This window comes from Embleya hyalina, assembly GCF_003967355.1.
Lineage (GTDB): Bacteria > Actinomycetota > Actinomycetes > Streptomycetales > Streptomycetaceae > Embleya > Embleya hyalina.
Window position 1 is genome coordinate 190386 of the sequence record NZ_BIFH01000013.1, and the last position, 56264, is coordinate 246649.

The 56264-nt window shown below is 72.8% G+C and carries 55 protein-coding genes (2 of these 55 cut by a window edge); 28 read left to right on the forward strand and 27 right to left on the reverse strand.

Annotated elements, in window-relative coordinates:
- A protein-coding gene (locus tag EMA17_RS00895) for a hypothetical protein (protein ID WP_126634897.1) crosses the window boundary here: on the reverse strand, nt 1-112 show its start. Its footprint begins 311 nt before the window's first position; only the first 112 of its 423 coding nucleotides appear in the window; the start codon lies at nt 110-112; its stop codon lies off the left edge, out of view.
- 289 nt (nt 113-401) lie between these two features.
- Here EMA17_RS00895 and EMA17_RS00900 point away from each other — a divergent pair, with 289 nt between their 5' ends.
- Complete coding sequence (locus tag EMA17_RS00900; RefSeq protein WP_246126374.1) at nt 402-1697, forward strand: PP2C family protein-serine/threonine phosphatase; 1296 nt, start codon at nt 402-404, stop codon at nt 1695-1697.
- Here the strand turns inward: EMA17_RS00900 and EMA17_RS00905 are convergent.
- Nucleotides 1646-2650, reverse strand: coding sequence for a GlxA family transcriptional regulator (locus EMA17_RS00905; protein ID WP_126634899.1), 1005 nt, complete (start codon nt 2648-2650; stop codon nt 1646-1648). The genes EMA17_RS00900 and EMA17_RS00905 overlap by 52 nt on opposite strands.
- A gap of 70 nt (nt 2651-2720) precedes the next feature.
- Between EMA17_RS00905 and EMA17_RS00910 the strand changes: the two genes are divergently transcribed.
- Nucleotides 2721-3362 (forward strand): HD domain-containing protein, encoded by a 642-nt coding sequence (locus EMA17_RS00910; protein ID WP_126634900.1) that lies wholly within the window; start codon nt 2721-2723, stop codon nt 3360-3362.
- 96 nt (nt 3363-3458) lie between these two features.
- Complete coding sequence (locus EMA17_RS00915) at nt 3459-4370, forward strand: aminoglycoside phosphotransferase family protein (RefSeq protein ID WP_218042573.1); 912 nt, start codon at nt 3459-3461, stop codon at nt 4368-4370.
- 1 nt (nt 4371) lies between these two features.
- Here EMA17_RS00915 and EMA17_RS00920 read toward each other — a convergent pair whose 3' ends face one another.
- The 4 genes from EMA17_RS00920 to EMA17_RS00935 form a co-directional block, all read right to left on the reverse strand.
- A complete protein-coding gene (locus EMA17_RS00920) occupies nt 4372-4722 on the reverse strand; it encodes a GIY-YIG nuclease family protein (RefSeq protein ID WP_126634901.1) in 351 nt (116 codons plus the stop codon).
- 252 nt (nt 4723-4974) lie between these two features.
- Nucleotides 4975-6222: a vWA domain-containing protein gene (locus EMA17_RS00925; RefSeq protein WP_126634902.1), complete on the reverse strand. Its 1248-nt coding sequence runs from the start codon at nt 6220-6222 to the stop codon at nt 4975-4977.
- A complete protein-coding gene (locus EMA17_RS00930; protein ID WP_174861280.1) occupies nt 6219-7469 on the reverse strand; it encodes an AAA family ATPase in 1251 nt (416 codons plus the stop codon). Before EMA17_RS00930 ends, EMA17_RS00925 begins: the two co-directional genes overlap by 4 nt.
- 138 nt (nt 7470-7607) lie before the next feature.
- On the reverse strand, nt 7608-9029 hold the full coding sequence (locus EMA17_RS00935; RefSeq protein ID WP_126634904.1) for a hypothetical protein: 1422 nt from the start codon (nt 9027-9029) through the stop codon (nt 7608-7610).
- 200 nt (nt 9030-9229) lie between these two features.
- On the opposite strand from EMA17_RS00935, the gene EMA17_RS00940 reads away from it, so the two are divergent.
- Nucleotides 9230-10048 (forward strand): inositol monophosphatase family protein, encoded by an 819-nt coding sequence (locus EMA17_RS00940; RefSeq protein WP_126634905.1) that lies wholly within the window; start codon nt 9230-9232, stop codon nt 10046-10048.
- A gap of 40 nt (nt 10049-10088) precedes the next feature.
- On the opposite strand, the gene EMA17_RS00945 is transcribed toward EMA17_RS00940, so the two are convergent.
- Nucleotides 10089-10787, reverse strand: coding sequence for a hypothetical protein (locus EMA17_RS00945; RefSeq protein WP_126634906.1), 699 nt, complete (start codon nt 10785-10787; stop codon nt 10089-10091).
- 277 nt (nt 10788-11064) lie between these two features.
- On the opposite strand from EMA17_RS00945, the gene EMA17_RS00950 reads away from it, so the two are divergent.
- Complete coding sequence (locus EMA17_RS00950; RefSeq protein WP_281290399.1) at nt 11065-11649, forward strand: DUF6193 family natural product biosynthesis protein; 585 nt, start codon at nt 11065-11067, stop codon at nt 11647-11649.
- On the opposite strand, the gene EMA17_RS00955 is transcribed toward EMA17_RS00950, so the two are convergent.
- Nucleotides 11597-11863, reverse strand: coding sequence for a hypothetical protein (locus tag EMA17_RS00955; RefSeq protein WP_126634908.1), 267 nt, complete (start codon nt 11861-11863; stop codon nt 11597-11599). The two genes, EMA17_RS00950 and EMA17_RS00955, sit on opposite strands and share 53 nt — an antisense overlap.
- Before the next feature lie 370 nt (nt 11864-12233).
- Between EMA17_RS00955 and EMA17_RS00960 the strand changes: the two genes are divergently transcribed.
- Nucleotides 12234-14165, forward strand: coding sequence for a hypothetical protein (locus EMA17_RS00960; protein WP_126634909.1), 1932 nt, complete (start codon nt 12234-12236; stop codon nt 14163-14165).
- 15 nt (nt 14166-14180) lie between these two features.
- On the opposite strand, the gene EMA17_RS00965 is transcribed toward EMA17_RS00960, so the two are convergent.
- The 3 genes from EMA17_RS00965 to EMA17_RS00975 form a co-directional block, all read right to left on the reverse strand.
- Nucleotides 14181-14687, reverse strand: a complete 507-nt coding sequence (locus tag EMA17_RS00965; RefSeq protein WP_126634910.1) for a hypothetical protein — start codon at nt 14685-14687, stop codon at nt 14181-14183.
- Between the two features lie 64 nt (nt 14688-14751).
- Nucleotides 14752-15366: a dihydrofolate reductase family protein gene (locus tag EMA17_RS00970; protein WP_174861281.1), complete on the reverse strand. Its 615-nt coding sequence runs from the start codon at nt 15364-15366 to the stop codon at nt 14752-14754.
- 201 nt (nt 15367-15567) lie between these two features.
- Complete coding sequence (locus tag EMA17_RS00975) at nt 15568-15933, reverse strand: YybH family protein (RefSeq protein ID WP_126634912.1); 366 nt, start codon at nt 15931-15933, stop codon at nt 15568-15570.
- 337 nt (nt 15934-16270) lie between these two features.
- On the opposite strand from EMA17_RS00975, the gene EMA17_RS00980 reads away from it, so the two are divergent.
- The 5 genes from EMA17_RS00980 to EMA17_RS01000 all read left to right on the forward strand — a co-directional run bounded on the left by EMA17_RS00980 (nt 16271) and on the right by EMA17_RS01000 (nt 20477).
- Nucleotides 16271-16990, forward strand: a complete 720-nt coding sequence (locus tag EMA17_RS00980; RefSeq protein ID WP_218042575.1) for a sensor histidine kinase — start codon at nt 16271-16273, stop codon at nt 16988-16990.
- The gene (locus EMA17_RS00985; RefSeq protein WP_126634914.1) at nt 16978-17625 is read left to right on the forward strand and encodes a response regulator transcription factor; all 648 of its coding nucleotides are present in this window, start codon (nt 16978-16980) and stop codon (nt 17623-17625) included. Before EMA17_RS00980 ends, EMA17_RS00985 begins: the two co-directional genes overlap by 13 nt.
- 86 nt (nt 17626-17711) lie before the next feature.
- Nucleotides 17712-18758: a nucleotidyl transferase AbiEii/AbiGii toxin family protein gene (locus EMA17_RS00990; protein ID WP_126634915.1), complete on the forward strand. Its 1047-nt coding sequence runs from the start codon at nt 17712-17714 to the stop codon at nt 18756-18758.
- 54 nt (nt 18759-18812) lie between these two features.
- Nucleotides 18813-19790, forward strand: coding sequence for a phosphotransferase family protein (locus EMA17_RS00995; RefSeq protein WP_126634916.1), 978 nt, complete (start codon nt 18813-18815; stop codon nt 19788-19790).
- 135 nt (nt 19791-19925) lie between these two features.
- On the forward strand, nt 19926-20477 hold the full coding sequence (locus EMA17_RS01000; protein WP_126634917.1) for a cob(I)yrinic acid a,c-diamide adenosyltransferase: 552 nt from the start codon (nt 19926-19928) through the stop codon (nt 20475-20477).
- Nucleotides 20478-20532: 55 nt separating this feature from the next.
- Here EMA17_RS01000 and EMA17_RS01005 read toward each other — a convergent pair whose 3' ends face one another.
- Nucleotides 20533-22686, reverse strand: a complete 2154-nt coding sequence (locus tag EMA17_RS01005) for an MMPL family transporter (protein ID WP_218042577.1) — start codon at nt 22684-22686, stop codon at nt 20533-20535.
- Between the two features lie 136 nt (nt 22687-22822).
- Between EMA17_RS01005 and EMA17_RS01010 the strand changes: the two genes are divergently transcribed.
- From EMA17_RS01010 to EMA17_RS01020, 3 genes are all read left to right on the forward strand, one after another.
- Nucleotides 22823-23149, forward strand: a complete 327-nt coding sequence (locus EMA17_RS01010) for a PadR family transcriptional regulator (RefSeq protein WP_126634919.1) — start codon at nt 22823-22825, stop codon at nt 23147-23149.
- Nucleotides 23146-23967, forward strand: coding sequence for a hypothetical protein (locus tag EMA17_RS01015; protein WP_126634920.1), 822 nt, complete (start codon nt 23146-23148; stop codon nt 23965-23967). The genes EMA17_RS01010 and EMA17_RS01015 overlap by 4 nt, the downstream gene beginning before the upstream one ends.
- A gap of 192 nt (nt 23968-24159) precedes the next feature.
- Nucleotides 24160-25578, forward strand: a complete 1419-nt coding sequence (locus EMA17_RS01020) for a DUF2252 domain-containing protein (protein ID WP_126634921.1) — start codon at nt 24160-24162, stop codon at nt 25576-25578.
- A 60-nt stretch (nt 25579-25638) separates the two neighbouring features.
- Here EMA17_RS01020 and EMA17_RS01025 read toward each other — a convergent pair whose 3' ends face one another.
- Nucleotides 25639-26589: a hypothetical protein gene (locus EMA17_RS01025; RefSeq protein ID WP_126634922.1), complete on the reverse strand. Its 951-nt coding sequence runs from the start codon at nt 26587-26589 to the stop codon at nt 25639-25641.
- A 258-nt stretch (nt 26590-26847) separates the two neighbouring features.
- Between EMA17_RS01025 and EMA17_RS01030 the strand changes: the two genes are divergently transcribed.
- Nucleotides 26848-27699: a class I SAM-dependent methyltransferase gene (locus EMA17_RS01030; protein WP_126634923.1), complete on the forward strand. Its 852-nt coding sequence runs from the start codon at nt 26848-26850 to the stop codon at nt 27697-27699.
- Here EMA17_RS01030 and EMA17_RS01035 read toward each other — a convergent pair.
- Nucleotides 27696-29165 (reverse strand): S41 family peptidase, encoded by a 1470-nt coding sequence (locus EMA17_RS01035; RefSeq protein ID WP_126634924.1) that lies wholly within the window; start codon nt 29163-29165, stop codon nt 27696-27698. The two genes, EMA17_RS01030 and EMA17_RS01035, sit on opposite strands and share 4 nt — an antisense overlap.
- Before the next feature lie 172 nt (nt 29166-29337).
- Between EMA17_RS01035 and EMA17_RS01040 the strand changes: the two genes are divergently transcribed.
- Entirely contained in the window at nt 29338-29931 is a 594-nt protein-coding gene (locus EMA17_RS01040; RefSeq protein WP_126634925.1) for a GNAT family N-acetyltransferase, read from the forward strand.
- Nucleotides 29932-30019: 88 nt separating this feature from the next.
- Here EMA17_RS01040 and EMA17_RS01045 read toward each other — a convergent pair whose 3' ends face one another.
- Nucleotides 30020-30403 (reverse strand): hypothetical protein, encoded by a 384-nt coding sequence (locus tag EMA17_RS01045; protein ID WP_246126375.1) that lies wholly within the window; start codon nt 30401-30403, stop codon nt 30020-30022.
- Nucleotides 30404-30482: 79 nt separating this feature from the next.
- A complete protein-coding gene (locus EMA17_RS01050) occupies nt 30483-30893 on the reverse strand; it encodes a Fur family transcriptional regulator (protein ID WP_126634926.1) in 411 nt (136 codons plus the stop codon).
- Between the two features lie 434 nt (nt 30894-31327).
- Between EMA17_RS01050 and katG the strand changes: the two genes are divergently transcribed.
- Entirely contained in the window at nt 31328-33559 is a 2232-nt protein-coding gene (gene katG, locus EMA17_RS01055; RefSeq protein WP_126634927.1) for a catalase/peroxidase HPI, read from the forward strand.
- 66 nt (nt 33560-33625) lie between these two features.
- Here katG and nadE read toward each other — a convergent pair whose 3' ends face one another.
- Nucleotides 33626-34465: an NAD(+) synthase gene (nadE, locus tag EMA17_RS01060; protein ID WP_126634928.1), complete on the reverse strand. Its 840-nt coding sequence runs from the start codon at nt 34463-34465 to the stop codon at nt 33626-33628.
- Nucleotides 34466-34560: 95 nt separating this feature from the next.
- Between nadE and EMA17_RS01065 the strand changes: the two genes are divergently transcribed.
- A complete protein-coding gene (locus EMA17_RS01065; RefSeq protein ID WP_126634929.1) occupies nt 34561-35136 on the forward strand; it encodes a cysteine hydrolase family protein in 576 nt (191 codons plus the stop codon).
- A 22-nt stretch (nt 35137-35158) separates the two neighbouring features.
- Here EMA17_RS01065 and EMA17_RS01070 read toward each other — a convergent pair whose 3' ends face one another.
- Nucleotides 35159-36430 (reverse strand): citrate synthase, encoded by a 1272-nt coding sequence (locus tag EMA17_RS01070; RefSeq protein WP_126634930.1) that lies wholly within the window; start codon nt 36428-36430, stop codon nt 35159-35161.
- A gap of 112 nt (nt 36431-36542) precedes the next feature.
- On the opposite strand from EMA17_RS01070, the gene EMA17_RS01075 reads away from it, so the two are divergent.
- Complete coding sequence (locus EMA17_RS01075) at nt 36543-37721, forward strand: citrate/2-methylcitrate synthase (protein WP_126634931.1); 1179 nt, start codon at nt 36543-36545, stop codon at nt 37719-37721.
- 33 nt (nt 37722-37754) lie between these two features.
- Here EMA17_RS01075 and EMA17_RS01080 read toward each other — a convergent pair whose 3' ends face one another.
- Nucleotides 37755-38147 carry a nuclear transport factor 2 family protein gene (locus EMA17_RS01080; RefSeq protein WP_126634932.1) on the reverse strand — a complete coding sequence of 131 codons (393 nt, stop codon included), beginning with the start codon at nt 38145-38147 and terminating at the stop codon, nt 37755-37757.
- A 119-nt stretch (nt 38148-38266) separates the two neighbouring features.
- Here EMA17_RS01080 and EMA17_RS01085 point away from each other — a divergent pair, with 119 nt between their 5' ends.
- On the forward strand, nt 38267-38710 hold the full coding sequence (locus EMA17_RS01085) for a MarR family winged helix-turn-helix transcriptional regulator (RefSeq protein WP_126634933.1): 444 nt from the start codon (nt 38267-38269) through the stop codon (nt 38708-38710).
- A gap of 26 nt (nt 38711-38736) precedes the next feature.
- Here EMA17_RS01085 and EMA17_RS01090 read toward each other — a convergent pair whose 3' ends face one another.
- Entirely contained in the window at nt 38737-39255 is a 519-nt protein-coding gene (locus EMA17_RS01090) for a pyridoxamine 5'-phosphate oxidase family protein (RefSeq protein WP_126634934.1), read from the reverse strand.
- 488 nt (nt 39256-39743) lie between these two features.
- Between EMA17_RS01090 and EMA17_RS01095 the strand changes: the two genes are divergently transcribed.
- A complete protein-coding gene (locus EMA17_RS01095; protein WP_246126376.1) occupies nt 39744-42419 on the forward strand; it encodes an immune inhibitor A domain-containing protein in 2676 nt (891 codons plus the stop codon).
- Between the two features lie 146 nt (nt 42420-42565).
- Nucleotides 42566-43411 carry an SAM-dependent methyltransferase gene (locus EMA17_RS01100; RefSeq protein ID WP_371862942.1) on the forward strand — a complete coding sequence of 282 codons (846 nt, stop codon included), beginning with the start codon at nt 42566-42568 and terminating at the stop codon, nt 43409-43411.
- 21 nt (nt 43412-43432) lie between these two features.
- Here the strand turns inward: EMA17_RS01100 and EMA17_RS01105 are convergent, their stop codons facing one another.
- Nucleotides 43433-45385: a hypothetical protein gene (locus EMA17_RS01105; protein WP_126634936.1), complete on the reverse strand. Its 1953-nt coding sequence runs from the start codon at nt 45383-45385 to the stop codon at nt 43433-43435.
- Between the two features lie 544 nt (nt 45386-45929).
- Complete coding sequence (locus tag EMA17_RS01110; protein WP_170222078.1) at nt 45930-47513, reverse strand: phytoene desaturase family protein; 1584 nt, start codon at nt 47511-47513, stop codon at nt 45930-45932.
- A 204-nt stretch (nt 47514-47717) separates the two neighbouring features.
- Here EMA17_RS01110 and EMA17_RS01115 point away from each other — a divergent pair, with 204 nt between their 5' ends.
- Nucleotides 47718-48965 carry a serine hydrolase domain-containing protein gene (locus EMA17_RS01115; RefSeq protein ID WP_246126378.1) on the forward strand — a complete coding sequence of 416 codons (1248 nt, stop codon included), beginning with the start codon at nt 47718-47720 and terminating at the stop codon, nt 48963-48965.
- 85 nt (nt 48966-49050) lie between these two features.
- Here EMA17_RS01115 and EMA17_RS01120 read toward each other — a convergent pair whose 3' ends face one another.
- A complete protein-coding gene (locus EMA17_RS01120; protein WP_126634937.1) occupies nt 49051-49653 on the reverse strand; it encodes a TetR/AcrR family transcriptional regulator in 603 nt (200 codons plus the stop codon).
- Nucleotides 49654-49760: 107 nt separating this feature from the next.
- Between EMA17_RS01120 and EMA17_RS01125 the strand changes: the two genes are divergently transcribed.
- The gene (locus EMA17_RS01125) at nt 49761-50171 is read left to right on the forward strand and encodes an organic hydroperoxide resistance protein (protein WP_126634938.1); all 411 of its coding nucleotides are present in this window, start codon (nt 49761-49763) and stop codon (nt 50169-50171) included.
- A 47-nt stretch (nt 50172-50218) separates the two neighbouring features.
- Here the strand turns inward: EMA17_RS01125 and EMA17_RS01130 are convergent, their stop codons facing one another.
- Nucleotides 50219-50707: an Lrp/AsnC family transcriptional regulator gene (locus tag EMA17_RS01130; RefSeq protein WP_126634939.1), complete on the reverse strand. Its 489-nt coding sequence runs from the start codon at nt 50705-50707 to the stop codon at nt 50219-50221.
- A gap of 93 nt (nt 50708-50800) precedes the next feature.
- Here EMA17_RS01130 and EMA17_RS01135 point away from each other — a divergent pair, with 93 nt between their 5' ends.
- Complete coding sequence (locus tag EMA17_RS01135) at nt 50801-51706, forward strand: LLM class flavin-dependent oxidoreductase (RefSeq protein WP_126634940.1); 906 nt, start codon at nt 50801-50803, stop codon at nt 51704-51706.
- A 10-nt stretch (nt 51707-51716) separates the two neighbouring features.
- The gene (locus tag EMA17_RS01140; protein ID WP_126634941.1) at nt 51717-52202 is read left to right on the forward strand and encodes a nucleoside deaminase; all 486 of its coding nucleotides are present in this window, start codon (nt 51717-51719) and stop codon (nt 52200-52202) included.
- 65 nt (nt 52203-52267) lie between these two features.
- Here the strand turns inward: EMA17_RS01140 and EMA17_RS01145 are convergent, their stop codons facing one another.
- Nucleotides 52268-52921, reverse strand: coding sequence for an NAD(P)-dependent oxidoreductase (locus EMA17_RS01145; RefSeq protein ID WP_126634942.1), 654 nt, complete (start codon nt 52919-52921; stop codon nt 52268-52270).
- Entirely contained in the window at nt 52918-53742 is an 825-nt protein-coding gene (locus EMA17_RS01150; protein ID WP_126634943.1) for an SDR family NAD(P)-dependent oxidoreductase, read from the reverse strand. The genes EMA17_RS01145 and EMA17_RS01150 overlap by 4 nt, the downstream gene beginning before the upstream one ends.
- Nucleotides 53743-53887: 145 nt before the next feature.
- Between EMA17_RS01150 and EMA17_RS53190 the strand changes: the two genes are divergently transcribed.
- On the forward strand, nt 53888-54478 hold the full coding sequence (locus EMA17_RS53190; RefSeq protein WP_218042579.1) for a TetR/AcrR family transcriptional regulator: 591 nt from the start codon (nt 53888-53890) through the stop codon (nt 54476-54478).
- A 39-nt stretch (nt 54479-54517) separates the two neighbouring features.
- On the opposite strand, the gene EMA17_RS01160 is transcribed toward EMA17_RS53190, so the two are convergent.
- Entirely contained in the window at nt 54518-55360 is an 843-nt protein-coding gene (locus EMA17_RS01160) for a TIGR02452 family protein (protein WP_126634945.1), read from the reverse strand.
- A gap of 197 nt (nt 55361-55557) precedes the next feature.
- Between EMA17_RS01160 and EMA17_RS01165 the strand changes: the two genes are divergently transcribed.
- On the forward strand, nt 55558-56264 hold the 5' end (the start) of the coding sequence (locus tag EMA17_RS01165) for an ATP-binding cassette domain-containing protein (RefSeq protein ID WP_126634946.1). Its footprint extends 1696 nt past the window's final position; 707 of the gene's 2403 nt are visible here — the first part of the coding sequence; the start codon lies at nt 55558-55560; the stop codon falls past the right edge of the window.

A 56264-nucleotide genomic window follows, 5' to 3' on the forward strand; every position in this document is an offset into this window, starting at 1 on the left:
GCATCGGCACGCCGCGCTCGTCGGTCGGGCCGCCGCACGCGTGTGCCGACGCCGCGCCCAGCGGACAGCGCCGGCCGTGCTCCTGATCCTCGATGTGCGTGCCGCGTGCCATCACCGCTCCTGTCCACGACTGCCGCCGATGCCGATCGCGACCGGGGCCGCGCGCGCGTGTACGTCCGCGCGCCCGCGGCCTCGCCACGCCGCCGAGTCCAACACGGCGGACGACCGACTCGGAGGCAAGCGCGCCGTACCGGACCACGGCATGCCACGAATGCCGTAATCCGACCGTCCCGCGCCCATGTCGGCCCGACGGTGATCGATCGTCACGCAACGTGTCGCCGATACCGGCGCGGCGGGGTTCGGTCGCGCGAGGGCGTCGCGGAAGGGGCACACTCGGACACGTGGTCCTCCGACGGCGTCTCGCGGAGCTGCGGCACTCATGGCGAACGACCCATGCACTGCCGGTACTCACCGTCGCACTGATCGTGGTGATCACGGTCGTGGACCTGGCCTCCTCACCCGACGTGCACCTCGGCCCGCTCCTGGTCGTGGCGCCCGCGCTGGCCGCCTCGTTCGCCGGACCGCGGCTGACCGCCGGGATCGGGGCGGTCGCGGTCGGTGCCGAAGTGCTCATCGCCGTGCTGCGTGGGGGCCTGACCACCCGCAACCACCTGATGCAGGTCATCGCCCTCGCCGCGATCTCCGTACTGGTGTGGTACCTGTGTCTGCGCCGCGAACAGCGCCGGCACGAGGTGGTCCGACTGCGTTCGGTCGCCGAGGCCGCACAGCGGGTCCTGCTCCGGCCACTGCCGCGCCGGGTCGGTTCGCTGCGGATCGCGTCCTTCTATCTGGCCGCCGACGACGAGGCGCAGATCGGCGGCGACCTGTACGCGCTCGCCCGCACCGACGCCGGCATCCGCCTGATCATCGGCGATGTCCGCGGCAAGGGGCTGGCCGCCATCGGTGACGCCGCGCAACTGCTCGGCGCCTTCCGTGAGGGCGCCCACCGGTTCGCCACGCTGCCCGAGTTGGCCGCCGCGCTGGAGGAGAGCATCTGCCGCTACCTGGCCGAGTTGTCCCCGTCCGACGCGGACGCCGACGAACGTTTCATCACCGGCATCGTGGCGGACCTGTGCGAGGACGACGGCGTGGGCGCGCTGACCACCTTCGGACACCCGCCGCCGCTGCTCCTGCGCGACGGCCGGGTGCACACCCTCGACGCGCGGCGGCCCGCACCCCCGCTGGGCGTGTGCCAGGGCACCGGCGCCGCCGACTACGTGGTCGACACCTTCACGCTCCGCACCCGGGACATCCTGGTGTTGTACACCGACGGCGTGACCGAGGCCCGGGCGCCCGACGGTACGTTCTACCCCCTGGTCGAACGCGTCGCGCGGTGGAGCGGCCTCGGCCCGGAGGGCCTGCTCGACCACCTCCGGCACGACCTCCCGGCGTACGTCGGCGGCCGGCTCGCGGACGACGCCGCCGTGGTGGCGATCGAACGCACCCCCGCCCTGCTGCCCGGCCGGCACCGCGCCGACCCGGCCGACGCGGTGTCGCTCACCGCCGCCGAGCCCGCCGCCGAGCCGCCGGGAACCGACCCCGGCCATCGCCCGAGCACACGCGCGACGTTCCTCGGGCGCCGGCTCTACGCGGCGCCCGGGGTCGGCCGGCCGGCCGTGTCGAAGGTGGCGCGGTAGGTGCTGGGGGGTACGCCGAGGCGGCGTTTGAAGAGGGTGCGCAGGTTGGCGGGGGTACCGAGGCCGGATCCGCGGGCCACGGCGGCCATGGACAGGTCGGAGCCCTCGAGGAGTTCACGGGCCCGGTCGACGCGGGCGTCGGACAACCACTGCATGGGCGGCAGTCCGGTCTCCTCGTGGAAGCGGCGGATGAGGGTGCGCCGGGACAACCGGGCCCGTCGGGCCAGCAGGTCGACGGTCAGCGGTTCGTCCAGGTGTCGCAGCGCCCAGGCCCGCAACTCGTCCAGCCCGCCGCCGCGTTCGGGCGGGGTGGGGTGGGCGATGTACTGCGCCTGGCCGCCCGCGCGATGCGGGGCGGCGACGAGGGCGCGGGCCCGCTGGTTGGCGATCGTGGCGCCGAGGTCGGCGCGGATGATGTGCAGGCACAGGTCGATGCCGGCGGCCACGCCCGCCGAGGTCAGCACGTTGCCCTCGTCGACGTAGAGCACCTGCGGCTCGATGCGCACCGACGGGTATCGGTGGGCCAGTTCGGCGGTGCGTTGCCAGTGGGTGGTGGCGCGACGGCCGTCCAGCAGTCCCGCGCCGGCCAGGACGAAGGCGCCGGTGCAGATCGACACCATGCGGGCGCCTCGGGCGGCGGCCTCGGCGAGCGCGGTGCGCAGCGGCGGCGACGGGGGGTCGGGTGGGACCAGGCCGGGCACGACGATCGTGTCGGCGTCGGCGAGGGCGTCCAGACCGCGGTCGACGAGCAGCGACGGGCCGCCGTGGACCGGGACGGGGCCGGGGTGCTCGGTGCAGACGGTGACCCGGTACGGGCTTCCCGGCCAGTCGCCGAAGGCCTGGATCGGGATGCCGAAGTCGAGGGCCAGGACACCGGGTTGGGCCAGGACGACGACGTGGTGGGGCGGGTGTGGCACCGGGGTGTCGGCCCCGGCACGGGCTGCGGTGGGCATGGCACGATGCTATCGATCAATGGCAATCGTGCCACTGCCTGTGTGCCGACCCGCCGACTACGGTCGGGGCATGGACACAGTCGCCGCCGTTCCCACCACACCCCTGGCCCGCCGGACGATCGAGTACGTGCGGGTCCGCACCTCGCGGCCGATCGCGGAGCACAGCTTTCGCAGCTATCGGTTCGCGGTGTTGCAGGCCGCGTACGACGGGCTTCGGCCCGGCCCGGACTTCGACCCCGACCTGCTGTTCTCGGCCTGCGCGCTGCACGACCTCGGGACGTCGCCGGCCGCCGAGGGCCGGCAACGATTCGAGGTCGAAGGAGCCGACATGGCTGCGGCGTTCCTGACCGAGGGCGGGGTGGCCGCCGCCGACGTCGACCGGGTCTGGGAGGCCATCGCGCTGCACACCTCGGCCGGGATCGCCGAGCGTCGCGGCACGCTGACGTACCTGACCCGCAGGGGCATCGCCATCGACTTCGGCGTCGACACCGAATGTGTCGACGACGCCCAGGCCCGGGCGATCCACACCGAACACCCCCGACTGCGGATGGCCGAGACCCTGGCCGAGGAAATCGCCCGGCACGCCCGCCGCGATCCGCGGAACGCCCCCCGCTACAGCCTCCCCGGCGAACTGCTCCGCGAACGGGGCGGGGACGGGACGGGCCGTACCGAGATGGAGGTGGCGGCGGCGGGATCGCGCTGGGGAGAGTGAGCGGGTCGTCTCGGACGTGCGGTGCGCCGCGGGTGCGGGGCGGCGGGCGGGAAAGCGGTTGACGGATGTCGTGGGTGGGCGGTCGGATGGTCGGTGATGAACACAGGCCAGATGCACTCCGGTATGCACCCCGTCGACGCCGACCTCGTGCGGCGGTTGGTCGCCGGGCGGTTTCCCCGATGGGCGGGATTGCCGGTGGAGCGGTTTCCGTCGGGTGGCACGGTGAACGGGATGTACCGACTGGGCCCGGACATGGTCGTGCGGTTGCCGCTGGTGCGCGGCGCGGTCGCGGACGTCACGCTGGAGCGGGAGTGGTTGCCGCGTCTGGCCGGGCTGCTGCCGACGGCCGTGCCCGAGGTGTTGGGTGCCGGGGAGCCCGCCGACGGATACCCCTGGCCGTGGTCGGTGTACCGATGGCTGCCGGGGGAGAACCCGGACCCGGGGGCGCTGCGGGCGCCCGCGCGGCTGGCCGAGGACCTGGCCGGGTTCGTGACGGCGATGCGCGGGGTCGAGTTGCCGGGTGCGCCGACGGCCCATCGGGGCGGACCGCTCGCCGCGCTCGACGCCTCGACGCGGTCGGCGATCGAGGAACTGCGCGCGATCCCGGCGGAGGGCGTCGACTGCGACGCCGCGATCGCGGTGTGGGAGGACGGACTGCGGGCCGACGCGGGCCGGGACGAGCCGCCGGTGTGGCTGCACGCCGACCTGATGCCCGGCAACCTGCTGGTGGACGGCGCCGGGCGGTTGGCCGCGGTGATCGACTTCGGGTGCGTGGGGCTGGGCGACCCGGCCTGCGACCTGTTCCCGGCCTGGAACCTGCTGCCCGCCGGCGCGAGGCGGACCTTCCGCGACGCGCTCGACGTCGACGACGCGACCTGGACCCGGGGCCGGGCCCGCACCCTGTCCCAGGCCCTGATCGCCCTCCCGTACTACCGCGAGACCAACCGGGCGATGACCACCAACGCCCGCCACGTCCTGGCGGCCGTACTCGGCGAAGGGGACGCCTGATCTAGGCGTTCGCCTTCGCCTTGAGGGTGGCGATGTGGTCGAGGAGGCGGGGGTCGGCGCGGAACCATTCGCCGCGCAGGCGGAGGTCCTGGAACGCCGCGTGCAGGCGGCGTTCGTCGGCGATCGAGCCGGGTTCGGTGTGCAGGACCTCGCCCGGGGCGGACTGGGCCAGCCGGCGGCGCAGGTCGGTGGTGAAGCCGATCTTGATCCGTCGATCGGTGCGGATGAAGTAGACGAGCCCCTCGCCGAGCATGGTGACCTCGGTGGGTTGTCGGCGCGGGCGCCGGCCGGAGGGGGTCTCCTCCTCGTCGTCGGGTAGGCCGTCGTGGGCGAACTCGCAGGTGGCGGCCACGTGTTCGGCGCACAGCGGAACGGGGGCGTCGGGGAGGGCCGGTGCGCGGCACCCACCGTCGGGGCGGGGCGCGATGCACAGGCCGGTGGCGTCGCTGATGATGACCTCCTCGGCAGGCCGACCATTCCCGGGCTCGTCGACACGACCCCGGGAACTCCCATGTTTCCATCCCGGTCCGACACCGCGACGCCGGGACGGCGATACCGACGCCGCGACGCCGACCACCGAGTGCCGGTGGACTCCCGGAGCAGGTCAGGGAGTTGGGCCGATGGTCACCACATGGGCCCAGTCGGGTGGGAGATCCGGAGTGTAGTCGGGGTCGTCCTCGTTCGCGGAATAGCGGTGGACGCGGGGGAACAGGCCCACCACCGTGCGGCAGGACGGGCGGGTACCGGGCCAGGGGGTCTGACCGTCCGTCAGCACCACGACGACGTCGGGGCGAGGGCTGCCGCGCAGGGCCTTGGCGAAGCCCGAGCGCAGGTCCGTACCGCCACCGCCGAGCAGCGTGATGCCCTCGCCGTCGCACAGCGGTTGTACGATCCGGGCCGCCGCGTCGCACGACACCACGGTGACCAGGTCGCGCCGGCCGCCCACGGCGCGGGAGATGGCGGCCACTTCGAGGAGGGCGCTGCCCAGTTCGGCGTCGCTCACCGAGGCGGACGTATCGACCACCACGGCCACCCGAGGCGGCTTGCGGCGCAGGCTCGGCAATACGACGCCGGGCACACCGGCCGAACGGCGGGCGGGTCGGCCGTACGTGTAGTCGTCCGCACCGCCGGCGCCGGCCACCGCCGAGCGCACCGCCGCGCCCAGCAACTGCCGCCACGGCTGCGGTGGATGGAACACCTCCTCGGCCCACCGCCGCCACGACTTCGAGGCATGGCCGGGCCGACCCCGGATGCCCTGCGCCACCCGGAACCGGACCGCGTCCCGTTCCTGCTCGCTCAGGCCGTGCGCGCCGTCCGGTCCCAGATCCCACTCCCGATCCAACCCGTCGGCGCCGCTGCCGCAGTCCAGCCACGCCAGATCCAGCGTGACCAGTCCCATCACGATCTCGCGCAGGTAGGTCTCCATCAACTCGCCCTCGGACAGCTTGAACAAGCCCGGCAGCACGGCGCCTTCGGGCCGGGGCAGATCGTCGTCGAACGCGTCGTCGTTGATCTCGCAGTCGGCGGCGAGGTTCATCCGCAGCCGGTCCCCGCGACCGGTCAACCCGCGTTCGCGCGCCACCCGGTCGCTGCGCCCGTGGTGGTCGCGGAGCAGGTGCGACACCTCGTGCACCCACACGGAGGCCAGTTCCTCCTCGGGTGTCCGGGCCACGAACACCGGCGAGACGTAGCATCGCCAGTGCCGGTCGACGGCCATCGTCGACACCGTCCGCGACTCGACCACGTGCAGCGCGTACAGGGCGGTGGCCAGGTAGGGGCGGGCGCGGGCGGCGTACAGGCGGGCGGCGTAGAGCTTGTCGAGGTCCAGCACCCCCGGCGCGTCGGCGATCATCGGCCGGCCCGTGCGGTGACCGCGGTTCGGGCCGCCGCCCGGTCCGCGCGCCGGGACAGCGACACCGCCCCGGCCAGCCGCTCGATCGACGCCGGCACCTCCCAGTCCTGGTCGCGCAGCGAGGCGAGGGTGGTGGCGGGGACGACCACCAGGTCCGGGGCGCCGGTGTCGAGCGCGCGGACCAGGATCGTCCACGCCGCGTCCCAGCGGGACTTGTCCGGGCGCTTGCGGACCGCCTCGACCACGCCGTCGAGGACGGCCTGACGCAGGTCCCCGCGTTCGGGCAGGATCGCGCGGGTCGGGTCGGCGAGCAGGTCCTCGGGGTCCGGGAGGTCCATCCGGTCCAGGGCGGCCAGCAGTTCGAGCCCCGGACCGTCCCCGACGGTGCCCCTGATCAGCAGGGACAACACCTCGCGGGAGGATCCGGCCGCGGTGGCGAAGGCGATCAGCGACACCGTCATGTCCCAGCTGCGCGGCGACGGCCAGGCGCCACCGCGACGGGCGTCGGTGGTGGGCAGCAGGTGGACGAGCTTGGGGCGGGTGGTGAGCAGTCCGCAGACCGCGCGGCGGGCGAAGGCCACGGCCTCGGCGAGCCGTGTCGGGTCCAGGACGGGCAGGGTGGCGTGCGGCCAGGTGCCGCCGAGGCCGCGCACCACGACGTCGTGGTCGTGCACCCACTGGAGGTGTACGAAGCGGTTCGCCATCGGCGGGCTCAGTTCCCAGCCGTCGGCGGCCGAAGCGCGCGGGTTGGCGGCGGCCACGATCCGGATGCCGGGCGGCAGTCGCAGGGCGCCGACCCGGCGTTCGAGGACGAGTCGGAGCAGCGCGGCCTGTACGGCCGGCGGCGCGGTGGACAACTCGTCCAGGAACAGCAGTCCGCGTCCGGCGCGCACGAGGCGAACGGCCCACTCGGGCGGGGCCATCGGGACACCGTTGGCCGCCGGATCGTCGCCGACGACGGGCAGACCGGAGAAGTCCGAGGGTTCGTGCACGCTGGCGATCACCGTGGTGAGCGGCAGGTCCAGGGTCTCGGCGAGTTGGGTCAGCGCGGCGGTCTTGCCGATCCCCGGCTCACCCCACAGCAGTACGGGCAGGTCGGCGGCCACGGCCAGGGTCAGGGCCTCCAGTTGGGGATCGGGGCGGGGCTCGGTGGCGGTGTCCCGCAGGAGGGCCAACAGCTCCGCGGCCACGTCGAGTCGGGAGGCGCTGCGGGGTGCGGTGGCGGTGAGTGGGGTGTGTGTGGGCATGATTGATCACCTTTTGGGTCGGGTGGGGGGCTTCGGGCGCGCGAAGGTACGCGCCCGCAAGCGCACACGGCGGCGCGCTCGGCGGCGCACACGTGTGTGCGTCGGCTCGAAGTCCCCGGGTCGGTCGGCGGATTCGCGTCAGTGCGGGTTCATGTTCCGGGGATGGGCGCGGCGGGTGCGTGGGCGGGGACGATCCGGGAGTGGGACGCGCTCGGGCGCCGGTCCGCCCAGGCCCGCTCGGAACAACCCGTGGGTGATCAACCGTTCGGCGGCGTCTTCCAGTTCGTCGCGGAGGAGGCCACCGCGCGGTAGTGCGTCGGGGCCGAGCAGGCTCTCGACGACGGCGAGTGCGCCGGCGATGTCGCCGTGGTCCAGACGTTCGCGGACGCCCGCGATGCAGTCCGGGCGACGGTGTGCCGCGTCGATGGCCTGGAGGCAGGGCAGCGGGGTGCCGGTCAGCGCGTGCAGCAACTCCTCGCGACGGATCTCGGCCGGATCGTGGTCGAGCGGCGCCAGGACGCCGTCGACCAGACCGATCCGGTGGCGAGCGCCCCGGCATTCCACGATGTCGGGTCGTCCCGCCGCGTGGTCCACGAGGGTGGGTGTCGCGCCCGGGACATGGCCCGGTACCAACGCCGCGGCGACCAGCGGGTGCAGCCGATCGGGCTCGATCAGACCGGCGCGCAGCAGTTCCAGGTCGGGCGGTATCCAGGTGGCCGCGTCGGGCAGCACCGGCAGCCCGGTGGTGTCGCCGCCGGCGGGTCGCGCCTCGACGGCCGCGATCCGTACCGTCGGCGGCCCGGGGCCGTCGTCGTCCGCGACCACGCGCAGGACCAGCCGGCGACGGCCCCCGCAGCGCACCGCGACCGAGCCGGTGCCGGCGGGTCGCCCCTCGGCCCGGAGCAGGATCGCGGCCTCGGCGGCCCACCGGTCGACGGCGCACTCGGCCGGGACCGGCCCCCACGCGGCCGGAGCCCGGCCCGAACTCCCGTCGGAGGGCGGCCGATCCGCCCCGGAACGGAGCCACAGCTCGTCGCTGCGGCGGGCGTCCCAGAGATGTCGGTGCAGGTCCAGGCGGAACCGTCGATGGGGGTGGCGGTGCGGATGGTGACGGAAGCCGGCGGCGTCGCGGTGCGATCCGTCCCACAGGGCGAGGGCGATGCGCTGACCCGCGTCCGCCCACGCGGGTGGGGTACGGGCCACCAGGTGCACCGGCCGTGCGCCGCCGTGCTCCCCGACGTCGTACCGCGCCAGGGGCACGGTCAGACCCGGGCGCAGCAGCCCGTCGGGAGCGATCCTCGGCATGTGCCAGCGCAGCAGATCCGGTGCCAGACCGCGCAGGTCGTCCCGGATTCGGGCGGCGAACTCCCCGCCACGCGTGCGGGCTTCGAAGCGGAGATCGATGTCGACGTCGACACCCGCGGCGGTGCAGGCGGCCTGCCAGTCACCGGCCAGCCGGCGAGTGGTCGCGGTCTCGATCATGGAGGGCGGCACGGCGAACTCGCGCACGCGCAGCCAGAGGGTGAGGCGGGAATCCCGATTCGCGATCGCAGTGAGCATCAGCACTCACCTTGCGCGGTGGGGACCCCCAATCCGTGTACGGAGTGAGTAGTCATCGGCAGGAGCCTAGCGCCCTCGACCTCGGAGGGCCAGGGACCCCCCGGCGTGGGCGGGGACGGGGACGGCGAACGGGTCGGCGCCGAGTGCTCGACGTGCTCGCCGCGCGGGGGCTCGTCGAGAGCGACGCGTAGGCTCCCCGTATGGCGATCTTGGAGATGGAGACCGACGCGCGGCTGGCCGTACGGGCGGCGCGGGCGGGTTCGGCCGTGGTACGCGGGATGTACGGGACGTCGCCGGAGCGGTTCGACAAGGGCGCCGGGGACTTCGCCACGGCCGCCGATCTGGACGCGGAGCAGGCCATCCTGGAGGCCCTCCGCGGCGCGCGCCCCGACGACGCGGTCACCGGCGAGGAGAGCGGTCACACCGGCACGGCGGGCGCGGAACGCCGGTGGCTGGTCGATCCGTTGTGCGGCACGCTGAACTACGCCGTGGGCAACATGTTGGTCGCGGTGAACGTGGCCCTGCGAGTGGGTGCCGAGACCGTCGCGGCGGCCGTGGCGGATCCGTTCGCCGACGAGGTGTTCTGGACCGACGGCGCCGGGGCGTACCGTCGATTCGACGGCGAGGAGCGGGAGTTGGCGCCGTCGTCCGGGTCGCGGCTGGTGGACGTGAACCTCGATCCGCCGTTCCCCAACGCGCCGTCGTTCCGTGCGGTCCGGCTCCTCGCCGACCCGGACTTCGTCGCGGGCTTCCGGCCGCGCGTGGTGTCCACCACCCTGGCCGTCGCGTGGGTGGCCGCCGGGCGCCGGGCCGCGTACGTCACCGACGGCGACCTGCGCGACAGCGTGCACTTCACCGCCGGCATCGCCCTGTGCGAGGCCGCCGGTTGTGTGGTGACGGACCTGTACGGCCGACCGCCGTACACCGGGGCGGCCGGGCTGATCGCCGCGGCCGACCGGGAAACCCACACCGCACTCCTGGAGATGATCCGCCGGCAGGCCCCGGCGGCCGACCGGTAGGCGGTGTGGGCCGACCGACCGCGATCGGCGCGGGCACGCGTCACTCGCCTCGCGACGCCGGTGGGTCGGGGGCCGGGTCCGGGTCGGGGTTGGAAGCGGCGGCGGGAACGGGTTCGGGGCCGGGTGGGCGGCTCGGCAGGAGGAGGTGTCGTCGCGTCGTCGTCGTCACCACGACCGCCATCAGGAGCGCGCCCGCCGCGTGGGCGAGGGCGAGCGTCATCCGGGAGTGCGTGAAACCCATCTCCGACCGGATCTGCCCGTCGAGTGGTCCGCTCCACTCCTTGCCGATCAGGCCCAACAGCCGGGTGAGCGTGGTGAACACGAGTATTCCCACGGCCGACACCAGCACCGGGGCAGGGCCGATCCCGGCGCGTCCGGCGTGCCCCGTCCGCCGGTGCCCCGAGCGGCACAGGACGCCGAAGCCGCGCGAAGGGCCGTACCAGGCCGCGCGGTTCCGGGAGACCAGCACGGTCCACCACACGACCAGGGCGATCATCGTCACGCTCGCGACGAAGACCGCGGCGGCCGCCGTGTCGGTGGTGTCGTTCCCGTGTGGCACCATCCGGGCGCCGACCGATAACGCCCCCGGATCGATCGACGTGTGCACACGCGACGCCAGGTCGGCCCGCCAGTCCCGATAGACGAAATACGCGTACACATCCGCTACGACCACCGCCAACGACGCCGTGGTCGCCGCGATCCCCGTACACCACAGATGCCCCGACGCAACGGGGGGCACGTCCGAATCCCGCGCCCGGACCGCCAAGTTAGCCAAACCCACGGATCGACCGGCCACGGCCCGCCCCTCGTTCTGGAATTCCTGCGTCTCCCAAGAATGCTGACCCCAATGCCCCCCGACCAGCCCGAACCCACATCCGACCGACCGGCGTCGCGGGCGACATGGGCGTATTCCCAGGCCGGGCGCAGCGCCCGATCCCCGGTGTTCGAGGTGGATCGGGGGTTGTGCGGGGTGTGTGGGGCTTCACAGGGGGGTGGGGTGGCGTCAGACTGTCGCGATGAACTCGAATCCCACCGGGGCGGCGGGACGTGGGCCGCTGGAGCGGAAATCGGTTCCGTGCGATCCGGCCGCGGTGCGTGCGCGTGGGCCCGCGGAGGCGGTCGAGGCGCAGTGGCGGAGGTTGTCGGTGTCGTGGGGATGGATGCGGCGGCGGCACGAGGTCGACTGGCCGGGTATGCCGTATCCGCGTACCGTCGAACTGCTCGAAGCGGCGGCCGCGGAACCGGCGTTGCGGCAGTTGTTTCCGTTCACCAGCCATTGGAACCTGCATTTCAGCAGTTGCACACAGTTCCCCTACGTGGTGCGCGTGCCGTTCGTCGAGCCATTGCGTGATGGGCGGTTCCGAATTCGTGAGCGTGGCACCGGGACCGAGTTCGACGAGGTGGACTCCGCCGCGGAGGCCGTCGCCGTCGTGCTGGCCCACGCGCCGGCGGATCTGGGGCCGGCGGTGGCGGGAAACGCCTCCGATCTCGGCGAGTTCGAGGTGTGGGAGCCCGGGCCGCTCGGGGCGAGCGACCCGGGCGGTGGGCCTACCTACGTCGACGATGGAGGCGGCGCAGGCGGCGGATCAGGGCGTCGGTGAGTCGGGTGCCCAGGAGGCATCCGAGATACAGGACCAGGACCGGGACGACGGTGTCGAGGTCGACCGCGGTCGCCTGAGCGGTCTGGGCCAGGCCGAGGTAGCCGAGGCCGAACACGGTGTCGAGCCGATCCGGGCGGCGGGCGGCGGATGCCTCGGTGGTGCCTGGTGTGCAATCGCACCTTCGGTTACCGTCGGCCGAGGAGATGTCGGGCATGTGTGGCTCCCTGGGCTGCGTGCCGGGGGATCGGGGCGACCGCAGATCGCCCGGATCCCGTTCTTCGTGAGGTGGGTCGGTCCTCGGGATCCGCACGGATCCCGGGGACCGTTCTCATGCGGGGGCGTTTCGAGGTCCGGCCGTCCCGCCGTCTCGCGTCTCGCCGTCTCGCCTCGACGTCGGCCCCGGCGTCGTGCTTCAGCATCACCGGCGACGTCGGGCCCCGACAAGCGTGTTCGGGCCTTCGCGAGGCCCGCGCGCGAAGTCGTTTGCGCAGGTCGGGACGGCCCCGATGGGATCGGGTAACGGCATCGGCGCGCTACCCGACGGATACGATGCGAGACGAGAACGTCGCTGTTAGTTTTTCGGAATGAACCCCGGAGAACCGGCCCGCCCCGGCGACGACCGCATCCACCACCGGGTCGACGACGTCGACGACGCGGGCCAGTTGATGCGCTACGCCCTGGCCGCCCAGCTCGCCCGGCTCGAACGCCACGACATCCCGCAGAACGCGGTCGCCCGAGGCGCGGGCAGCGCCCCCGCCAAGGTCACGGGCAGCCTCCGGACCCCCGTGCCCAAAGCCGAGTCGCCGGACGGTCGGCCGAACGGCAAGGGCGCGGTGCCGCTGGCGGGCGAGTGGCTGCGCAACCTCGATCGGGCGATCACCGCGCCGGCCCCCGACACGGAGTCCCTGGGCGGCCTGAACTCGCTCGGCCTGCGCCTGCGCGGACTCACCCGCCAGGACACCCTGCCCGCGCACCTGCCGGCCGGCTGGACCCGGGAGATCCTGCGGGAGGACGCGGACACCGAATTCGCGGTACTGGTCCAGGCGTCGGCCCTGTTGGCCCTGTTCATGCCCGTCGACCACGCCAGACGCTCGTCGGCGGAGCTGCGGCAGCGCCACAAGCGGAAGATCCATACCATCGCCGAACGGCTGGCCCTGATCGGCGGCGCACCCCCGTCGCCGCGCAACATCGACGCCCTGGTGCTGCTCGGCAGCCTCACGAAGTACGCCTTCGACGCCGACCTGGGCGATCTGATCGGCGGCGAACTGCGCACGTCGCCCCTGGGTTTCCGGCACTGGCGCGTGGTCACCAAACTGGTGCACCTGGGCTCGGAGAACCTGTCGTCCAACTCGCACCTCAAGGGCTGGGTGACCCGACTCCTGGACGACGCCGAGGAGTTGCGGCACCGCAGCATCTGCCCGGGACGCTCGCTGGACCTGGAGTCGGCCGTCGCGATCCCCCTGGAGTGGTCGCCGCCCGGCACCGACCGGGTACGCGCCATGCTGATCGCGCGCGCGACCGATCCGGACGCGACCATCAGGGAATGCGGCACCGCCGCCCTGGGCCTGTGGTATCGCACGCTCACCCAGAACCCGCTGCGCGACGAGGACCCCGTCCAGCGGCGGCGCGTCGCCGACGTCGAGGCCGAACTGCGCGAGGTGGTCGCGCTGTTCCGCGCGCCGACCCCGCGCCCGGACGCGGCCGGGCTGCGCTGGACCGCGGCCACCCTCGAGTCCGTGCTCGACGCCGGCACACCCGTCTGCAACACGTGGCCGGCGCCCGACCCCCGGGACGAGTCCTGGTTCGGCGTCGTCCTGGCCGCGGCCGACACGCTGGACACCCAGGACATCCCCGCCCGCATCCTGCAGCCGACCAAGGCTCTGTTCCTGCACCTGCTGCTGCAGAACGCGGTGACCCAGCGCCGCAAGGCCATCGACGCGCTGATGACGGGCGGTTGGACCGGCGCCATCGTGCACGCGCTGGATCACGTGCTCACCCGGGAGAAGGAGCAGACCTGGCTGCGGGTACGGGCGTTGTTCGTCATCGGCTTTCTCCAGCGGCGCGATCACACGGTGGCGCGGATCCTGGTCGATGCCTGCAAGGAGGCGCGCGCCCATCTCGCGACCGCGCCGACCGACGCCCGGATCCGGGAGATGCACGCGGTGCTGTTCGCCATCGGTGACTGCTTCGGGGCCGGCTTCGGCGCGCGGGACCGGGGCAACCTCAAGACCGTGCGCGCCGGAACCGCCCCGATCCTGCGGGAACTGGCCACCGGCGAGCTGACCCGGTCCGACCCGCGCTTCCACGTGGTGGCCAGGGCACTCGTGTACCTGCTGACGTTCACCGCCCAGGATCGCCGGGCCGGACGGGTCGACCTCTCCGAGGAACTGCTCGAGGCCCTGCGCGATCACCCCGACGAGACCACCCGCGAGTTCTGCGAGTGGACGCTCGCGTTCCGATTCGGAGCCGACGGGAGGGTGCGATCCCTGCTCTACGCGGCCGACCCGGACGAGTGACCCGGCGCGCGACGGCTACGTCGTCGGGTCGGGACCCGATCCGGCGTCGGGCTCGACGTGTGTGGCGTGTCGGAGCGCGTCGTCGATCGCGTCGGCCAGGGCGTGGAGTTGGCCGACCCAGTCCGGGCGGGACATGGTCAGGGGGGCGATGCGGGCGCAACCGGCCGCGGTGAGCACCGCGACCGTCTGGGCGGCGGTCAGGGGCAGCGCGCCGATGACCGGTCCGGCCGGGCTGCCGTACGGGTCCAGGTACGCCGGCAGGTCCCGGTCGACGCCGGGCCGGGCCAGACCGGGGCGGGGGTCCACCTCGGCCGGCCCGTACGGACGCAGCTCGGCGAGTGTGTGTTCGATGGCGCCGGCGAGGGCCCAGGCGGGGCCGCCCGGACGGCCCAGACCGCACAGCCAGGCCCCGGCCCGACCGCCGGCCGCGGTGATCCGCTCCAGGGCCGCACGTTGTTCGGGGGTGATCTTCGGGTCCGGGGCGGGGCGGGAACCGTCGGGCGGCGAGGCGTGGTTGCTCATACCCCGTTGAACGAGCGACGGCCGAACACGATGCTGTGCACACTGGGACACCGTCGCCCGGGGCCTACCGGTCGGCCCGGGACAGGTGCACCTTCGCGTCGTCGTACGAGGCGTCGCCAGCCGCCGCGGCCGGGCCGTACACGAGGTGGAGCACGCCGGACCCGAACGCCTTCGACGAGATCAGCCGCAACGGGATCGACCCCTCGCCCTCGGTGAACAGCCGCATGCCGGTGCGCACCGCGATCGGGTGCACGAACAGGTTCAGCTCGTCCAGCAGCCCGGCGTCCAGCAGCAGGCGCACGATCGAGACCGAGCCGCTGATCGAGATGTCCGCGCCCGGCTCGGCCTTGAGCGCGGTGACGGCGGTCACGACATCACCGCGCAACCGCTCGGAGTTGCGCCAGGTGAAGGTCGGCTCGCCGCGCGACACCACGATCTTGCGCGCGTCGCCGATCGCCTTCCCGAAGGCGGCGTCGTCGCCACCGGCCGCCTCCCGCTCCGGCCACGCGCCGGCGAAGCTGTCGTACGTCTTGCGACCCAGCAGGAGGGTGTCGGACGTCTCCAGCAGCGCACCAACGGCCGCACCCATCTCGTCGTCGAAGTAGGGGAAGTGCCACTGGTCGGGCGCCTCCACGACCCCGTCGAGGGAGATGAACAGGCCGGCGGTGATCTTCCTCATGATGTGCTCCAGAGTGCTGCGGTCGGTGCGGTGTCGCTGTCATGGAGGTAGACGACCACCGCCCGCGAAACTCATCGCCGAGGGTGGGACCGATGGGAAACCGGGTTCGACGGGTGTCCCGGCCGGGCCGCGAGGCTGCCGGACTCGTGCGCCGGCAGGCCGCGCGGACGGCCGCCCGGGTCGGGACGGCCGTCCGGGGGTTCAGCGGGTGGGCGGGGCGAATTCCGGCTGGTCGAGCACGCGCAGCCAGCTGCCGTCGGGTTGACGCCGCACCACCTGGGCGCGGGCGCCGGAGCCGTCCTTCGGCGGGGTCGAGGTGAGCGCGATGTCGCCGTTGATCAGCGTCGGCAGCGGTTCCTCGGGCTCGAAACGGGGACGGTTGGCCAGCACCCCGGCCCACAGCTCGCGGATGGCCTCCCGGCCCACGGTCGTGCTGCCCGGCGGGTAGGCCAGTACGGCGTCCTCCGCGTAGAGCGCGGCGACCCCGGCGGCGTCGCCGGCGTTGGACCGCTCCACGAACAGGCGGGTGATGTCCTCGGGGCGCATGGCCTTCTCGTACTCGGACATGGTCTTTGTTCCTTTCCTCGTGGTGTGGCGGCCTTTCGTCGATTCCATCCTGCGCCCTCGCCCTCCAGAAATCCAACAGATGGATTTGCTGGCTCCCAGAAGTATTGGTCATGGCAAGCGGGTGGATGCGGACGTCGGTCCGGTACTGCCGCGCAGCCTGCATGTGACCCATACACCCCGGACCGGGTACTGCGGATCCGGTACTCCGGTACTCGTCCCCCGGAAGGACGCCCGGGCGCCGCACCCGTTCATAGGGTCGCCGTAGTGTGCGCGGCCCTCGGGTCGCGGTGCGTGGTGTGCGTGGTGTGTCCGGAACGGGGCCGAGAAAGTGGCGAGTGTGCGTGACCGAGCGAAATCGCTGTGGTGTGAGGTGTGGCGCGACCTGGTGTGCCTCCGCACCCCGAACCGGGGGCCGGTCGTCGCCGCGCGGACGGCGCGGGTGAGCCCGAGCCGGGCGGACGTACTCGACGCCCACGGCGCGGAGTTGCGCCGCATCGAACGTGACCTGCACGACGGCGCGCAGGCCGGTCTCGTCGCGGTGGCCATGCGGCTCGGTGTCGCCCGGGACCTCCTCGGCGCCCAACACCCGGTCGTCGCCGAGCTGTTGCGCGAGGCCCTGGAGGGCGCGGAGGAGGTGATGACGGAGCTGCGCGACGTCGTCCGCGCCGGCTACCCGCCGATCCTGGCCGACCGCGGGCTTGCCGGAGCCGTCGACGCCGTGGCCGCCCGGACCGGGGTCACCACCGACGTCCGGCTGGGCGAACTCGGCCGACTGCCCGCCGCCGTCGAGGCCGCCGCCTACTTCGTCGTGGCGGAGACGCTCGCCAACACCACCAAGTACAGCCGGGCACGTCGCGCCCGCGTCGGCCTGACCCGCCGCGACGGCACCCTGGTGGTCGAGGTCGCGGACGACGGAGTCGGTGGCGCGGACGAGCGCAACGGCACCGGCATCGTCGGCATCCGGCGCCGGGTGGCCGCGCTGGACGGCCGGGTGGCGATCACCAGTCCGATCGGCGGGCCCACCGTCGTCACCGTGGAGTTGCCGTGCGCGTCGTGATCGCCGAGGACAACGCGCTGCTGTCGGCGGGCCTCGAACTCATCCTCTCCGCCCGGGACATCGGCGTCGACGCGGTGGTCACCGACGGCCCCGGCCTGATCGCCGCGGTGGGCGCACACGTGCCGGACCTGGTCGTCACGGATGTCCGGTTGCCGCCGACGTTTCGCGACGAGGGGCTTCGCGCCGCACTGGAACTGCGCCGCGTTCGCCCCGGCCTGCCGATCCTGGTCCTGTCGCAGTACGTCGAGCACGTCTACGCCCGGGAGTTGTTGTCCGACGGCGCGGGCGGCGTCGGCTACCTGCTCAAGGACCGCGTGGGTCGGATGGACGAATTCGTGGACAGCCTGCGGCGGGTCGTGGCCGGCGAGACCGTGATGGATCCGGAGGTCCTGTCGCGACTGATGACGGCCGCCGCCGGCGGCCCCCTGGACCCGCTCAGCCCCCGAGAGCACGAAGTGCTCGCGCTGATGGCGCGCGGCCTGGGCAACGGCGAGATCGCCGAGATCCTGTTCGTCACCGCCAACGCGGTACACAAACACGTCGGCAACATCTTCGGCAAACTCGGCCTGCCCGCGTCCGACGCCGGTCATCGCCGCGTCCAGGCGGTGCTCACGTACCTCCGCGACGGCCGCTGACGGCCGTCCGCCGTCGGGGCCGGGGTCGCTGTCGGCTTCGATCGGTACAGTCCCGGGCCGGGAGCGCGGACGTCGAGGAGGAGCGCATGGCATACGGCGTCGACCCGGACCGGGACACCTCGGCGCGGCGGCGGGCCCATCGTGCCGTGCTCGACCACCTCCTCGGGCTCGTCGCGGCCGCGCCGTGGAGTGATTGTGTGATGCTGCGCGGGAGCATGGCCATGGCCGCCTGGATGGGGGAGCGGGCGCGGGAGCCGGCGGATCTGGACTTCGTGGTGCCGCCGGCGCCGACCGTCCACATCGATCCGTCGGCGCCATACCCCTACCTCGACGCCGTCGCGGCCGTGCAGCAGTGGCCGGAGGCGGCCGGCGGGGCGGCCGGATACGAGATGTGGGCCGACGGGGAGCGGGAGTTCGAGACGCGGGGCGTTCGGGTGATCGCGCCGCCCGAGGGTCTTCGCTGGGATACGGACCCGGATCCGGTGGGGTCGATCCCGGCATACGAGGACCTGATCCAATGGATCGGGAAGCAGCCGGAGCCGGCGCCGGGCCTGGTCCTGGACGCGAACGGCGCGCGTCGGGACGGCGGTTGGGACTACGCGTACGACGGGCAGGGCGGGGGCGGCATGCGCATCCTGATTCCGTGGGAGGCGGAGGGACTGCCGCCGGGCGAGGCGCGGCTCGACTTCGCCTTCGACGAGAAGCTTCACCAACCCCCGGTGTGGACCCGGATACCGCGCGCCGACGGCGGGCCGGCGCCGGTGGTGCGTACCGCGAGCCGGGAGTTGTCCCTGGCCTGGAAGCTGGTATGGCTGCACGTCGACGGTGCCGGGGACAGTCGGCCCCGGAGCAAGGATCTCTACGACGCGGTCCTGCTGGCCGAGGACGAACGCACCCGGCTCACCCCGGCGCTGCTGCGTCGGGTCGGCAGCGGTTTCATCCGGGGCGTGCCCGAGCACGGTTTCGACCCGGACGCGGTTCCCGTCGAGGAGGCGGACTGGTCCGCCCTCCTCGCGGACCTTCCCGGCGCACACGGCACCGCCCGGGAATGGCTCGGCCGGCTGGACGCGGCGCTGGCGCCGGTGTTCGCGGCGCGGGGAAAACCGATCGCCCGCGGGCGGCGGCTCGCGTAGGGTGCCCCGGTCGTCGAACCGGGAAGGCGGGCCGCGGACGTGGCGCCGAGGAATGTGACACGGGAACAACTGGCGGGAGCGGTACGGGCCGCGCTGGGCGGCGGTCGGCGGTTGGCGGGGGTCGAGCGGCTCACCGGCGGCACCCGGAAGGGGGTGTACCGGTTGACGATGGACGACGCGACATCGGCGATCGCCTATCTGTGGGAAGACTCCGAGAACTACTGGCCGGCGCACGAGGGCGACGACGACGTGGCCGATCCGTTCTCGCCGGGTGTCGGGCTCGATCTGTTCGAGGCGGCGCACGCCCGGCTCGCCACGCTCGGGCTGCGGGTGCCGGAGATCCACCTGGTCGACCGCGACCGGGCGCACCATCCGGCCGACCTCGCCATCGTGGAGGACTTCCCCGGCGAGGACCTGATGACCCGGTTCGAGCGCGACCCGCGGGCGGTGGAGCCGACGATGGCGCGGCTCGTGGAGGCACTGGCGGCGATGCGGGCGCATCGGGCGCCGACGTACGGCAAGGTGGCGCTGATCGACGGGGGCGGTACGGCGCGGGGCACCTCCTGCGAGGGCGTCGTGCTCGACTTCGCGTTGCGCAACCTCGCCGAGGCGGCCGGGCGCGACCCGAGGATCGCCGCCGCCCGCGACCGACTGGACGAGCGGCTGCACGAACTCGCCTCGGCGGTACGGCCGCGCGCCGAATACTCGGTGATCCACGGCGAACTGGGCCTGGACCACGTCCTGGTGGACCGGGACGGCAATCCGGTGCTGATCGACATCGAGGACCTGATGTACTTCGACGTCGAGTGGGAGCACGTGTTCCTGCGCATCCGCCTCCACGACCACTACCGGCGGGTGGCGGCGGACGACCTCGACGAGGACCGACTCGCCCTCTACATGCTCGCCCAACGGTTGTCCCTGACCGCCGGCCCGCTGCGCCTGCTCGACGGCGACTTTCCCGACCGGAAGTTCATGCGGGACATCGCCGAACACAACCTGAACGAGGCCCTGCTGCTGATCGCCCCCGCGTAGCGGTCGACGCCGTCGACCCCGGTGGCCGTGGGCCGGGTCGGGGTGTCCGACCCGGCCCGTCGGGCATATCGAGGGTCACGGTCGGCGCCGCGGGCGGGCCCGTCCGCGGTGATGTCGTCGCGAAAGGTGGTCGATATGAAGCTGTACACGCGTGGTGGGGATCGGGGCGAGACGGGGATCTGGGGCGAGCGACGGATCGGGAAGGACTCGGTGCGCATCGAGACGATCGGAAGCGTCGACGAGTGCAACGCGATGATCGGCCTCGCCTTGGCCGCGGGTCTGCCGGAGCGGGCGGTGTCCGTGTTGCGGGGCGTGCAGAAAACGTTGTTCGTCGTGGGCGGTGAACTCATGGCACCGAGCCGGGTGGGGTCCGGGGCGGAGTTGCCCCGGCCGACCGGCGGGGAGATTCGGGAACTCGAGGACAGGATCGACGAACTGGACGCGGCGACACCGCCGTTGACGAACTTCATCCTCCCGGGCGGAAGCCTGGCCGCCGCGCACCTGCACGTGGCGCGGGCGGTCTGCCGCCGGGCCGAGCGCGGTGCGGTGGCGCTGAATCGGCAGGAGCCGGTCGGGGAGTTCGTACTGGCCTACCTCAATCGGCTCGCGGACCTGCTGTTCGCGTTGGCGCGCTCGGTGAACCACGAGGCGGGCGTCCCCGAGGAGTTGTGGGCGCCCAGGGGTTGATCGCGGGCCCGGCGGCCGAGCGTGGGGCCGATCGGCGCGACGGAGGCGATTTCGATCACGATCGGCCCGAGCCGGGGTCGTCCGAGGGCTCCGGCCCGTCGGCACCGCAGCTCGCGCGCGGGCCGCCCGCCCGGTGCGGGAACCACCAGTTGGCCCGCCCCATCAGGGTCACCAGCGCCGGTGCGAGCACCCCTCGGACGATCGTCGCGTCCACCACGATGCCGACCGCGAGGGCGGTGGCCAGGATCCTGACGTCGGTGACCGGGACGGTGGACAACGCGACGAAGGCCAGGAACAGGATCAGCGCGGCCGAGGTGACCAGCCTGCCGGTGCGGCCGATGCCGATCACGACGGCCTCCTCGGTGGTGTCCCGTACCCCTCGGGCGGCGAGGTCGAGGTGCGCCTCGCGGATCCGGGTCAGGATGAACACCTCGTAGTCCATGGACAATCCGAACAGGAACGCGAACACCGCCATCGGCACCCACACGGTGATCGCCCCCGTGGCCGGGGTGTCGAAGAGCAGTTCGCTGCCGTAGCCCTTCTGCCAGATCAGTACGACCGCGCCGTAGGCGGCGGCCACCGACACGGTGTTCAGCACCAGGGCCTTGACCGGCAGCCAGATCGAGCGCAACGACCGCATCAGCACGAGGAACGTGAGCACCGCGATCGCCGCCAGGACCAGCGGCAACGAGCCGTAGACGGCGTCCGCGAAGTCGCGATCCTGGGCCGGGCCGCCACCCGCGTGCGCCCCTGGCGTGTCGCGCGCCGCGGCCAGGACCCGGCCCACCGCGTCACGTCCCGCGTCGCCGGCGGGGTCATCGGCCGTCCACACGTCCACGACGCGCAGGCCCCCGCCGTCCCACCCGGCGGGGGCGATCGCACCGGCCACGCCGGGCTCGGCCGCCAACCGCCGGGCCAGCGCCCGCGCGTCGCCGTCGGTCGCCACCTCGATCGGCTGGGCGATACCCGTGCCGAAGCCGGCGCCGTCGATCGCGGCGAACACCCGCGCGGCCTCGCCGCCGCGGCCGAGCGCCGTCACCTGGGGCTGCCCCACCCGCATCGTCAGCGCGGGTGCGGCCAGGGCGAGCAGCAGCGCGCCGCCGATTACGGCGGCCGGGACCGGCCGCCGCGTGGTGGCCCGGGCGATCGCCGACCACGCCCGGCCGTCCGGACGCCGGGTCCGGCGCGGTACGTCCAGCCGGGCACCGCACACGTACAGCAGCACCGGCAGCAGGGTCAGCGTGACCGCGACACTCACCAGCGGCATCAGCAGGCCCGCGTAGCCGACGCTGCGCAGGAACGGTACGGGCAGCACGACCAGCGCGGCCAGGGACAGTGCGACGGTCGCGCCGCTGAGCAGGACCGCGCGGCCGGCGGTGGTCGCGGCGCGCACGATCGCCTCGACGCGCCCGTTCGGATCGGGCCCGTCCGCGCGGTCGCGCTCCTCGCGCCATCGGGTCACCACGAGCAGCGCGTAGTCGATCGCGATGCCCAGGCCGATCAGGGCGACCAGGTACTGCACGATGAACGACACGTCGGTGACCCGGGTGAGGCCGCCGACGAGCAGGAACGTCGTGGGGATGGCGATCGCGGCGGTCAGGAGCGGGATCACGGCCAGGCCGCCGGCGAAGGTCAGGCCGAGGACGACCAACGCGCCCAGCGCGCCGAGCAGGGTCTCGGCGATCGGGCCGCGCGCGGCGCCGCTGTCGCGTCCGGTGAGCAGCGGCCGGCCGGTGACCCGTACGGGCGCGCCGGCGATCTCGACCCCGGCCACCGCCGCCCGCACCCGGGCCGGCGCGTCGCCGTACGCCTTCGGGCCCTCGCCGCCGGGCGGGTAGACCAGGGCCACCGTGCCGCGCCCGTCGGCCGAGATCAGCGCCGGGTCGCCGGTGGTCGCGAACGACGCGTACCGGCCGCCGGGCGGGGTGGCGCGCCGCACGGCCGCGTCGAACGCGTCGCGCACCTCGGCCTCGTCGGCGCGGCGGCCCGCCGGGACGGTCACCTCGACGAGCAGCGGGGCGTTGCGGCCGCCGGTGCCGCCGAAGCGCTCCCGGATGAGGTCGTTGGCCTGTTGCCCGGGCCGGCCGGGCAACTCCGAGCCCTGGCTCAGCCGATCGACGGTGTCGCCGACGGTGGCGACACCCGCCGCGGCGAGCACCAACCAGACCAGGATCACCAGGCGCCGGTGTCCGAGGACCCAACGCGTCATCGTCTCCACGACGGACGTCCCCCGTTTCGAATGGATAGGCACGCTACTTATGCGGCGGGAGTCTATACATAACGTCGCTACCTATCGGCAGGGGCATGTAGTCTCGCTACGCATCGCCGGTGTAGCCTGCCGACCCATGAAGGCCGAAGTGCTCAAAGGACATCTCGAAGGCATGCTCCTGGCGGTGTTGGAGTCCGGCGAGCAACACGGCTACGCGATCGTCGAGGAGCTCAAGTCCCGCAGCGGCGGGCACATCACGCTGCCGACGGGCACCGTCTATCCGGCGCTGCACCGGCTGGAGACGGCCGGTCTGATCGCCGGACGGTGGTCGGTGCACGGCGGGCGGCGCCGGCGCAGCTACACGCTGACCCGGGCGGGAAACCGGGCGCTGAGCGAACAGCGCTCGTCCTGGCGGGAGTTCGCCGACGTCGTGTCCGGAGTGCTGGGGGTCGAGCCCGCGTGAGGCCCACTCCCACGCCCGACGGTGGGCCCGAACCCGAGCGGGACGCGGCGCGTGCGCCCGTGCACGCCGCCCCGCCCGACGTCGCGTCCGACGTCGTGCACGCCGCCCCGCCCGGCGTCGCGTCCGACGTCGTGCACGCCGCCCCGCCCGACGTCGTGATCGACGACTACCTGCGCCACCTCGCCGCCCGGTTGACCGGCACCCGGGCCCGGCGTCGGGCGATCCTCGACGAGGCGCTCGACGGACTGCTCGCGGCGGCCGAGGCACACCTGGACGACTGCGGCGACCCGGAGGAGGCCGGTCGCCGCGCCGTGGCCGAGTGGGGGTCGCCGGCCACCGTGGCCGAGGCATACAACGCCGCCACCGGCCGACGCCGGGCGCGACGACAGGTCCTGACCGCCCTCGGGGCACTGCCGGCGCTGGCGGGCGTATGGTCCACCGCCATGCTGGCCGGTCCGACCGGTCCCTGGGAGCGGCGACCGCCCCTCCTCGACGCGGGCCTGGGGCTGCTCGCCTTCGGGACCGTCCTGGCCGCGGCCTCGGCGCTGTCCGGGCTGCGCGCGGCGACCGGCCCCCGGGCCGCCCTGCCGGGCGCGGCCCCGCCGCTGCGCGAGGCGGCCACCGCCACGTTCGGCGTACTCCTCGTCCTGGCCACCCTGCTCATGCTGGTCGTCAACCGCGGCGTGACCGCCCCCGCCTCGCTCGCCTGGCCGCTGGTCGCACCGGCCGCCGCGCTGAATCTCGCCCTCGCCGCACACCTGGCCGGCACCTGGCGCCGACTGCGCGCGCACCGCCCCGCGCGTACCCGCCGGCCCTGACGGACGCGCCGCCGTCACTCGTTGGCGTCACACCGCTCGCCCGGAGCGGCCCCGGCGCGTTTCCTGAGGTGGGGGCGCCATGCCGCCCTCGCCCCCGGGCCGCCCAGGCGATCGGGGGCACCCGTTCGGGCGAACCGCGCCGGCCGCACGCGTGGATCGTATGTGCCTCGATGCGGTCCCGAAGGGCTTGCGATGACGCCGAAAGCCGAAGTCCGTACCCGCGAGAACCCGCCGCCCACGCCCCGGGAGCGGGCCGAGCGCGGCAGGGCGGCGCGGGCGAAGGCGTCGCGGTCGAGCCACGCCGAGTTCGCGCCGACCCGGCGACCCGATCCGATCGACCTGATCGAGCGGCAATCGGCGTCGCGGGTACCGGAGTTGGTGCCGATTCGGTACGGGCGCATGGCCGAGTCGCCGTTCCGGTTCTATCGGGGTGCCGCCGCGATCATGGCGAGCGACCTTGCCGGCACCCCGAGTTCGGGGCTGCGGGTCCAGCTGTGCGGCGACGCGCACATGCTCAACTTCCGGCTGCTGGCCTCGCCCGAACGGCTGCTGCTGTTCGACCTCAACGACTTCGACGAGACGTTGCCCGGGCCGTGGGAGTGGGACGTGAAGCGGCTGGCCACGAGTCTGGTCATCGCGGGGCGCGAGAACGGCTACACGGACGCCGAACGCGCCGACGTGGTCCTCGCGACCGTACGGTCCTACCGCGAGGCGATGCGCCGCTTCGCGGGCATGCGCAACCTCGACGTCTGGTACGCCAAGGCCGACGCGGATCGGGTCCGGGCGCTGGCGTCCGGGCGGTTGCACAAGCGTGGCCGGCGGCAACTGTCCAAGGCCATGGGCAAGGCGCGCGCCCGGGACAGCCTCCAGGCCTTCGCGAAGCTCACCCGCATGGTCGACGGCGAGCCGAGGATCGTCTCCTCGCCGCCGCTGGTCACCCCGATCGCCGAACTCCTCCCGGACGCTGAACGCGCCGCGCTCGCCGGGCGGATCGGCGACCTGATCGACCGGTATCGGCAAACGCTCCGCTCCGAACTGCGCCACCTGCTCGGCCAGTACACCGTGGTGGACATGGCCCGCAAGGTCGTCGGCGTCGGCAGCGTCGGCACCCGCTGCTGGATCGTGCTCCTGCTCGGCCGCGATCTCGACGACCCGCTGATCCTCCAGGCCAAGGAGGCCGACGAGTCGGTCCTGGCCGCGCACGTCGGCCCCGCCGAGACGGCCACCCAGGGCGAACGTGTCGTCGCGGGCCAGCGCCTGATGCAGGCCGCCGGCGACATGCTCCTGGGCTGGGAGCGGGTGGACGGCATCGACGGGCGGCAACGCGACTTCTACGTCCGCCAACTTCGCGACTGGAAGGGCATCGCCGAACCGTCCCTGATGGTGCCGCGCGGGATGCGCGCGTTCGGCGAACTGTGCGGTGCCACCCTGGCCCGCGCGCACGCCCGCTCCGGGGACCGCATCGCCGTCGCCGCCTACCTGGGCGGCCGGGACACCTTCGACCGCGCGGTGACCGCCTTCGCGGAAACCTACGCCGACCGGAACGAACGCGACCACGCCGCGCTCCTCGAGGCGGTGCGGTCCGGCCGGGTCACCGCCGAGGACGCGTAGCCCGGAAGGGGGTGGGCCACCGGGCGTCGGCCCCGTGACCCACCACCCGCCCCTACCGGCTCAGCGCTTGCGCTTGAACTCGTACACCGTCGCGCGCGCGGCGCAGTCGCGCGGCGGGATCATCTCGACGCGCAGCACACCGGTGTGCCGGTCGTAGTCGTTGCCCTCGGTCTCGAAGTCGACGGCCGTGCCGGGGCAGGCGCTGAGCTGGGGAAGCGCGCCGAGCGAGGTCACGTGTCCGGTAACGGTGCGACCGTTGAGCGCCTTCTTCAGTTCGATCTGCAACAGCGGCTTGGCCTCGGGGAACAACTTCCGGTCGGAGTCGTCCGACGCGCACAGCAGCCGCTTCGCGTCCAGGAACGTACAGCCCTGGATGTCCTTGACCGGACGGTCCAGTTCGATGGTGCCCGCGAGCGCGAGGTCGCCGCCGGTGCGCGCCGTGGCGGGGTTGAGCAGCGGGGTGGGGAAGACGAGCAGGCGGTTCATCGTGTCCCACTCGCCGGAGACCATCCAGCGGCTGTCGGGGGAGATCGCGGCGAACGAGTTGTTCATCGCCTCGCCGGCCGCCAGCGGGTGCACGTACTCGTAGGCCGCGCCCGACGGCGTGGTCACCCGGAACATCTTCGCCGTCGCGTCGCCGCCGCCCTGGTACGCGTCGAAAAGGTGGCCGCGTGAGGAGTCCGGGTCGCCGATGTGCGACCAGCCGCGCTCGCGCACCGGCGCGGGGATCGAGGTGTTGCCGGTGTAGTACAGGTACGGCTTGGCGCCGTGCGGGCGCACGTTGGCCAGTCCCTGGGCCTGCGACGCGGCGTCGATCTCGTACCGCCCGATCGGCTGCCACCCCTTGATCTCGGACGGGAACGCCGGCTTCGCCCGCGCCGCCTGCTCGTCGGACACCTCCGCCGCGTGCGCCGTGCCGGTGAGCCCGACCGTCGCACACAGCGCGACGCAGGCCGCCCCGGCCGCCACGCCGCGTACCGCCGACCGCAAACCTCGGACCATCGACCTCATGTGCACCGAACTCCTCTGCCGTGCCAGTGCCGTACCGACAGGTCCGGCCGCGAAGACCCTCGCGCAACGCGATGGCTGCCAGGCACCGCGTACCTGAACACCGGCGAACCAATGCCCCACGTTCCGGAATCTTGGCGTCCGTATCTCGGCGGGCACCCATCGCGGGTGCTCGACGGGGGGAAATCGGGGTCGGGGTTCGTGGGGTGGATCGGGGGGCAACCGGGGGGTGGGTGTGCTTCCTGGCTGGAGGTGGTGTCGATGACGGACGGGTCCGGTGGGACGTGGCCGATGATTCCGGCGGCGGTCGAGAGGACCTATGGGGCGGACGATCTCGGGGCGACGGGGTTGTTCGGCGGTGGGTTCATCAACTTCGGCTACTGGCAGGGGATCGATCTCGATCGGGCGCTCACCGAGGAGGATCGCATCGCCAGCCAGCGGGCGCTGTATCGGCACGTGCTGGACGGGTTGGCGCCGGGCGAGGGGCTGCGGGTCCTGGAGGTGGGCTGCGGGCTGGGGGCCGGGGGCGCGGTGGCGCTGGCGGAGTACGGCTTCGCCCGGGTCACCGGCATGGACATCCATCCGGAGCAGTTGCGGCGGGCCGAACGGGCCGACGCCGAGTCGTCGGCCCGCCGGCCCGGGGGGTTGCGGTTCGTGCGCGGGGCGGCCGAGGACATGCCGTTCGGCGACGGCGAATTCGACTGCCTGTACAGCGTCGAGGCCGCCCAGCACTTCCGTGACCTCGGGGCGTTCGCCCGCGAGGCCGCGCGGGTGTTGCGGCCCGGAGGACGCATGATCGTGGCCACCTTCCTCGTGCCCGACGCCGATCCGGTCCGGGCGCGGCGGCCGGCCGAGTTGCTGCACACGTTCGCCGAGGAACTGGACGTTCCGCACACCGTCCCGGAGTTGACCGACGCCCTCGAACGAGCCGGGCTCGGCGAGATCCGGGTCGACTCGATCGGGGAGTCGGTCTGGCCCGGGTGGGACCGCTGGCTGGACCGCACCTGGGCGCCCGGCACCTGGCCGCACAACTTCCTCCTGGCCTACCGCGAGGGCACCCTCGACTACTTCACCGTCTCCGCCCGCCGCCCCGAGGGCGGGGGCACCGGCTAGGGATTCCGGCCGCCGAGCAGTCGTACCGCGCGGTCGAACGCGGAGTCGCGGTCGGCGGCGAATTCCGCGTCCGTGAAGACCGGGGTGCGGAAGTCGACCGGCAGGCCCACACCTTCGAAGCTTCGGCCGGTCGGGGAGACGTAGCGTTCGTTGGAGAGGGTGAACGTCCAGCCGTTGGGGAGCGTGCGGCCGAACATGTCGGAGAAGATGCCCTGCGTGTTGTCGCCGACGAAGGTGGTGGGCCCCGGACGTTCGCGCAGGGCCAGGAGGAAGGTCTCGCCGGCACTCACCGTGGCGGGGCCGGTCAGGACCGCGACGGGGCCGGTGTAGCGCGGCGCGCCGGCGGCGGGCTCGATCCGGAACGGCTGGGGCCGGGTGAAGCGGGTGGGGTCGTGCGGGTCGTCGCGGGCGCTCTTGACGTAGGCGGGGTGGGCCCGGTCGGTCAGTCGGGCGGCGACGCGTCGGCCGAGGTCGTCCAGGCCGCCGAGGTTGACGCGGACGTCGATGATCAGGCCGTGCCAGGCGTCGGGACCGGAGGCGTTCCCGGCGGTGACGATCGCGTCGAGGGCGCGGTCGAGTTCGGCCGCCTCGACCGCGAACGGGGCCTGGTCGCCGGTGTAGCCGACGAACCGGTTGATCCGCAGATAGCCGATCCGGCCGGGGAGTTCGGCATAGCCGATCGCGCCCGCGGCGTAGGTTCGCAACGGCGTGCCGCCGAGGTCGCGGCGCTCGACGAAGGCCCGGATCCGGTCCTCGTACGCCTGGTCCAACTCGGGTGTCCCGGGGCGCGCCACCCGCCAGAAGCGGTCCAGGGCCGGGGCCCGCAGGGAGGTGTGGCCGTCGCGCAGCGGTTCGGCCATCGTGGTGAGGATCTCGAAGAGGCGATCGTCGGTGGTGTCCGGGCGCACCATCGGCCGATACTTCTCCCGGGCCGCCGCCCAGTCGACGCCGCGCTCGGCGAAGAAGGCGTAGTTCTCCCGGAACGTCTGCCAGAACACGTCGAAGACGGCCCGCGGGTCGGCGGGCGCGGGCCGCAGGCAGCCGGCCGGCAGGGTGCGGACGCGCCGCAACTCGCGGCGGCCCAGGGTGCCTTCGACGGTCAGGGAGGCTCGATCGGGGCGCCCGGGGAGCCGGCGTACGGTGATCGGGAAGTAGCTGTCGGGGGCGTCGCGGGCCCGGAACCGCGCGGAGCCGTCCGGTCCCGGGGCCTGCTCCCGGTACGCGGGGGTGCCGGGCACGCACCCGATGTCGGTCGTCTCGTACGGCCGCAACACGCCGCCGTCGATCGTGAGGACCGTCCCGTAGCCGTCGGAGCGCCAGACTCCGTCCGGGGCGCGCTCCGAGGCGGGCGCCGGCTCCGCGCCGACGGCCACGCCCGCGGAACCGAGCAGAGCCAGGAAAACCGTGCCCACCAGGGCGAGGCGATACCGGCCGCGGCGAACGCGGCCCACGTGTCGTGTGGTCATGCACACCACGTTTCCAGGCCCGACGAACCCTCGACACCGCCACAGGTCGGAGAGCGAACTCCCTCTCGCGAGGCGGTACATCTCACCCGGTGGTCGGTGGTCGGTGGTCGGTTTCGCGGCGGGCGGCGACGGGGCGTGGCCTCGGCGTCGATCAGCGGGCAGGATCGAAGCCATGACCTCATCACCCGCATACCTCCTGCCGAGCGAGATCCGCGTACAGGGCCACGGGCTGTGGCTGCGCGAGTGGACCGACGACGACGTGCCGGCCATGGTCGAGCTGTTCGACGAGCCCGAGATCGACCGCTGGACGCCGCTGACCTCGCCGTTCGACGCCGAGGCCGCGCGGGCGTACCTGGCGCGGGCCCGCGCGTCCCGCGCGCTGCATCGGGGCATCCAACTGGCCGTCACCCTCGACGGCGGCGAACCGTGCGGCGAAATCCTGCTGTTCGCGGACGCCGACGGCCCCGACATCGATCTGGGCTCCGAGGCCGCGCGGCCGAGTCGGGTGGGGGAGATCGCGTACGGAATCGGCGCGCGGCACCGCCGTCGGGGCCTGGCCGCCCGCGCGGTGCGCCTGATGACGGAGTACGCCCGCGACGAACTCGGTGCCGACGCGGTGATCCTGCGCATCGCCGCCGACAACGCGCCCAGCATCGCCGTCGCGGTAAAGACCGGCTTCCGCCTCACCGACGCCGAGCCCGTCACCCGCCATCGCGCCGACCGCCACGTCGTCCTGAACACCTGGTTGCACCAGGGGCGACCGTAGGCATGCGGCGGGCAGCGGGCCCGTGAGTCGATATCAGCGATCGCTCAAGTGCGGCCGGTATCCGGGTCGTACTCCCGGGTCCGATCGCTCACACGACGGCTTCGCGGGCGGCCTCGTCGAGCATGGCGGCGATCTCGGCGGCTGCCGGGCGCGTGGCGGCGAAGGTGTCCGCGTCCGCGATCGTCTGCTCCGACTCGCGAAGGCGACGTGCCCGAGCCGGGAAGCGACGCAGCGCCACGAAGACGGCCCAGCGGTGCAGGAACGTATGCATGGGCACGGTGCTGTCCGTTTGCACGGCTTCCTGCCAAGCGGAATGAAACTCTCGTTCGAAGCGAACGGCCGCCGCCGGGTCGAGCGAGAGCACCGCCACCCGCAGCGCCTGCTCGGTCACCGGCGGCATGGGGAACAGTGGCGCGTCTTCCGATGTCTCGGCGTGCGCATCGCCCACCACGATCGCCTCCTTGTTGCTCACGGTCGTTCCGCCCCACCCTGCTGTCGAGCGTCCGCCCTCGTCCGTCGCTCGGCGCGATCACCGGTGTGGCGCGGAAGCGCTACGCGCAGCCGGGACACAGGCCCCGGTAGGTGACCTCGACCGCGGAGACGGTGAAGCCGAAGCGTTGCTCGGCGGGGAGGTCGGTCAGGGGGTCGCCCGCCGGGTGCACGTCGCGGATGGTGCCGCACCGGGAGCAGACCAGGTGCTGGTGCGGGCGGTGCGCGTTGGGGTCGTAGCGCTTGGCGCGGCCGTCGGTGGACACCTCGATGACCTCGCCCAGCGAGACCAGCTCGCCCAGCGCGTTGTAGACCGTGGCGCGGGAGATCTCGGGCAGGCGCGCCACCGCGCGCGCGTGGACCTCGTCGGCCGTCAGATGCACGTGGTCGCCGTCGAGGACCTCGGCCACGACGCGCCGCTGCGACGTCATCCGCCAACCACGCGCGCGCAGTCGCTCCAGCAGGTCACTCATATCGGTTCACCTATTCAGGGTTCGGTGGAGACCCGAGTTTACCGGCGGAGGTCCGGGTTCCGTTTGGATGTGGAATTGGCGCACATCTTGACTTGGACTCTGTCCATCGTAGGATCGGTTCTGGCGATAGCCAAGAGTCGGGAACACCCCACTACGGCAGGAGACGGAGACGTGACGGGACCACCCCCGTGGGACCGCGCGGTGTCGGCCTGACGAAGCCGGCCGCCGGCGCGGGACCCGTATCACGCGGTGAACCGACCGCGACGCGGCCCGGTTCCGCCGATCCGTCGTGTCGTCGCCGACGTGGACCGCACGACCGTAGAGGTTCGTCGACGCCCCCGGGCCGAGCACGTCCGGCGGGTCCGGCTTCCCCCGACCGTTGCACCGCTCGCACTCCCCGAGTACCACGATCCGCCTGGTCCGGAAGGATTCCCATGTCCGAGAACAATGATGCAATCGTCGTAGACGCGAAGTCGGAGGGCGGAGGGGGCTGCCCGGTCGCGCACACGCGCGCCCCGCACCCGACCCAGGGCGGTGGAAACCGGCAGTGGTGGCCGGAGCGACTGAACCTGAAGATCCTCGCCAAGAACCCCGCCGTGGCCAATCCCCTCGGCGCGGACTTCGACTACGCCGCGGCGTTCGAGGCGCTCGATCTTCCCGCGGTGAAGCGGGACATCGCCGAGGTGTTGACCACCTCGCAGGACTGGTGGCCGGCCGACTACGGCAACTACGGCCCGTTCATGATCCGGATGGCCTGGCACAGCGCCGGCACCTACCGGATCAGCGACGGCCGCGGCGGCGCCGGCGCCGGGCAGCAGCGCTTCGCCCCGCTCAACAGCTGGCCGGACAACGCGAGCCTGGACAAGGCGCGTCGGTTGTTGTGGCCGGTCAAGAAGAAGTACGGGCAGAGCCTGTCCTGGGCCGACCTGCTGATCCTCACCGGCAATGTGGCCCTGGAGACGATGGGCTTCGAGACCTTCGGCTTCGGCGGCGGTCGCGCCGACGTGTGGGAGGCCGACGAGGACGTCTACTGGGGTCCGGAGAACACCTGGCTCGGCGACGAGCGCTACAGCGGCGACCGGGACCTGGAGAACCCGCTCGGCGCGGTCCAGATGGGCCTGATCTACGTCAACCCCGAGGGCCCGAACGGCAACCCGGACCCGCTGGCCGCCGCGCGCGACATCCGCGAGACGTTCCGCCGGATGGCGATGAACGACGAGGAGACCGTCGCCCTGATCGCCGGCGGGCACACCTTCGGCAAGACGCACGGCGCGGGCCCGGCGGACCACGTCGGCCCCGACCCCGAGGCGGCCCCGATCGAGCAGCAGGGCCTTGGCTGGAAGAGCACGTTCGGCACCGGCAAGGGCGCCGACGCGATCACCAGCGGACTCGAGGGTGCCTGGACCGCAACCCCGGTGACCTGGGACAACAGCTTCTTCGAGACGCTGTTCGGCTACGACTGGGAGCTGTCCGAGAGCCCGGCCGGCGCCCACCAGTGGAAGCCGAAGGACGGCGCCGGCGCGGGCACCGTCCCGGACGCGCACGACGCGTCGAAGACGCACGCGCCGACCATGCTGACCACCGACCTGTCGCTGCGCTTCGACCCGGCGTACGAGCAGATCTCGCGTCGGTTCCTGGCCGAGCCCCAGGCGTTCGCCGACGCCTTCTCGCGGGCGTGGTTCAAGCTGACCCACCGCGACATGGGCCCGGTCGTGCGCTACCTCGGCCCGGAGGTGCCCACCGAGACGCTGCTGTGGCAGGACCCGCTGCCGGCGGTCGACCACGAGCCGATCGGCGCCGAGGAGATCGCCGACCTCAAGGCCCGGGTGTTCGCGTCCGGTCTGACCGTGTCCCAGCTGGTGTCCACGGCGTGGGCGTCGGCGTCCTCCTTCCGCGGCAGCGACAAGCGCGGCGGTGCCAACGGCGCGCGTCTGCGGCTCGAACCGCAGCTCGGCTGGGAGGTCAACGAGCCCGACCGGCTGGCCGCGGTGCTGCACGGCCTGGAGGAGATCAAGGCGGCGTTCGACGGCGGTCGCGACGACGGCAAGCGGGTCTCGCTCGCCGACCTGATCGTGCTCGCCGGCGGTGCCGCGGTCGAGCAGGCGGCCAAGGCCGCCGGGGTCGACGTCGAGGTGCCCTTCACCCCGGGCCGGGTGGACGCCTCGCAGGAGGAGACCGACGTCGAGTCGTTCGCCGCCCTGGAGCCGACCGCCGACGGGTTCCGCAACCACCTCGCGAAGGGCAACCGGCTGCCGGCCGAGTATCTGCTCATCGACCGGGCGAACCTGCTGACCCTGAGCGCGCCGGAGACCACGGTCCTCGTCGGCGGGCTGCGTGTCCTGGGCGCCAACCACCAGCAGTCGTCGCTCGGCGTGTTCACCAGCACGCCCGGCGTGCTGAGCAACGACTTCTTCGTCAACCTGCTCGACATGGGCACGACGTGGAAGGCGACGTCGGAGGACGCGAACACGTTCGAGGGTCGCGACGCGGCCACCGACGAGGTCAAGTGGACCGGCAGCCGGGTCGACCTGGTCTTCGGGTCGAACTCCGAGCTGCGTGCGCTCGCGGAGGTCTACGCGAGCGACGACGCCAAGGAGAAGTTCGTCGCCGACTTCGTCGCGGCCTGGACCAAGGTGATGGAGCTGGACCGGTTCGACCTGGTGTGACCACGACGTCCGGGTCGGCCCACACGGGCCGACCCGGACGCCGTTCCACGAACCGCCACCGCGCGGTCAGCGCCACCAGTCGTCGTCGGGCGCGACCGGTTGGGCCCGCTTGTGCCGAGTCGCGCGATGGGTCGACTCCAGGCGCGCCGCCACCTCCGGCGCGACGTCGCCGCCCTCCAGGTACTCGTCGATCTGACCGTACGTCAGACCCAGCGCGACCTCGTCGGGCAGCGCGGGTCGGTCGTCCTCCAGGTCGGCGGTCGGCACCTTCTCCCACACGCTCGGCGGCGCGCCCAACTCCTGGAGCAGCGCCGCGCCCTGACGCTTGGTCAGGCCGGTCAGCGGGGTGAGGTCGACACCGCCGTCGCCGTACTTGGTGAAGAAGCCCGTCACCGCCTCGGCGGCATGATCGGTGCCCACCACGAGCAGGCCCAGCTGTCCGGCGATCGCGTATTGGATCACCATGCGCTCACGGGCCTTGATGTTGCCGCGCACGAAGTCCCGCAGCTCGGACTCCCCGCCCGCCGAATCGGCCAGACCGCGGGCCACCTCGGCGGCCACCGCGTCGGCGCCCGGCTTGACGTTCACCGTGACCGAGCGGTCGGGTCGGACGAACCCCAGCGCGATCTGCGCGTCGTGCTCGTCGGCCTGCACGCCGTAGGGCAGCCGCACCGCGACGAACTCCGCCTCGTGGCCCTCGGCCCGCAACTCCTCGGCGGCGAGCTGGCACAACCGGCCCGCCAGCGTGCTGTCCTGGCCGCCGCTGATCCCGAGCACGTAGCCCTTGGCCGGGGTCGACCGGAGATAGTCCTTGAGGAAGTCGACCCGGCGCCGGATCTCCACCTTGGGCACGACGGCCGTCCGCACGCCGAGTTCGGCGAGAATCTGCTCCCTGGGGTTTGCCATCCCCGTACTGTACCGAGCGGGGCACGACCCGACGCCGGGGAGCGGTGTCGGCCGGCTCACGGGCCGCGCGGCCCGTGGTGGAGGGGACGGTACGCATGGGCAACAGCGCACTGCTTGTGATGGACGTACAGCAGGAGATCGTCGAGATGGCCGACGACGGGTCCGGATACCTGGACCGGCTCGGCGCGGCGATCGAGGGGGCCCGCGCGGCGGGCATGTCCGTGATCCACGTGGTGATCGGGCTGCGGCCGGGGCAGCCGGAGGTGAGCCCGCGCAACCGGGTGCTCACGAACTCCGCGGCGATGGGGCTGTTCACCGAGGGCGCCCCGGGCACCGCGATCCACCCCGCCGTCGCGCCCCGCGAGGGCGACGTCGTGGTCACCAAACGACGCGGCAGCGCGTTCTCCGGCAGCGACCTCGACCTGGTCCTGCGGGCCCGCGACATCGACCACCTCGTCCTGGCCGGCATCGCCACCAGCGGTGTCGTGCTCTACACCCTGTGTCACGCGCAGGACCTGGACTTCGGCCTGACCGTGCTCGTGGACGGCTGCCTGGACCTCGACCCCGAGGTGCACCGGTTCCTGACCGAGAAGTTGTTCCCGCAGTGGGTGGAGGTCGCCCTGATCGAGGAGTGGCTGAAAACCGTCGCCGGCGCGGCGGAGCCGGAGTGAGCAAGGCCGCCGACGCCGCGCCTCAGCGGCTCGGCGGCCGGGTGCCCGTGTAGACGCCGATGGCCCGGTAGCGCAGTCCGGGCTGTCGGTACTCCTCCATCGCGTGGGCGAGCCAGCCGATCGACCTGGCCATCGCGAAGACCGCCTCGCCGGCGTCCGGCCGCATCCGCATGGCGTGCGCCAACGCGGCCAGCGCCAGGTCGGCGTTGGGGAATACGTCGGCGCGCGTGGTCGGTTCGCGGGTCAGCGCGTCCACGGCGCGGATCACCCGGGCGACCCGCTCGTCGTGCTCGGCGTGTTCGCGGAGCAGGCCGAGCATCAGGTCGGCGCGCGGGTCGTGTTCGGCGTAGAGCAGGTGGCCCAGGCCGGGCAGGTGTTCCCCGGCGCGCAACCGGTCGGCGACCGCGCCCGTGGGGCCGCCGCCCGCCGGGTCGAGCGCGTCGCGCAGGAAGCGGTACGCCAGCCCGATCGCCGCGCCGTGATGCCGGCCGTCGAACACCCCGAGGCCGGCCGAGACCACCGCGTACACGTCCGCCCGGGCGCCGGCCGCCACCCGCGCGGCCAGCGTGGACACCGCCAGGTCGTGGTCGGCCTTGAGTACGAGCGCGGCGTTCAGCAGCCGGACGCGCTCCGGGGTCGCCGCGCGGGCGGTCAGTTTCGGCCACAGCCGCGCCGCGAGAGAGGACCCGGTCGGCGGGGCCGCGCCCGGGCACGGGGGCAGCGTGTCCGCGATCATCGCGAGCAGCGTCTCGCCCGCGCGGACCACGGCCTGCTCCGACAGGTCGAAGCGCAGCGGATCGGCGGTACCCGCGGCGGCCACGATCATCCGGATACGGTCGGTGAGCCGGGCGGTGTCGGGCAGCAGGCTCACCGTGCGCCGGACCAGGTCGGCCGGCCCGGCGGGGGCCTCGAACGGGGGCACCTCGGCGAGGTCGACGCCCCGCCACAACCAGTGCGCCACCGACTCCAGGCGATACCCGGTGAGTTCGGCCACGTCGCGGCCCCGGTAGTAGAGCCGGTCGTCGGCCAACAGGGTCACCCGGGTGTGGATACGTTCGATCGAGCCGTTGGCGGGGCGGGCGCGCCGGCCGCCGGTCCGCCCCGCCAACTCCTCCACGTCCGCGGCGGCGAACCGGCTGCCGCGCTGTCGCGACTCGCGCACGCTCGTCAGCAGTCCGCGACTGACGTACGCGTAGACGGTCTCGGGCTTGACTCCCAACCGTTGCGCGACCTGGGCGGTGGTCAGGTAATCCCGGTCACTTTCGTCGCCCGGCACGGCCCGTCGACCAGCCATTTCGTCGCCGCCTTCCGCTCGTATTGAGGCAATCAACATTGACGATAGTTGATCGTCGGGACGACATTCGAGGTGGCCGAAGCGGAATCGTGCGCAGAGTGGGAGGCGTGTCATGTCGGTCGTCGTCGACGGCGGGATCGAAGTACCCAGGGGACTGAAGGGGGTGGTGGTCACCACCACCGAACTGGGCGATGTGCAGGGCGCCAAGGGCTTCTACCACTACCGGCAGTACTCGGCGATCGAGCTGGCGGGCACCCGAACGTTCGAGGACGTGTGGTTCCTGTTCGTGCACGGCCGGCTGCCCGACGCCGACGAACGGGCGGCGTTCGCCGCGGAGTCGGCCCGGCTGCGGGTGTTGCCCGAGGAACTGCGGCCGGTGTTGCGCTCCATCGCCATGGCGGGCGAGCGCTTCGATCCGCTCGCCGGACTGCGTACGGCGCTGGCGCTGATCGGCGCCGCGCGTACGCCGCCGCCGCTGTGGGAGTCGTCGCCGGAGCGGCGCCGGGCGGACGCGCTCCTGGTGGGGGCGGTGACCCCGACGATCCTGGCGGCGCTGTACCGGATCCGGGCCGGGGCCGAGCCGTTGGAGCCCCGGGCGGATCTGTCCACGGCGGCCAACTGGCTCTACCTGGTGACCGGCGAGGAGCCCGAACCCGAGCGGGTGGCGGCGATCGAGCGGTATCTGATCGCCACCGTCGACCACGGCTTCAATGCCTCCACCTTCACCGCGCGGGTGATCGCCTCCACGGGGGCCGACCTGGTGTCCGCGGTGGTCGGGGCGATCGGTGCCTTCTCCGGTCCGCTGCACGGCGGCGCGCCGGATCGGGCCCTGGAGACGCTGGACGCGATCGGCTCGCCCGACGCGGTCGACGCGTGGGTGCGGCCCAGGATCGCCGAGGGCGAGCGGATCATGGGATTCGGGCATCCGGTCTACCGCACCGAGGATCCGCGCGCGGTGATGCTGGCCGAGCTGGCCCGCGAACTCGCCCCGCACACCGACGCGCGGGGGGTCGCGCTGGTGGAGTTCGCGGGCACGGTGCACCGTCGGGTGACCGAGATCCTGGCCGAGCTGAAGCCGGGGCGGGAGCTGCACGTGAACGTGGAGTTCTACGCGGGTGTGGTGATGGAACTGTGCGGCGTTCCCCGGAACATGTTCACGCCGACCTTCACGGTGAGCCGGGTGGTCGGGTGGTGCGCGAACATCCTGGAGCAGGCCGAGGACACGAAGATCATCCGGCCGATCGCCCGGTACACCGGGCCGCCCGCGCCGCAGCCGGTGCCCGCCGGCTGAGGCGCGGGCCGGGCCCGGGAGGGCCGGCCGGACTCAGCGGGCGCTGCCGAGGTTCCGGTCGGCCTCGTCGCCTCGGAGCATGAGGGTGACCTCCTCGATGCGGTGGAAACGGCCGTCGGGGGCCAGGTCGGCGAAGACGTAGACCTCGGTGCGTACGGTCGAGCCGTCGTGCTTGGTGATGTCGACCGTGTGCCGGTCGGCGTAGCGGGTCCCGTCGCGGAGTTCGTCGTGGACCTCGACGGAGCCGGCGGCCACGATCGTGCGCAGGTGGGCGATGTGCGCGAGGAATCCGGCGCGGTCGGCCCACTCCCCGTCGGTGCGCTGGCGGTAGTCCGGGGCGAAGTGCCGGTCGGCGGCCTCGTCGAGCGGGAGGTCGCGGTCGAAGAGCAGGTCGGTGAGCGCGGCGGCGATGCCGGTGGGAGCCATGGGAGGTCCTACCTTTCGGGTGAGCGGAAGGGAACGAACGAGATGCGTGCGCGACGCACGCATCTCGTTCGCATACCGTAGCACCATATGCGTGCGTCGCGCACGCTATCCTTCGTGGTGTGGACAACGAGGTGGGATACGAGATCGCCGACGCGCTGGGCCTGTTGTTGCGGCGGACGACCCGGGAGCGGCTGCATCGGTCGTTGACCGAGGGCATGGGGGAGGCGGTGGACGAGGTGACCTACCCGGTCCTGAGCGCGCTGGCCCGGACGGGACCGCGCAGCGCGGCCGACCTGGCCTCCGACGTCGGACTCGACCGCTCCGGCGTCACCCGCCGCGCCACCCGTCTGGAGCAGGCCGGACTGGTGCGGCGCGAACCGCATCCCACCGACCGGCGGGCGGCGCTGCTCGTGCTCACCGACGCGGGGGAGCGCGCCGTGGCCGAACTGCGCCGCCGACTGGCCGACCACATCACCGCGAGCCTGGCCGCCTGGCCGCCCGGCGCGGCGCGGGAGTTCGCCCGATCGTTGCACCGCTTCGTCGCGGACGGACCGTTCGCCTGACCGGGCGGGGGTGTCCGGGCGCGACCTCAGGCGGCGTCGAAGCGCCACCGGGTCTGGCTGTACGTGCCCTTGCCGAAGCCGAAGACGGTGGTCGGCGCCACGCGCAGGACCCGGGCCACGTTGCCCCCGCTGCCGTGGAAGGCGCCGTCGCGGACCTCGAACCGCCAGTCGGGGCCGTACTTGCCCGCGTAGGCGTCGGCGATGCGGCGCAGGGTCGGGTCGTCCGCCAGGGGTACGGCGCGGCCCTCGACGACCAGGTCCAGGCCCCGGTCCAGGGCGTTGTCGCCGGTGGTCAGCACGCAGTTCGCGTTGGTGTGGAGGTTGTGCGCCTTGCGTTCGTCGGCACCGGTGCAAAAGTGCAGCGCGTTTTCCAGCCAGACCGCCAGCAGCGGTGTCACGTGCGGTCGTCCGTCCGGCCGCACCGTGCTCAGCCAGAACACCGGGGCGGTCGCCAGGCGGGTGACCGCCACCGACCACGGGACGGCCTCGGCGTCGGGATGGCTGTAGCGGGCGTCCAGTCGGGTGCGCGGTTCGTGCTGGGACATCGGGCGTCCTCCGGGTGTCGGTGGTGCGCGGACCCGGCCGGGCCCGGGCGGGATCGCGCGGACCTTTGCGATCCATTGCAAACGACTGCCCCGGGTTCGCGAACTCATCGGTGCGCGCGATTTTCCCGGATATGCGGGCCTTTTCCCGGGGCTTTCACAGGTCTTGGGTAAAGAGTCCATAAAAAAATCTTTGCCTCCCCTGTCTCTGGTGTCACAGGCGCATCTAGGGTCCGGATGCCCGACGCGAAATCCCGTCTCCGTCGTGACCCGACGGCCGGCGGGAGGTGGGGGTCGGGCTCTGCCGAATCAGCTCGACGTCGTGGGCGCGTAAGGCACCACAGCACCCTGATCGGCGTCGCTTCGCGTCCGGGACCACCTTCCGGGCGGAAGGGGAGACCATCTTGAGTCGAGCGATACCCGGGCGCGGCGGTACGCCGCCGCGAGGCCTCCGGCGTTTCCGTGGCCCGGTGACTTTACTGTCGGCTTCCGTGCTCGTGGCCGCGGGCCTTTCCACGGTGACCGGCGCCGCGTCCGTCGCCGCGCCCGTGCGTGTGGACAACACCAGGGCGGTGTGGAATCCCGGACCCGAGGACACCTATCTCAACACCGTCGAAGCCGAGTTCCCCCAGGGCGTCGACGGCGAAGTGAGCGCCGCGGACAAGGCCCGCAAGGCCAAGGAGGGGCGCGGCAGCAAGGACCGTGAGGGCAACCCGCGTGCGGCGGGGCAACTGCGCCTGCTGGAGGCCGAGTCCCAGCGCACGGGCAAGAGCCCGGAGCAACTGAAGGCCGAGAAGAGCGGCTTGGCGCCGGGTCGGCAACAGAACGCCAAATTGCTGACCGTTCTCGTCGAGTTCAACGAGAACGCCAACGACGACTTCTCCGGGTTCAACCGCCGCGCGAGCGTCCTGGATCCGTCCTGTGTCGTGGAACCGCCGGGCACCATCAAGAACGGCCCGCTGCACAACACGATCCCGGACCCGGCACTGGCCGGGAACGACAACAACACGCCGTGGGTCAAGGACTTCAGCCCCGAGCACTTCAACAAGATGCTCTACACCAAGCAGGGCATCACCGAGCGCATGCGCAAGGACCTGACCGGTCCCGACGGCAAGCCGGGTGTCGACGTCTCCGGCTACACGATGAAGAACATGTACGAGGAGATGTCGGGCGGCAAGTACACCGTCTCCGGCACCGCCACCCCGTGGATCAAGGTCCCGCACTCCGAGGCGTGGTACGGCGCGGGTGCCTGCGGCAAGCGTCAGCAGGACATGACCGGACACCCGAACAACCCGGGTGGCGCGGCCACGCTCGCGATCGACGCGGTGAACGAACTCGCGCGCAGCCAGCCGAACTTCCCGTGGGCCGACTACGACAAGGAGGACACCGGCGACGCCGACAACGACGGCAACACGCAGGAGCCCGACGGCGTGGTCGACCACCTGGTCCTGGTCCACTCGGGCAAGGACAAGTCCTCCGGCGGCGGCGCCGAGGGCACGTACGCCATCTGGGCGCACTCCAGCGCCGTGGCGGGCGGCTACACCGTGCCCGGACAGAACGTCAAGGTCGCCAACTACATCGTGCAGCCGGAGGACTCCGGCGTGGGCGTGTTCGCCCACGAGTACGGCCACGACCTCGGTCTGCCGGACCTGTACGACAACTTCAGCGGCGGCGAGTCCTCGGTCAACTTCTGGGACCTGATGGCGAGTGGTTCCCACTCGGGCCCGCTGTTCCAGTCGATGCCGGCCAACATGAGCGCGTGGTCCAAGTACACGCTGGGCTGGCTGACCCCCCAGGTCCTGAAGGTGGGTGACAAACCCACGATCGCCACCCTGGGCCAGGCGGCCAAGACGCCCAAGGGCACCCAACAGGCGGTCCGGGTCAACCTGCCCGACAAGGTGTTCCGATTCTCCACGCCGCACAGCGGCACCAAGGCGTGGTATTCGAACAACGACCAGGAGTGGGCGGACGTGAAACTCGTCCGCGACATCGCGGTCCCGACCGGGACCGACCTGAAGTTCCAGTGGTGGAGCGACTATTCGCTGGAGGTGGACTGGGACTTCGGGTTCGTCGAGGTCTCCACCGACGGCGGCACCACGTGGCGGCAACTCGAGGTCCGGGACGACGCGGGCACGCTCGTGTCCACCCCGCCGGACTACCCGGACCCGAACGGCAACCTGCGCCGGTTCGGCAAGAGCACCGGGCTCACCGGCGAAAGCAACGGCTGGCGCCACGACCACGTGGACCTGACCGCCTACGCCGGGCAGAACATCAAACTGCGCCTGGGCGTCGACACGGACGCCGCGACGCAGGAGAAGGGTTGGCTCGCCGACGACTTCTCGCTCACCAACGGTGGCGCCACCGTGTGGTCGGACGACGTCGAGCAGGGCGACAACGGCTGGACGCCCGTGGCGGGCTCGGTCGGTGCCGGTACCCGGGGCACCGGTTGGATCCGCTCCGACGGTACGTTCAACAAGGAGCAGTACTACCTGCTCGAATGGCGCAACCTGTCCGGCTTCGACCAGGGCCTGAAGTACACCTACACGTTCGGCGAGAACGGCAAGCGCTCCAAGCTCGCCTACAACGCGCCGGGCCTGCTGGTGTGGCTCCGGGACAACGAGTACCCGAACAACGGCATCCTCAACTACCTCGACCGGAATCCGTCGTTCGGTGCCAAGGGCGAGCTGTTGCTGGTGGACGCGAACCCCGAGCCGTACCGCTTCCCGCACCTGCCGTCGAACGAGGCGGCCAACGTGGAGGCCCGGGTGCAGTCGGCGAACGCGGCGTTCGGCTTCAAGGACACCGCGGGATTCCAGGCCTGCCTTCGGGCCGGCGACCACTGCGCGAACTTCGCCAAGACGGAGCCGGTGCGGTTCTTCTCCGACGTGTTCGGCTACGCGCCGGGTGTCGAGGCGGGCCCGAACGGATTCGTGGGCAAGGACCGCGACGGTTCCACCGTGGTCCCGGCGCGGGCGCCGTACTCGACCAAGGTGACCAAGCCGGACGGCTCACCGGACTTCGCGAACTACGGCAAGCCGTTCCAGAATTCGGTGACCGGTAACGGCAACCCCGGGTTGGAGAAGGCATACGGCGTGACCGTGTTCCCGATCACCCCGCTGCCGCACGACACGGGCGCCGTCGTCTGGATCGCTCCCGCGCGGAAGTAACCGCTCCACCCGCACGATGTCGGCCCCCACGACGCAACTCCGGTCGTGGGGGCCGACGTACGCCTGCGGGGAGCGGTTAGCATGCACAACACGGCGTGCCGATGAGGCGGTTGGTTGCCCGTGTGACCCGAGGGAAGAGGCGAGGGATGTCGGAAGCGGAGTGGATGTCGCGGGATCCGCGCGAGGAGCCCTGGCCGGTGGTCGATCTGCGGCTGGATGTCCCGCATTCGGCCCGGGTCTACGACTACCTGATCGGCGGGAAGACCAACTTCGAACCGGACCGGGTGGCCGCGAAGGCGTCGGTGGCGGCGTGGCCGGCCCTGCCGATCTCGATGCGCACCACCCGCACCTTCATGCAGCGGGCGGTGCGACACCTCACCGAGCGGCACGGGGTACGGCAGTTCCTGGACATCGGCACCGGGATCCCGACCTCGCCGAACGTGCACGAGATCGCGCAGGGCATCGCGCCCGAGACGCGGGTCGCCTACGTCGACAACGACCCGATCGTGCTGACCCATGCGCGGGCGCTGATGTCGAGCACCCCCGAGGGCCGCACCTGCTACGTCGACGCCGACCTGCGCGACATCGACTCGATCATCGGCGCCCCGCAGTTGCGCGAGGTGCTGGACCTGTCCGAGCCGGTGGCACTGTCCCTGGTCGCGATCGTGCACTTCGTGCTCGACCGGGACGACCCCCAGGGCCTGGTGCGGCGCCTGATGGACGAACTCGCCCCGGGCAGCTTCCTGGTACTGACCGTGTTCACCGGCGACACCGACCCGGTGGGCGTCGGCGGGGTCGGGCGCGAGTACAACGCGCGCGGCATCCCGCTCCAGATCCGGGACCGGAAGGAAACGCTCGCCTTCTTCGACGGCTACGAGTTGCTGGACCCCGGGGTGACGCTGGTGCACCACTGGCGTCCGGACGCGGACGCGCCGGAGATCCGCGACGCGGACATCGCGATGTACGGCGGGGTGGCGGTCAAGAACGCCTGATCGGGTCCGGCCGCCCGTCCCTCACGTGGCCGCCGCGGCCGCGGTGGTCAGCAACTCCGGTAGCGACCCCGGGAAATCGGGGACGATGCGGCCGGCGATCACCCACGCGTCGACACTGTCGCCCAGGGTGTTCGCCACATGGGCGGCGATCAACCGCCGGGCCTCGTCGAGTTCCTCGGGAAGCAGGGCCGCGAAGGCGTCGAGAGCGCCGAGCATGCGCAGGGGCGGCTGTGCCGTCTCGACGAACTCGCGCATGGTGAGCGTGCCGTCGGCGACCGCGTCGACGTACCAGTTGTCCGCCTCGTCGATCCACTCGCTCGGCCGGTCCCGCAACGGCTCGCGCAGCGGATGGCCGAGTGCGGCGCGCGCGTGGGCGGGTGAGCGCCGGCCCACGCGCGCGGCCGCCTCCGGATCGGAGTCGCAGGCCGCCAGGGCGAGTTCGTCCGGGCAACGCGGCTGGGCGGCGAGGTTGGCCAGGACGGCGCCGGGCAACTCGCCCCGCCGGTGGGCGGCGATCGCCTCCGGCCAGAACGTGTCCGGGACATGCCGGGTCGCGATCTCGGGATTGCGGCGCATCGCCGCGAGCAGTGCCGCCGGTCGCCCGGAGCCGGCCACCTCGCGCCGCAGCCGGCGCAGACCGTCGAGCGCGCGCGTGGTGTCCAGGAAGGTCCGCAGCGTTTCGTACTCGCCGTCCAGCCGCAGCCTGACCCGTCGGTCGAACAGCGCGACGCGGCCCCGGGTTTCCCACAGGCCGAGCAGTCCGCGCAACGTGGCCGGGCCGCCGAGGCCACGGGCCCCGTAATGCTCGAAGGCGGCCCGGATCAGATACGGATGGTGACCGTGGACCGCCTCGGCGCAGTCGCTCGCCAGTCTGGAACTCAACCAGGCGCGGCGTTCCAGGGGCAGCCGTACGCGTGGCCGCGCGTCGCGACGAGTGGCCCGGTGGATCGCGTAGGCGGCGTCCGGGCCCGGATGCGCCGACAACAACGCCGCGTTGACGTTCGGGTCGTGCAGCGCGAGCAGCCGCTCGACGGTCGAGGCGGTGGGCACGACGTCGTGGACCAGGTCCCAGGTGTGCTCGGGCACCCGCTTCAGCGCGGGCAATACGACCCGTCCGGCCAACGCCGTGCCGGCGCGGGCGAAGCCGCGCACGACCTCGACGGGCAGCGCGGCGACCACGCGGGCCGCGATCGCGGGATCCACCCGGCCCAGCATCCCGGCCGGCGAGAACGCCCCCCACCGTTTCCACTCACCGACCGCCGGACCGGGCACGACGGCGTCGAACTCGCGACCCATCACGGCCGCGTCGGTGCCGGCTCCGGTCCCGGCCGCACCGGACAGCCGCACGGCGTCGGCGCACAACTGCGGGAACGTCCCCCGATGGTCGGGGGCGTGCGCGATCAACCACCCCCAGGCCGCGAGGTCGTCGCCCGGCAACAACTCGGCCGCCTCGTCGAGCACTCGGTCGATCGCCGCGAGTCGCCGGTAGCGCCGGGGGCGGACGAAGAACTCCAGGGAACGGATCGCCCACCAGCCGGGCGTGGCCGCCAACGCCACCCGACGCGGCGTCAGCACCCCGCTCAGCAACGCCGCTTCGAGCGGTCGGGTGGTCCACTGCGACCGAAGCGGCTCGGGTGGCGCGACGACCAGTTCCAGGGCGACCCGCGGCGGACAGCTTCGATCCGCGAGGAGGATCGTGCGGGCGAACTCCCGGATGGGTTCGCGGCGATGGGCCTCGCACACCTCGTCCCAGTCGCGCGTCGCGGCGGAGAGGAAACGTGTTTCGCGGGTGTCGGCGGAACGCGCCCAGGAGGTTCGGTCGGTGGGCTTGTCCGGTGTCCCGCGGCCGAGTTCCGGGGCGGGAGCGGCGCCTGGTCCGGGCACGATGCCGAGCCGGGCCCGGACCCGCGCCGCGAGCTTCGGATCGGCGCACCGCAGCAACAGCTCCGCCGTCGCCGGGGTGCCGGCACTCATCCGATGCCTCCTCGCGGTATGGGACGTCCGTCCTTTGTATCGTGCCGCCGGGTGGCCGCGTGATCGGGCCCGATCATCCCACCCGTCACCGGCGACCGGGGCCGGACCCGGACTCTTCGGCACCCGCGCCGACCGACGGGTCTCCGACGCGCCGGTCGGAGCAGGTCGCGGACGACCCGGTCGGCGGCGCGTTGTCGGGCCAGGGTGTCGTGCCCGCGGGCGGCGATCGAAGTGCGGCGCGGGCGACCGGACTTCCCCATCCCGGTGTTGCCGTTGCCGCGGTACATCGAGCGGACATACGCGACCGAGCCGCTGTCCACCGGCCGGCACGGCGTCGGCTGTCTGCTGAAGGACCGGGTCGGCCGGGTCGCGGAGTTCGTCGAGGCGCCGCGCGAGGTCGCCGCCGGCGGCCTGGCGCCGGACGCCGAGGTGATCGCGCAGGTCGTGCGCCGCCGGGACGACCCGCCGACCGCGCCGACCGACATCTTCGCCGAGCCGGGCCTCGCCGCCGGCGACGCCGGACACCGCCGGGTGCTCGCCGTGCTCACCTACCCGGACGCGTCGCCCCGCCGACGCGCGCCCGCGGCGCCGGCCCGCGCAGTACCGCCATCGCCGCGTTGTGGCCGGGGACGCCGCTCACCCCGCCGCCGCGCCGGGCTCCGGCACCGCACAGCAGGATGCGCTCGTGGGCCGTCTCGACGCCCCACGTCCCGGGCGGTTCGCCGTCCGGCGTGTAGGGCCAGGACAGGTCGCGGTGGAAGATGTGCCCGGCGGGCAGCCCGAGTTCGTCCGCCAGGTCGAGCGGCGTGTGCACCTCCAGGCACGGGTCCCCGTTCGCGTCGCGCAGCAGGCAGTCCTCGATCGGCTCGGCGAGCACGTCGTCGACGGAGTCGAGCATCGCGCGCAGCGCCTTCGCCCGGGCGTCGTCGTGGTCGTCGGCGAACAGGCGGGCGGGCATGTGCAGGCCGAACAGCGTCAGCGTGTGCACCCCGGCGGCCCGGGGCCCCGGACCGAGGATCGAGGGGTCGGTGAGGGTGTGGCAGTACATCTCGCCGGGCGGCGGCGCCGGCATCCGCCCGGCCGCGGCCCGCTCGTACGCGTCGGCGAGTCGGGCATAACCCTCGTTGACGTGGAAGGTGCCCGCGAACGCCCGGCGCGGGTCCGCGCGCGGATCACGCAGGCGCGGCAGCCGGGCCAGCACCATGTTGACCTTGAGCTGTGACCCCTCCGGTGCCGGGCCGTCGGCCGGCTCGCCCAGCAGCCGGCCCAGTGTTTCCGGCGCGACCGCGGCCAGGACGTGTGCGCCCGTCACGCGATACCGCGTGTCGCCGATCGTGTAGGACACCTCGCCGTCGGGGTTCACGGCGGTCACCGTCGCGCCCGTGCGCAGGTGTGCGCCCGCCGTTCGGGCCGCGTCGGCCAGGCTCGCGGTGACCGCGCCCATGCCGCCCACCGGGACGTCCCAGTCGCCCGTACCGCCGCCGATCACGTGGTAGAGGAAACATCGGTTCTGCCGCAGCCCGGGGTCGTGCATCGGCGCGAACGTGCCGATCAGCGCGTCGGTGGCGACCACGCCCCGCACCGTGTCGTCGGCGAACTCCGCCTCGATCAGGCCCGACAGGGGCTGCGCGAACACCGCGTCCCAGATCCGCTCGTCGTCCACGAGGCGGCGGAACTCGGCTTCGGAGCGCAGCGGTTCGGTGAGGGTGGGGAACACCCGCCGGGCCAGCCGGCCGGTGGCCGCGCCGAGCCGCTCCCACGCGTCGGCGTCGCGTACGCCCGCGAACCGGGTCAGTTCGGCCCGGGTGCCCGCCCGGTCCTCGGTGTCGACGAGCAGGCCGTCGGTGCCGCGCGGGGTGTACGACCCGATCCGCCGGCGCCGCGTCACCAGGGGCAGCCGCAGGTCCTCGACGATCTTTCGGGGCAGCAGGCTCACCAGGTACGAGTAGCGCGACAACCGCACGTCGACCCCGGGGAACGGCCGGGCCGACACCGCCGCGCCGCCGACCTCGTCGAGCCGTTCCACCACCACGACCGAGCGTCCCGCCCGCGCCAGGTAGGCGGCGGCGACCAGGCCGTTGTGGCCGCCGCCGACCACGACGACGTCGAATCTCCCACCGTCACGCACCACATCCGCCTCCGCGATCACCGATCTCGCGCCGCACGACCGCGCCGGCCACAGGCAGCATAGGTGTGTTCATCCGCGGGCGGGCCCGACACACCCGGCGCCGAGTCGTGCGCGATGTGGGGCACAACCCGCGAGTGGCGGGGCAGTTGAAGATCCGGACGGGCAACCGCCCGTCGAAACACACGAAGAGCATGGGAGCCGGATTTGCGACGCATCTCGAACAGGGGCGTTACGGCGGCCACCGCCCTGTTGACCCTGGTGGTCACCGCCGGCCCGGCCGGCGCGGCACCGGGCGCGGACCCGCGGCGCGGCACCTCCGTGGGTACCGGGACCGGCGCGCCGCTGCCCGCGCCGGACCCGGACGGCGTGGGGGACGCGCTGAAGCGCACCCTCGCGGCGGGCGCGCCGGGCGCGATGACCCGCGTCGACGACGGCCGCACCACGCTGAGCCGCACGGCCGGGGTGAGCGACACCGCCACCGGCGCGGGCATGGACACCGACGGGCGCTTTCGGATCGGCAGCGTGACCAAGACCTTCTCCACCGTGGTGCTCATGCAGCTGGTGGCCGAGGGTGCCGTCGACCCGGACGCGCCGGTGGAGCGATACCTGCCCGGAGTGCTCCCCGACACCCGGATCACGGTGCGGCATCTGCTGAGCCACCGGAGCGGGTTGTGGGACTACTCGAACGACATGTTCGCCCGGACCGTGCCGGGGTTCGAGGCGGTACGCGATCGGGTCTTCACCGTCCGGGAACTGATCGACCTGGCCACGGCACACCCCGCGACCGCCGTGCCCGGGACGACCTACCAGTACTCCAACACCAACTTCGTCGTGATCGGCGCCCTGATCGAGAAGGTGACCGGGCGGACGGTGCGCGAGGAGTACGAACGGCGCATCATCGACCCCCTCGACCTGCGGAACACCGCCTACGTGCACCCCGAGACGAGCATTTCGGGCAAGCGGATCCGCGGCTACCTCACCCCCGACGAGGCGGGTGCGCCGCTGGTGGACTCGACCGAACAGACCGTCTCCTGGGCGCAGTCGGCGGGCGCGGTCATCTCCTCTCCCGGTGATCTGGACCGGTTCATGTCCGCGCTGCTCGGCGGGCGACTGGTGCGCGCCGACCTGCTGGAGCGGATGCTGGAGATGACGCCCAGCGACGGCTCGGGAGTGCGCTTCTACGGCCTGGGCCTGCGGCGTCGGGACCTGTCCTGCGGGATCCCGGTCTACGGGCACACCGGGACCGTCCAGGGTTACTACACCTACTCGTTCACCACCCGGGACGGCCGCCGCAGTGTCACCTCGGTGGCCAACACGAGCAACAACGGCACGGCCAACACGGTGCTGGGCGACACCCTGGAGGCGGCGTTCTGCGGAAAGCGGGCGACCGCCCCGAGGGCGCTGACCGCCCGGGCGCCGCTGCCCGAGGAGGAGGCGTCGGCCGCACGGTAGTGGTCGGCCGGCCCGTCCGGCGAACCCGCTCGGCCGGTCGCCGCCGCGCCACGATCGGCGCGGCGGCGACCGGCGCCCGGGCCGGCTATCGCTTCGGGTCGTCGGGTGCGCCCAGGATCCGGTCGAGCGCGTCGTGGACGATCCCGCGCATGGCGGCGGCGTCGTCCAGGTAGCAGCCGACCGCAAGGCCGTCGCGCAGCAGCATGAGGATGTCGGCGCCGGCCCGGGGACGGGCGTCGCCGGCCGCGGTCAGCAGGTCGGCCACCATCGTGCGGAACCAGACCCGGTGCTCCAGGATCGCGCCGCGGACGGGATGCGCGACATCCGGGAATTCGGCGGCGGCGTTGATGAACGGGCAGCCCCGGAAACCGGGTCGGCGGCCGATCTCGACGATCAGGTCGAAGAAGCGCACCAGGACCTCGCGCGGCGGCAGGCTGGCGGAGTCGGCGAGGAAGTCGGCGACGGTCCGGCGCTGCGCCTCGAACTGCTCCGTCAGGTACGCGTGGACCAACGTGTCCTTGGCCGGGAAGTGGTGGTAGAAGGTCGCCTTCGCGACGGCCGCCTCGGCGATGATCCGGTCCACCCCCACGGCATGCACACCCTCCGCGTAGAAGAGCGTGCTCGCGGTGTCGAGCACGCGGCGGCGGGCCGGGCTCTCGCGGGGTCGATCGGGGGTCGTCGTGGGCACGCCTTGACTTTACCAGACAGGTCTGTCTACGGTCTGATCCGTCGACCGAACAGACCGATCTGTCTACACGGATCCGTCTGCCACCACCTGGAGAAGGCGGGACCACCATGAGCCTGTACACCGCGATCGCGACCTCGGCCGGACGGGACGCCCGGGCGGTCAGCTCCGACGGGCAACTCGACGTCAAGCTGGGCGTGCAGCGGGAACTCGGCGGCGACGGGATCGGCACCAACCCCGAGCAACTGTTCGCGGCCGGCTACTCGGCCTGCTTCGCCAGTGCGATGCGGCTGGTGGCCGAGCGCCAGGGTGTGGACGCGGCCGACGCCTCGGTCACGGCCGAGGTCGACCTGAACCCGAACGGCGACGGCGGCTTCGGACTGAGCGTGACACTGCGCGTGGAACTGCCGGAGCACCTGTCCGCCGAGCAGGGCCGCGCCCTGATCGAGGCCACCCACCAGGTCTGCCCGTACTCGAACGCCACCCGGGGCAACATCCCGGTCGAACTCGTCGTCGAGTAGCCGACCCCGCGCCGCGATCGGGGTGGTGCGTTCGTCGCGCGGCCGGGTCAATCCGCCGCGCGCTCCCCGTCCCGGTCGTCGCCGGGCGGGGCGGGGCGGGCGGGGCCGCGATAGGTGAGCGTCTGGCTGTAGACGATGTTCGTGGTGGTGCCGCCGAACCGCGCGAGGCGGTCGACGATCGCCTCCAGGTGCGACATCGACGTCGCCGCCACCTTGAGCGTGTAGCAGTCCTCGCCCGTGGTGCGCAGGCACTCCAGGATCTCCCGCCGCTCCTCGAGCAGACGGTGCAGCGGGCCGTGCCGGCTTCCGGGGTACTTCAGGCGCACCACGGCCAGCACGGCGAAGCCGGTCCGGGCGAGGTCGACCTCCGCCCGGTAGCCGGTGATCACGCCGACCGCCTCCAGGCGCTTGACCCGCTCCGTCGTCGCGGACGCGCTCAGGCTGACCCGGCGCCCGAGTTCGGTCAACGGGATGCGACCGTCGCGCTGCAACTCGCTCAGGATGGCCCAGTCGGTGGCATCGAGATCCCCGGTCATTCGGCCAGACTACCGGCGGATCCACGGCGATCGGGCCCGAAGGGCACGAATTATGTCTTCAGTTGTCGGGTTGCCGCCGGATAGCCTCGATCCATGCAACTCGGTGTCAACGTCCCCAACTTCGGCCCCGGCACGGATCCGGGCATGCTGCGCGACTGGGCGCAGACCGTGGAGGGGCTGGGATTCGACCTCCTGATGGTCTCCGACCACATCGCGATCACGCCCGACGTCGCGGAGCAGTACCCCGCCCCCTTCTACGAACCCTTCACCACGCTCGCCTGGCTGGCCGGCGTCACCCGGCGGGTCCGGCTGGGCACCACGGTGCTCATCGTCCCGTACCGACACCCCCTGCTCGTCGCCCGGATGGCCGCCAACCTGCACCGGTTGAGCGACGAGCGCCTGGTGCTCGGCGTGGGCGTCGGCTGGGCGCGGCAGGAATTCGCCGCGCTCGGGCTGTCGTTCGAACGCCGGGGCAGGACCACCGACGAGCACCTCGCGGCCATGCGTGCCGCGTGGGCGGGCGGCGAGGACGACTACCGCGCGGGTGATATCCCGATCTGGGTCGGCGGCAACAGCGACGCGGGCATCCGCCGCGCGGTGCGCCTCGGCGACGCCTGGCATCCGCTGCGCCGCACCGTGCCGTGGACGCGCGCGGCGGTCGATCGGATGCGTGACATCGCCGAGGGGGAGGGCCGGGCGATGCCGGCGCTGGTGCCCCGGATCGCGCTGCACGTCACCGACGCGCCGCTGCCCGATGCCACGCGACTTGCGGGCGAGGGCACCATCGAGCAGGTTTTCGACGATCTGGACGGCCTGCGCGGCCTCGGCGCCGAGACCGTCGTGCTCGATCCGTTCGACGGCGATCCGGACCGGACCCGGCGTCCCGGGGCCGCGTGGCGCATGCTCGCCCGGGTGGCCGAGCGACCGCGTACGCCCGACGGCGATCGCACCCCTGCCGGCGATCGCACCGCGCCCGCCGATTCCATCGAAGCGAAATGACGGAGACCCGATGACCGTGTCGGACGACGAACTCATCCACCTGCGCCGCTGTGTGGAACTGGCGGCCGAGGCCGTGGCGGCGGGCGACGAGCCGTTCGGCTCGGTCCTGGTCGCCGCGGACGGCGCCGTCCTCGCCGAGGATCGCAACCGCGAGCGCAGCACCGGGGACCCGACCCGCCACCCCGAGATCGAACTGGCCCGCTGGGCGGCCGCGCACCTGACGCCCCCGGAGCGGGCCGAAGCCACCGTCTTCACCTCCGGGGAGCACTGCCCGATGTGCGCGGCGGCGCACGGCTGGGTGGGCCTCGGCCGCATCGTCTACGTCAGTTCGGCCGAGCAGACCGGTACCTGGCTGGCCGAACTGGGCGTGTCGGCCTCCCCCGTACGCGCCCTGCCGATCGGGGAGATCGTGCCCGGGCTCGTGGTGGAGGGCCCGGTCCCGGCGCTGGCCGAGGAGATCCGCGCGCTGCACCGCCGCTTCCGCGCCGAGGGTTGACGTGCGGCCGAGGGGCCGGTGGACGGCCGGCCCCTCGGCGGCTGCGAGGGCGTCGTCGGCGCGGGTCAGTACGAGATGGCGACCCGACACGCGAAGGTCTCCCGGTCGTCGACGTGGCCGAGGATGAAATCGGCCAGGTCGGCGCGGGAGAGACGAGTGGGGCGATCCAGTGGTCGCGTCTCGTCGGGGCTGTACCGGTAGGTGCCGGTGCGCGGTCCGTTGGTGAGCATCGGGACGCGGATCACGGTCCAGTCGAGCGCGTCGGTGCGGGTGTCGGCTTCGGTCAGGTCCTGCTCCATGCGGTGCATGTCGGCGTAGGCGTGCCGGTGCAGGGGTCGCACGATCAGTCGGGTGACCAGGCGCTGGGCCGCCGGCACCCCGGCGCCCGTGTCGAGTGCGCCGGAGGAGAGGCAGACCAGCCGCCGGACGCCCGCGGCGGACATCGAGCGACGCAGATTGGCCGTGCCCCGCGAGTAGACCGTGGTGGGCGAGCGGGTGGTGGCGCCGAGCGCGCTGAGTACGGCGGTGTGGCCCGGGACGACCGCGTCGATCGTGTCCGGGTCCAGGGCGTCCCCGGCGACCACGCGCAGGTTCTCGTGTCGGGTGGTGATGCGTCCCGGATCACGGGCGAGGGCGGTGACGTGGTGGCCGGCGACCAGGGCCTGCGCGACGAGCCGCATGCCGGTGCCGCCGGCGGCGCCCACGACGAGCAGGTTCACGGCGCGGTCGGGTCGGTCTGCGGCCGGCCGCCGGCGGGGCGACGGAAGGGCGGTGCGCCCGCGAGCTTGCCGCCGTCGATCGGCAGGGTGGCGCCGGTGATGAACGAGGACTCGTCGGAGCACAACCACACCACGGCCGCGGCGACTTCGTCGGGCAGACCGATCCGGCGCATCGGCATGGCCCGGGCGGCGGCCTGCCGGGCCTGCTCCCCGGCGGCCTCCAGCTGCTCGGTGTGGATCGGGCCCGGCGCGAGCGCGTTGATCCGGATGCCCGCGTCGGCGTAGTCGAGCGCGGCGGTGCGGGTGAGCCCGATCAGGCCGAACTTGCTCGCGACGTACCCGGCCAGTCCGCCGACGGCCTGGAGACCGGCGGTGGAGGACATGTTGACGATGGCGCCGCCGTTGCCGCTCGCGAGCATGGCGGGGATCTCGTACTTCAGGGCGAGGAAGACGCCGCGCAGGTTGACGGCGAAGGCGCTGTCGAAGGCGGCCACGTCGACGTCGGCGAGCGGGGTGGGCGGGTGGCCGCCGCCGGCGGCGTTGTTGACCGCCGCGTCCAGCCGGCCGAAGCGGTCGACGGTGGTGGCGACCAGTCGCTCGACGGCGCCGGGATCGGTGACGTCGGTCGGTACGGCGAGCGCACGGCCGCCGGCCGCGTCGAGTTCGTCGGCCAGTACGGTCAGCGCGTCCGCGTCGCGGGCGGCGAGCACGACCCGCGCGCCGGCGCGGTGCAGGGCACGGGCGGTGGCGGCGCCGATGCCGCGACTCGCGCCGGTCACGATCGCGACGCGGTCGGCGAGGGGCTGCTGAGGGGTGGACATGGTGCACTCCCGGGTCGAGGTGGTGCGAAGGTGCGAATCGGGCGTACCGGGACGCCCGGGCAGGCCGGGGTATCCGCGATCCGCGAGGTCGCGTAGAATTCAATGGACAGACAGTAAATCCAAAATCGTGGAAGGGGCAAGCCGCGTGAGTCCGCGTGTGTACAAGTCCGACAAACGTCAGGCCGCAGCCGAGGACACCCGACTGCGCATCCTGACCGCCGCCCGCTCGCTGCTCGCGGCCGCCAAGCCCACCCAGATCACGCTCGACGGCATCGCCAAGGCGGCCGACGTGTCCCGCCAGACCGTCTACAACGCCTTCGGTACCAGGGCCGGCCTGCTCGAAGCCCTCTTCGACGGGCTGGCCACGCGCGCGGGCGTCGACCTGTCCGAGGCGTTCGCCGCGCCCGACGTGGACGCGGCGCTGCGCCGGTTCACCGAGACCTTCTCGCGCTTCTGGGCCGCCGACCCGGTGGCGATCCGCCGGCTGCGCGGCATGGCGGTGCTGGACTCCGAACTCGACCGACTGCTGCGCGAGCGCGACGACATGCGCCGTACCGCGCTCGGTTCGCTCCTGGCGGCCCGGGGGGTGGAGGTCGGGCCGGAGACGATCGACGTCGTCTGGCAACTCACCGGCTTCGAGGTCTACGACGGCCTCGCCCGCCGCGACCCCGAGCGCGACCCGACCGGCCCGATCGCCGACGCCGTTTCGGCCGTATACGCGGCCGCGCGGGGCTGATGGGGCGGCCCGCGCCGCGCGGGTCGCCCGGGGCCCGGCTCAGCGCCGGCCGATCTCCGCGGCGCCGAATCGTTCGGTGAACGCCGTCCGGTTGGGCGAGTCGGGGGAGGGGTCGTGGATGGCGAAGACGACGTGCTCGAAGGCCGCCGCGAAGGGGCCGTCGGGGGCGAGGTGGTCGTGGAACGCGCCGGCGACCTCACGCGGGTCGTTGCGGAACACCCCGCATCCCCAGGCGCCCAGGACCAGTCGGCGGGCGCCGTGGTGGTGGGCCACCGTCAGGACGCGGCCCGCCCGGCGGCGAAGGGTCTCCCGGATGCGGCCGTGCGCGGCGGGGTCGCGCTGCAGGGTCGCGCCGGCGTTGGGGGCGGCGCAGGTCAGGAACGACACCGGGAACGGCTGGTCGAGGAGGCGAGCGTGCTCGTCACGGTGCACCGGGACGTCGGGGGACCAGATGACCCGGTCGCTGTAGAGGAGATCGGGTCCGGCGCGGTGGGCGGCGTAGTAGTCGGGGGCACGCAACAGACAGGGATACAGCAGGCTGTTGCGGCACAGGTCCTCCTCCTGGGCCCGGGCACCGCGCAGATAGCCGCCGCCGGGATTGCGCGCGGAGGCGAAGTTCAACACCGCGATCGTGCCCGGGCCCGACCCGGACAGGCGCCGCGCGGCCTGGAGGCTGCCCTCGCCGGTCACCCGGAATCGCGTCGACGGCCCGGCGCCGACCGGGTGCGGGGCGAGCGGCCCGTCCGGGGGATGGCCGACGGTGCCCGACATCGCCGCGTGCAGCGCGGGCCCCACCCGGACCGTGCCGTAAGGAGTCGAGTATTCGCCCGTGGCGACGATCCGGGCGTTCACGGCCGCGATGTCCCGCAATCTGCTGTTCACAGGCTCGTACGCTAGAGGTTTGCCACGCGAGGGCCCAATTCCCTTCGGCACGCGGCGCGTCGCTCGCCGGTGATCGAACCGATCGGGAATGGAGAAGCGCGGTCATGGAGTCGGCGGCTAGCGTGAGCGCCACGCACCGCCGACCCGCGGCCACGGATCCGCCGCCACAACGCCCGACCGCGAGCACAGGAGTCAGGATGAGCAAGGCCCCGAGGACGAATCCGCGGTCGCCCGCGCCGCACGCCGCCGACACCCACGACCTGATCCGCGTGCACGGCGCCCGGGTGAACAACCTCAAGGGCATCGACGTCGAGATCCCCAAGCGTCGACTGACCGTGTTCACCGGTGTGTCCGGCTCGGGCAAGAGTTCGCTCGTCTTCGGCACGATCGCCGCGGAGTCGCAGCGGCTGATCAACGAGACCTACAGCGCCTTCGTCCAGGGCTTCATGCCGACCCTGGCCCGGCCGGAGGTGGACGTCCTCGAAGGGCTGACCACCGCGATCCTGGTCGACCAGCAGCGCATGGGCTCCGACCCGCGCTCCACGGTCGGCACCGCCACCGACGCCAACGCGATGTTGCGCATCCTGTTCAGCCGACTCGGCAAGCCGCACATCGGCCCGCCCGGCGCGTACGCGTTCAACGTGCCCTCGGTCCGGGCGAGCGGCGCGATCACGGTCGAGCGTGGTGGCAAGAAGGCGGTGAAGGCGTCGTTCCAGCGCACCGGCGGCATGTGTCCGGGTTGCGAGGGCCGGGGCACCGTCTCCGACATCGACCTGACCCAGGTCTACGACGACTCCAAGTCGCTCAACGAGGGCGCGCTCACCGTCCCCGGCTACAGCATGGAGGGCTGGTACGGCCGGATCTTCGGCGGCTGCGGCTTCTTCGACCCGGACAAACCGATCCG

Excerpts from the sequence above, each read along its gene's own strand:
- EMA17_RS00905 (WP_126634899.1), bottom strand. The coding sequence starts at position 2,650 with ATGCCCACCGCAGCCCGTGCCGGGGCCGACACCCCGGTGCCACACCCG.
- EMA17_RS00910 (WP_126634900.1), top strand. The coding sequence starts at position 2,721 with ATGGACACAGTCGCCGCCGTTCCCACCACACCCCTGGCCCGCCGGACG.
- EMA17_RS00915 (WP_218042573.1), top strand. The coding sequence starts at position 3,459 with ATGAACACAGGCCAGATGCACTCCGGTATGCACCCCGTCGACGCCGAC.
- EMA17_RS00925 (WP_126634902.1), bottom strand. The coding sequence starts at position 6,222 with ATGATCGCCGACGCGCCGGGGGTGCTGGACCTCGACAAGCTCTACGCC.
- EMA17_RS00930 (WP_174861280.1), bottom strand. The coding sequence starts at position 7,469 with ATGCCCACACACACCCCACTCACCGCCACCGCACCCCGCAGCGCCTCC.
- EMA17_RS00935 (WP_126634904.1), bottom strand. The coding sequence starts at position 9,029 with ATGCTCACTGCGATCGCGAATCGGGATTCCCGCCTCACCCTCTGGCTG.
- EMA17_RS00940 (WP_126634905.1), top strand. The coding sequence starts at position 9,230 with ATGGCGATCTTGGAGATGGAGACCGACGCGCGGCTGGCCGTACGGGCG.
- EMA17_RS00950 (WP_281290399.1), top strand. The coding sequence starts at position 11,065 with ATGAACTCGAATCCCACCGGGGCGGCGGGACGTGGGCCGCTGGAGCGG.
- EMA17_RS00955 (WP_126634908.1), bottom strand. The coding sequence starts at position 11,863 with ATGCCCGACATCTCCTCGGCCGACGGTAACCGAAGGTGCGATTGCACA.
- EMA17_RS00960 (WP_126634909.1), top strand. The coding sequence starts at position 12,234 with ATGAACCCCGGAGAACCGGCCCGCCCCGGCGACGACCGCATCCACCAC.
- EMA17_RS00965 (WP_126634910.1), bottom strand. The coding sequence starts at position 14,687 with ATGAGCAACCACGCCTCGCCGCCCGACGGTTCCCGCCCCGCCCCGGAC.
- EMA17_RS00970 (WP_174861281.1), bottom strand. The coding sequence starts at position 15,366 with ATGAGGAAGATCACCGCCGGCCTGTTCATCTCCCTCGACGGGGTCGTG.
- EMA17_RS00975 (WP_126634912.1), bottom strand. The coding sequence starts at position 15,933 with ATGTCCGAGTACGAGAAGGCCATGCGCCCCGAGGACATCACCCGCCTG.
- EMA17_RS00990 (WP_126634915.1), top strand. The coding sequence starts at position 17,712 with ATGGCATACGGCGTCGACCCGGACCGGGACACCTCGGCGCGGCGGCGG.
- EMA17_RS01000 (WP_126634917.1), top strand. The coding sequence starts at position 19,926 with ATGAAGCTGTACACGCGTGGTGGGGATCGGGGCGAGACGGGGATCTGG.
- EMA17_RS01005 (WP_218042577.1), bottom strand. The coding sequence starts at position 22,686 with ATGACGCGTTGGGTCCTCGGACACCGGCGCCTGGTGATCCTGGTCTGG.
- EMA17_RS01010 (WP_126634919.1), top strand. The coding sequence starts at position 22,823 with ATGAAGGCCGAAGTGCTCAAAGGACATCTCGAAGGCATGCTCCTGGCG.
- EMA17_RS01020 (WP_126634921.1), top strand. The coding sequence starts at position 24,160 with ATGACGCCGAAAGCCGAAGTCCGTACCCGCGAGAACCCGCCGCCCACG.
- EMA17_RS01025 (WP_126634922.1), bottom strand. The coding sequence starts at position 26,589 with ATGAGGTCGATGGTCCGAGGTTTGCGGTCGGCGGTACGCGGCGTGGCG.
- EMA17_RS01030 (WP_126634923.1), top strand. The coding sequence starts at position 26,848 with ATGACGGACGGGTCCGGTGGGACGTGGCCGATGATTCCGGCGGCGGTC.
- EMA17_RS01035 (WP_126634924.1), bottom strand. The coding sequence starts at position 29,165 with ATGACCACACGACACGTGGGCCGCGTTCGCCGCGGCCGGTATCGCCTC.
- EMA17_RS01040 (WP_126634925.1), top strand. The coding sequence starts at position 29,338 with ATGACCTCATCACCCGCATACCTCCTGCCGAGCGAGATCCGCGTACAG.
- EMA17_RS01050 (WP_126634926.1), bottom strand. The coding sequence starts at position 30,893 with ATGAGTGACCTGCTGGAGCGACTGCGCGCGCGTGGTTGGCGGATGACG.
- katG (WP_126634927.1), top strand. The coding sequence starts at position 31,328 with ATGTCCGAGAACAATGATGCAATCGTCGTAGACGCGAAGTCGGAGGGC.
- nadE (WP_126634928.1), bottom strand. The coding sequence starts at position 34,465 with ATGGCAAACCCCAGGGAGCAGATTCTCGCCGAACTCGGCGTGCGGACG.
- EMA17_RS01065 (WP_126634929.1), top strand. The coding sequence starts at position 34,561 with ATGGGCAACAGCGCACTGCTTGTGATGGACGTACAGCAGGAGATCGTC.
- EMA17_RS01070 (WP_126634930.1), bottom strand. The coding sequence starts at position 36,430 with ATGGCTGGTCGACGGGCCGTGCCGGGCGACGAAAGTGACCGGGATTAC.
- EMA17_RS01075 (WP_126634931.1), top strand. The coding sequence starts at position 36,543 with ATGTCGGTCGTCGTCGACGGCGGGATCGAAGTACCCAGGGGACTGAAG.
- EMA17_RS01080 (WP_126634932.1), bottom strand. The coding sequence starts at position 38,147 with ATGGCTCCCACCGGCATCGCCGCCGCGCTCACCGACCTGCTCTTCGAC.
- EMA17_RS01090 (WP_126634934.1), bottom strand. The coding sequence starts at position 39,255 with ATGTCCCAGCACGAACCGCGCACCCGACTGGACGCCCGCTACAGCCAT.
- EMA17_RS01100 (WP_371862942.1), top strand. The coding sequence starts at position 42,566 with ATGTCGGAAGCGGAGTGGATGTCGCGGGATCCGCGCGAGGAGCCCTGG.
- EMA17_RS01105 (WP_126634936.1), bottom strand. The coding sequence starts at position 45,385 with ATGAGTGCCGGCACCCCGGCGACGGCGGAGCTGTTGCTGCGGTGCGCC.
- EMA17_RS01125 (WP_126634938.1), top strand. The coding sequence starts at position 49,761 with ATGAGCCTGTACACCGCGATCGCGACCTCGGCCGGACGGGACGCCCGG.
- EMA17_RS01130 (WP_126634939.1), bottom strand. The coding sequence starts at position 50,707 with ATGACCGGGGATCTCGATGCCACCGACTGGGCCATCCTGAGCGAGTTG.
- EMA17_RS01135 (WP_126634940.1), top strand. The coding sequence starts at position 50,801 with ATGCAACTCGGTGTCAACGTCCCCAACTTCGGCCCCGGCACGGATCCG.
- EMA17_RS01140 (WP_126634941.1), top strand. The coding sequence starts at position 51,717 with ATGACCGTGTCGGACGACGAACTCATCCACCTGCGCCGCTGTGTGGAA.
- EMA17_RS01150 (WP_126634943.1), bottom strand. The coding sequence starts at position 53,742 with ATGTCCACCCCTCAGCAGCCCCTCGCCGACCGCGTCGCGATCGTGACC.